General features: G+C 52.5%; 50 protein-coding genes and 2 riboswitches (1 of these 52 running past the window's edge). Of the genes, 5 read left to right on the top strand and 45 right to left on the bottom strand.

Annotated elements, in window-relative coordinates; genetic code table 11:
- On the bottom strand, nt 1–914 hold the 5' portion of the coding sequence (locus EDC14_RS20475) for an aldo/keto reductase (RefSeq protein ID WP_165908181.1). 229 nt of this gene lie to the left of the window's left edge; the window shows 914 of its 1143 coding nt (coding positions 1–914); the start codon lies at nt 912–914; the stop codon falls past the left edge of the window.
- Between the two features lie 426 nt (nt 915–1340).
- Here EDC14_RS20475 and EDC14_RS20470 point away from each other — a divergent pair, with 426 nt between their 5' ends.
- Nucleotides 1341–1685 carry a hypothetical protein gene (locus EDC14_RS20470; RefSeq protein WP_132016182.1) on the top strand — a complete coding sequence of 115 codons (345 nt, stop codon included), beginning with the start codon at nt 1341–1343 and terminating at the stop codon, nt 1683–1685.
- Nucleotides 1686–1965: 280 nt separating this feature from the next.
- Here EDC14_RS20470 and EDC14_RS20465 read toward each other — a convergent pair whose 3' ends face one another.
- The 42 genes from EDC14_RS20465 to EDC14_RS20260 form a co-directional block, all read right to left on the bottom strand.
- Complete coding sequence (locus EDC14_RS20465; RefSeq protein ID WP_132016181.1) at nt 1966–3162, bottom strand: MFS transporter; 1197 nt, start codon at nt 3160–3162, stop codon at nt 1966–1968.
- 197 nt (nt 3163–3359) lie between these two features.
- On the bottom strand, nt 3360–4616 hold the full coding sequence (gene ahcY, locus EDC14_RS20460; protein ID WP_132016180.1) for an adenosylhomocysteinase: 1257 nt from the start codon (nt 4614–4616) through the stop codon (nt 3360–3362).
- A 226-nt stretch (nt 4617–4842) separates the two neighbouring features.
- Nucleotides 4843–5907, bottom strand: coding sequence for a non-hydrolyzing UDP-N-acetylglucosamine 2-epimerase (gene wecB, locus EDC14_RS20455; RefSeq protein WP_132016179.1), 1065 nt, complete (start codon nt 5905–5907; stop codon nt 4843–4845).
- Nucleotides 5895–7010: a DegT/DnrJ/EryC1/StrS family aminotransferase gene (locus EDC14_RS20450; RefSeq protein ID WP_132016178.1), complete on the bottom strand. Its 1116-nt coding sequence runs from the start codon at nt 7008–7010 to the stop codon at nt 5895–5897. Before EDC14_RS20450 ends, wecB begins: the two co-directional genes overlap by 13 nt.
- A 36-nt stretch (nt 7011–7046) precedes the next feature.
- Nucleotides 7047–7823, bottom strand: coding sequence for a GNAT family N-acetyltransferase (locus EDC14_RS20445; protein ID WP_165908180.1), 777 nt, complete (start codon nt 7821–7823; stop codon nt 7047–7049).
- Nucleotides 7824–7840: 17 nt separating this feature from the next.
- Nucleotides 7841–8443: a sugar transferase gene (locus EDC14_RS20440; protein WP_132016176.1), complete on the bottom strand. Its 603-nt coding sequence runs from the start codon at nt 8441–8443 to the stop codon at nt 7841–7843.
- Nucleotides 8440–9654 (bottom strand): glycosyltransferase family 4 protein, encoded by a 1215-nt coding sequence (locus EDC14_RS20435; protein ID WP_132016175.1) that lies wholly within the window; start codon nt 9652–9654, stop codon nt 8440–8442. The genes EDC14_RS20440 and EDC14_RS20435 overlap by 4 nt, the downstream gene beginning before the upstream one ends.
- Nucleotides 9641–10765: a glycosyltransferase gene (locus tag EDC14_RS20430; RefSeq protein ID WP_132016174.1), complete on the bottom strand. Its 1125-nt coding sequence runs from the start codon at nt 10763–10765 to the stop codon at nt 9641–9643. Before EDC14_RS20430 ends, EDC14_RS20435 begins: the two co-directional genes overlap by 14 nt.
- The gene (locus EDC14_RS20425; RefSeq protein WP_132016173.1) at nt 10762–11814 is read right to left on the bottom strand and encodes a glycosyltransferase family 4 protein; all 1053 of its coding nucleotides are present in this window, start codon (nt 11812–11814) and stop codon (nt 10762–10764) included. The genes EDC14_RS20430 and EDC14_RS20425 overlap by 4 nt, the downstream gene beginning before the upstream one ends.
- Nucleotides 11811–13073, bottom strand: a complete 1263-nt coding sequence (locus EDC14_RS20420) for an O-antigen ligase family protein (protein WP_132016172.1) — start codon at nt 13071–13073, stop codon at nt 11811–11813. The genes EDC14_RS20425 and EDC14_RS20420 overlap by 4 nt, the downstream gene beginning before the upstream one ends.
- The gene (locus EDC14_RS20415) at nt 13066–14325 is read right to left on the bottom strand and encodes a glycosyltransferase (RefSeq protein WP_132016171.1); all 1260 of its coding nucleotides are present in this window, start codon (nt 14323–14325) and stop codon (nt 13066–13068) included. The genes EDC14_RS20420 and EDC14_RS20415 overlap by 8 nt, the downstream gene beginning before the upstream one ends.
- A complete protein-coding gene (locus tag EDC14_RS20410; protein ID WP_132016170.1) occupies nt 14318–15559 on the bottom strand; it encodes a glycosyltransferase in 1242 nt (413 codons plus the stop codon). The genes EDC14_RS20415 and EDC14_RS20410 overlap by 8 nt, the downstream gene beginning before the upstream one ends.
- 5 nt (nt 15560–15564) lie before the next feature.
- Nucleotides 15565–16479, bottom strand: a complete 915-nt coding sequence (locus EDC14_RS20405) for a hypothetical protein (RefSeq protein WP_132016169.1) — start codon at nt 16477–16479, stop codon at nt 15565–15567.
- Complete coding sequence (locus tag EDC14_RS20400) at nt 16479–17795, bottom strand: oligosaccharide flippase family protein (protein WP_132016168.1); 1317 nt, start codon at nt 17793–17795, stop codon at nt 16479–16481. The genes EDC14_RS20405 and EDC14_RS20400 overlap by 1 nt, the downstream gene beginning before the upstream one ends.
- A complete protein-coding gene (locus EDC14_RS26890) occupies nt 17779–18144 on the bottom strand; it encodes an acyltransferase (protein WP_165908179.1) in 366 nt (121 codons plus the stop codon). The genes EDC14_RS20400 and EDC14_RS26890 overlap by 17 nt, the downstream gene beginning before the upstream one ends.
- A 243-nt stretch (nt 18145–18387) precedes the next feature.
- The gene (locus EDC14_RS20390; protein WP_132016166.1) at nt 18388–19122 is read right to left on the bottom strand and encodes an acyltransferase; all 735 of its coding nucleotides are present in this window, start codon (nt 19120–19122) and stop codon (nt 18388–18390) included.
- Nucleotides 19119–20228, bottom strand: coding sequence for a Gfo/Idh/MocA family protein (locus EDC14_RS20385; RefSeq protein ID WP_132016165.1), 1110 nt, complete (start codon nt 20226–20228; stop codon nt 19119–19121). Before EDC14_RS20385 ends, EDC14_RS20390 begins: the two co-directional genes overlap by 4 nt.
- Before the next feature lie 150 nt (nt 20229–20378).
- On the bottom strand, nt 20379–21719 hold the full coding sequence (locus EDC14_RS20380; protein ID WP_132016164.1) for a nucleotide sugar dehydrogenase: 1341 nt from the start codon (nt 21717–21719) through the stop codon (nt 20379–20381).
- A gap of 260 nt (nt 21720–21979) precedes the next feature.
- Nucleotides 21980–22861: a 4-hydroxy-tetrahydrodipicolinate synthase gene (dapA, locus tag EDC14_RS20375; RefSeq protein WP_132016163.1), complete on the bottom strand. Its 882-nt coding sequence runs from the start codon at nt 22859–22861 to the stop codon at nt 21980–21982.
- Between the two features lie 85 nt (nt 22862–22946).
- Nucleotides 22947–24167, bottom strand: a complete 1221-nt coding sequence (gene dapG / locus EDC14_RS20370) for an aspartate kinase (protein WP_132016162.1) — start codon at nt 24165–24167, stop codon at nt 22947–22949.
- Nucleotides 24168–24476: 309 nt separating this feature from the next.
- On the bottom strand, nt 24477–25067 hold the full coding sequence (locus EDC14_RS20365) for a dipicolinate synthase subunit B (protein WP_132016194.1): 591 nt from the start codon (nt 25065–25067) through the stop codon (nt 24477–24479).
- Nucleotides 25067–25966: a dipicolinate synthase subunit DpsA gene (dpsA, locus tag EDC14_RS20360; RefSeq protein WP_165908178.1), complete on the bottom strand. Its 900-nt coding sequence runs from the start codon at nt 25964–25966 to the stop codon at nt 25067–25069. Before dpsA ends, EDC14_RS20365 begins: the two co-directional genes overlap by 1 nt.
- 83 nt (nt 25967–26049) lie before the next feature.
- Nucleotides 26050–26847, bottom strand: a complete 798-nt coding sequence (dapB, locus tag EDC14_RS20355) for a 4-hydroxy-tetrahydrodipicolinate reductase (RefSeq protein WP_279388785.1) — start codon at nt 26845–26847, stop codon at nt 26050–26052.
- Nucleotides 26848–27108: 261 nt separating this feature from the next.
- Nucleotides 27109–27278: riboswitch (Lysine riboswitch) on the bottom strand.
- A gap of 67 nt (nt 27279–27345) precedes the next feature.
- A complete protein-coding gene (locus EDC14_RS26885) occupies nt 27346–27612 on the bottom strand; it encodes a YlmC/YmxH family sporulation protein (RefSeq protein ID WP_165908177.1) in 267 nt (88 codons plus the stop codon).
- A gap of 315 nt (nt 27613–27927) precedes the next feature.
- Nucleotides 27928–28782: a nitroreductase family protein gene (locus EDC14_RS20345; RefSeq protein WP_132016159.1), complete on the bottom strand. Its 855-nt coding sequence runs from the start codon at nt 28780–28782 to the stop codon at nt 27928–27930.
- Between the two features lie 910 nt (nt 28783–29692).
- Nucleotides 29693–30763, bottom strand: coding sequence for a LacI family DNA-binding transcriptional regulator (locus EDC14_RS20340; protein WP_132016158.1), 1071 nt, complete (start codon nt 30761–30763; stop codon nt 29693–29695).
- A gap of 266 nt (nt 30764–31029) precedes the next feature.
- Nucleotides 31030–32496: a glycoside hydrolase family 5 protein gene (locus EDC14_RS20335; protein ID WP_132016157.1), complete on the bottom strand. Its 1467-nt coding sequence runs from the start codon at nt 32494–32496 to the stop codon at nt 31030–31032.
- A 50-nt stretch (nt 32497–32546) separates the two neighbouring features.
- On the bottom strand, nt 32547–33368 hold the full coding sequence (locus tag EDC14_RS20330) for a carbohydrate ABC transporter permease (RefSeq protein ID WP_243663050.1): 822 nt from the start codon (nt 33366–33368) through the stop codon (nt 32547–32549).
- Between the two features lie 3 nt (nt 33369–33371).
- Nucleotides 33372–34310 carry a carbohydrate ABC transporter permease gene (locus EDC14_RS20325; RefSeq protein WP_132016156.1) on the bottom strand — a complete coding sequence of 313 codons (939 nt, stop codon included), beginning with the start codon at nt 34308–34310 and terminating at the stop codon, nt 33372–33374.
- A 93-nt stretch (nt 34311–34403) separates the two neighbouring features.
- Nucleotides 34404–35678, bottom strand: coding sequence for an extracellular solute-binding protein (locus tag EDC14_RS20320; RefSeq protein WP_132016155.1), 1275 nt, complete (start codon nt 35676–35678; stop codon nt 34404–34406).
- 427 nt (nt 35679–36105) lie between these two features.
- Complete coding sequence (gene garR / locus EDC14_RS20315) at nt 36106–36996, bottom strand: 2-hydroxy-3-oxopropionate reductase (RefSeq protein WP_132016154.1); 891 nt, start codon at nt 36994–36996, stop codon at nt 36106–36108.
- 33 nt (nt 36997–37029) lie between these two features.
- The gene (locus tag EDC14_RS20310; protein WP_207930762.1) at nt 37030–38079 is read right to left on the bottom strand and encodes a zinc-binding dehydrogenase; all 1050 of its coding nucleotides are present in this window, start codon (nt 38077–38079) and stop codon (nt 37030–37032) included.
- Nucleotides 38080–38172: 93 nt separating this feature from the next.
- The gene (locus EDC14_RS20305) at nt 38173–39102 is read right to left on the bottom strand and encodes a transketolase family protein (RefSeq protein ID WP_165908176.1); all 930 of its coding nucleotides are present in this window, start codon (nt 39100–39102) and stop codon (nt 38173–38175) included.
- Nucleotides 39103–39124: 22 nt separating this feature from the next.
- The gene (locus tag EDC14_RS20300) at nt 39125–39949 is read right to left on the bottom strand and encodes a transketolase (RefSeq protein ID WP_279388784.1); all 825 of its coding nucleotides are present in this window, start codon (nt 39947–39949) and stop codon (nt 39125–39127) included.
- 78 nt (nt 39950–40027) lie between these two features.
- Complete coding sequence (locus EDC14_RS20295) at nt 40028–40726, bottom strand: FadR/GntR family transcriptional regulator (protein ID WP_132016150.1); 699 nt, start codon at nt 40724–40726, stop codon at nt 40028–40030.
- A 316-nt stretch (nt 40727–41042) separates the two neighbouring features.
- The gene (locus EDC14_RS20290; protein WP_132016149.1) at nt 41043–41459 is read right to left on the bottom strand and encodes a C-GCAxxG-C-C family (seleno)protein; all 417 of its coding nucleotides are present in this window, start codon (nt 41457–41459) and stop codon (nt 41043–41045) included.
- A 192-nt stretch (nt 41460–41651) separates the two neighbouring features.
- Entirely contained in the window at nt 41652–42539 is an 888-nt protein-coding gene (locus EDC14_RS20285; protein ID WP_132016148.1) for a carbohydrate ABC transporter permease, read from the bottom strand.
- A gap of 3 nt (nt 42540–42542) precedes the next feature.
- Nucleotides 42543–43475 (bottom strand): carbohydrate ABC transporter permease, encoded by a 933-nt coding sequence (locus EDC14_RS20280; RefSeq protein WP_132016147.1) that lies wholly within the window; start codon nt 43473–43475, stop codon nt 42543–42545.
- A 63-nt stretch (nt 43476–43538) separates the two neighbouring features.
- Nucleotides 43539–44795, bottom strand: a complete 1257-nt coding sequence (locus tag EDC14_RS20275; protein ID WP_132016146.1) for an ABC transporter substrate-binding protein — start codon at nt 44793–44795, stop codon at nt 43539–43541.
- 123 nt (nt 44796–44918) lie between these two features.
- Nucleotides 44919–46265 carry an FAD-dependent oxidoreductase gene (locus EDC14_RS20270; RefSeq protein ID WP_243663049.1) on the bottom strand — a complete coding sequence of 449 codons (1347 nt, stop codon included), beginning with the start codon at nt 46263–46265 and terminating at the stop codon, nt 44919–44921.
- A gap of 90 nt (nt 46266–46355) precedes the next feature.
- Nucleotides 46356–47969, bottom strand: a complete 1614-nt coding sequence (locus EDC14_RS20265) for a response regulator (RefSeq protein WP_132016144.1) — start codon at nt 47967–47969, stop codon at nt 46356–46358.
- On the bottom strand, nt 47962–49800 hold the full coding sequence (locus tag EDC14_RS20260; protein WP_132016143.1) for a cache domain-containing sensor histidine kinase: 1839 nt from the start codon (nt 49798–49800) through the stop codon (nt 47962–47964). The genes EDC14_RS20265 and EDC14_RS20260 overlap by 8 nt, the downstream gene beginning before the upstream one ends.
- A 379-nt stretch (nt 49801–50179) precedes the next feature.
- On the opposite strand from EDC14_RS20260, the gene EDC14_RS20255 reads away from it, so the two are divergent.
- Nucleotides 50180–50752 (top strand): hypothetical protein, encoded by a 573-nt coding sequence (locus EDC14_RS20255; protein WP_132016142.1) that lies wholly within the window; start codon nt 50180–50182, stop codon nt 50750–50752.
- Nucleotides 50753–50811: 59 nt separating this feature from the next.
- Here the strand turns inward: EDC14_RS20255 and EDC14_RS20250 are convergent, their stop codons facing one another.
- Complete coding sequence (locus tag EDC14_RS20250; protein WP_243663048.1) at nt 50812–51933, bottom strand: L,D-transpeptidase; 1122 nt, start codon at nt 51931–51933, stop codon at nt 50812–50814.
- Nucleotides 51934–52069: 136 nt separating this feature from the next.
- Nucleotides 52070–52168: riboswitch (TPP riboswitch) on the top strand.
- Between the two features lie 68 nt (nt 52169–52236).
- Between EDC14_RS20250 and EDC14_RS20245 the strand changes: the two genes are divergently transcribed.
- From EDC14_RS20245 to EDC14_RS20235, 3 genes are all read left to right on the top strand, one after another.
- Nucleotides 52237–53247: a thiamine ABC transporter substrate-binding protein gene (locus tag EDC14_RS20245; RefSeq protein ID WP_165908175.1), complete on the top strand. Its 1011-nt coding sequence runs from the start codon at nt 52237–52239 to the stop codon at nt 53245–53247.
- Nucleotides 53248–53268: 21 nt separating this feature from the next.
- A complete protein-coding gene (locus EDC14_RS20240; RefSeq protein WP_132016139.1) occupies nt 53269–54897 on the top strand; it encodes an ABC transporter permease in 1629 nt (542 codons plus the stop codon).
- 94 nt (nt 54898–54991) lie between these two features.
- Nucleotides 54992–56071 (top strand): ABC transporter ATP-binding protein, encoded by a 1080-nt coding sequence (locus EDC14_RS20235; RefSeq protein ID WP_165908174.1) that lies wholly within the window; start codon nt 54992–54994, stop codon nt 56069–56071.
- An 80-nt stretch (nt 56072–56151) separates the two neighbouring features.
- On the opposite strand, the gene dinB is transcribed toward EDC14_RS20235, so the two are convergent.
- Nucleotides 56152–57369: a DNA polymerase IV gene (gene dinB / locus EDC14_RS20230; protein WP_132016137.1), complete on the bottom strand. Its 1218-nt coding sequence runs from the start codon at nt 57367–57369 to the stop codon at nt 56152–56154.
- Nucleotides 57370–57671: the final 302 nt, after the last annotated feature.

Below are 57671 nucleotides of genomic sequence, written 5' to 3'. Positions count from 1 at the left end.
ATGCAAACGCCCTGAAAATCATCGCTATACGACTGCCGGAGCGTGCTGAAGTCTTTCGCCGCGGCGTCGGCATCCAGGAATTCCAGTGCCTGGCGTAACTCCGTTACATCTTTACAGCCGGGCACCACGGTACAGACTCCGGGTTGTGAAAGGGAGTAATTCAAGCACTGCAGCGGGGTCAGGTGAAACCGCTTCATCTTGCCATTCAGGAGCCAGCCGCCGGCAAAAGGTTTCATCGCAACCAAGGCCACCTCCTGCTGTTCACAGAGCTGATAAAGGGCTTTCCGCTCGGGCTGGAGCGCGAAGCGCTCCGACTGACCCGGATAGCTTTTTACGTCCCAATAAGCCTCCAGTTGCAGGTCGGCCGAGAGTGCGTCAAATGCGGGATTCATCGGAAACATCAGCACGTCAATCAAGCCACTGGCAACCGCCTGGCGGGCGGCCGGAACCCGGTGGCTGCTCATCCCGATATAACGGGCCTTTCCTTCCCGCTTCAAGCGCAGCGCCAATTCGTAAAAAGCGCCGGACTCAAAGACCGTCCGATAATCGGCGTCATCATCGATATAATGCAACATCAGCACATCCAGATAATCGGTCTGCAACCGGGTTAGCAGGTCGTGAATATGCTCCTCTGAACGGCGGAGATCCCGGGTCCGGAAATATTGTCCGTCCTTGAGCGTGGAGCCGAGATGCCCGGCGATCAGCGCCTGCTTCCTTCGGCCCTGAACCGCCTGGCCAAAGTAGTCGCGAATCTCCGGAGAGGGCATCCACAGATCAAAATAATTGATCCCGTGATCCAACGCCTCGTGGACCACCTCCGTCACGACCTCCCGCGGTTCGTGCCAGATAAATTCGGTTCCCAGCCCGATCACGCTGACCCGGAGGTCAGTCTTGCCCAGTCTCCGATAGTCCAAAAAACATCCCCCGTTTCCGATTGATAACATTCCGGCGCAACGCATTTACCAACATTTTACCACGAACGTACGTTCTAACAAAGAAAAATTTTATTCAAAACTCCGCAAATTTTCCATAGTACGTTTTTGCTCTCCATGGATCAGATGCAATTGTCACAGCCGGTTTTCGCCATACCGCGGAAACAAGTGCGTTTTCTCTCATCCTAAAAATAAAACACCTACCCGAGGTGTCCTTGTCAGATTGTCACAGAATCAGCTATCAATTTCCTGATTTGATAATTCTATGGCCGAAATTCAATTTCCACCATGGAATTCCTATTTACAAGGTTGCATTTTCAATTGTTCAGGTTGCAAATTCATTTTGCCATCTGAATTATTCAAACTGAGCATCAACTTCGCTCCGCTCACCCTCTGACTTTACCCGGTTTGAGCCGCACTTTCCGGACTTATCCACAGCCAAAACCATTAACCACGTTAAACGGATTCGTTTATCCACAAAAACAGCTCGCTTATCCACATAAAGAGCTTGCTGAACGACTGAGCGAGCTCTCCCATTCACAAAACAAGCTTACTTATCCACAAAACGAGCTTGCCCGACGACTGAGCGAGCTCTCTTATTCACAAAACCAGCTTGCTGATTCACAAAACAAGCTCACTCATCCACAAAAAGAGCTCGCTGAACGACTGAGCAAGCTCTCTTATCCACAAAACGAGCTTACCCGACGACTGAATGAGCTCTTTCAGTCACCCAAAGCGATCCGTGGTTCCTAGAACGTTCTCTTTCAGCTCAACCCGGCCACGTATCCGCAAAGCGACGCTACTATTAAGATGAAATAAATTTCTTTAATTCAACTTATATAGACGCCATGGCTTATTCTTCAATCCCTTTGTGAGTGAGCGGAGCTATATATGTTGCAATAAGTTTTTGTACATTCAAAATCATTGCAACATATTTCCTTGATTCATAATCGGTTTGGATCCCAAAATGCTAGGATTCCCAGTCCGGTTTTGCTATGGATACCGGGGTTCTTTTTCTTTTTACGATACCAAATCAGGCTCCGATGCTGCCGCGTTCCGGTCGGTCCCAGCTCCGGATCTGCGTCCGCACACCCAGGGTCAACAGCAATACTGCCGCGCCGAAGACGATGAAGATCCAGTTCAGACCGATGAAGTTCCCGATCAGGCCGGAGACCACCGGCGCCACGAATAAGCCGATGGTCCGGGCGGTTTGCTGCATGGCATACGCCCGGCCGCGGAAATCGGCGTCGACTCGGGTCGCGATCAGGGCCGCCGACGACGGTGAAACCGCCGCCACAAAAGTGCCGTAAATGAAGTATAGCACCGCGAAGAGCCAGATATTCCCGACCAGGCCCAGCAGCACCCCAACCAGGCCCACTCCGGTGAGGCCGATGATAATGGTCCGGGTATAGCTGATCTTCTCGCCGACCCGGCTCCAGGAATAGGCCGTCAAAAACAGCGCCAACCCCGGCATGGAATAAATAAAGCCGCTAATCATCTTATTGGCGTCCGGCGCGATACTGTGCAGATATAAGGCCAGAATCGGCAGGAGCGCCGACATCACCAGCGCGTTGACGAATTCGACGCTCATCACCGTCACCATCACCGGCATTTTGAAAGAGTACCGAATATCCTCCATGATCGAGGTCTTGGCCACAGCCTGCGGTTTCTCCCGTTCTTCCACCATCACGGTGACCAGAATGAAAGCGAACAATACCAGGCCAGCGGAGAGGAGCATCGAGCTCCGGTAGCCGGCGACCGCGGCCAGCACCCCTCCCAGGGCCGGTCCCAAAATGACCCCGGCCGATTGGGCGGTATAGGCGATGGATACGAACCGGCCGGATTCCTGTTTCGGAGTATTGGTGGCAATCAAGGCGATGGAACCGGGGATAAAGCCGGTCAGCATCCCGTTCATGATCCGCAAGAAGAGCAATTGGCCGTAATTCTGGCAGAAACTCATGCCGAAATAGACCGCGCTCAAACAGATTCCGGCCCGCATCACCATCGGCTTGCGGCCGTATTTATCGGCCATCTTGCCCCAGATCGGCCCCATGAGCGAAGACGCCAAAAACTGCAAGGTAAAAAGCAGTCCCGACCAGAACGGGAGATCCTTGGTAATGCCCAGTTCCTTGAGGAAAAGAGGCAGGTACGGCGCGATCTGCTCCCAACTGAAAGCCGCCAGAAAAATCGTAAAGGATAGGATCAATAAGTTACGCTGATAATAAGTCATGGTTGTCTTTTGATTAACCTTTCATGAAGAGATATGGATATACTTTGCCGTTGAACTGCGGAATCCTTTTGGAACCTTCAATTTTTATCGGACTGTAAATAAAAAGGCCATCAAAAGTCATAAAAATGCGCCAAACCGCCGGGAGCTTTCCGGCGGTTTGGCGCGTTTTGGCGGTCATCGATAAAGGCTGACTGTTTTCACGTCCCTATGGCATAACTGGACAGATACGCCTGCTGTTCGGCGGTCAACTGGTCGATCCGTACTTGCATGCTGGCCAGCTTCAACCGGGCAATCTCCTGATCAATCGGTTCGGGGACCGCATATACCCTCGGCTCCAATTGCCCGGCATTTTTGAAGAGATAATCGGCGGAGAGCGCCTGATTGGCGAAACTCATATCCATGACCGCCGCCGGATGGCCTTCGGCCGCCGCCAGATTAACCAGCCGTCCCTCGGCCAGCAGCCGGATCCGTCGCCCATCGGCCAGCGTATACTCAACCACGTTGGCCCGGGCTTCATGACTGGCGACCGCCAATTGTTCCAGCGCCGGAATGTTAATCTCCACATTGAAATGGCCCGAGTTGCTGATAATCGCGCCATCTTTCATCCGTTGCAAATGGGGGGCGTCGATCACATTGACGTTTCCGGTCACCGTGACGAAGATATCGCCGCTGGCGGCCGCTTCTTCCATGGGCAATACCCGGAAACCGTCCATGACCGCTTCCAATGCCTTCAGCGGATCAATCTCGGTCACAATCACGTTGGCGCCCATGCCGCGCGCCCGCATCGCCAAACCCCGGCCGCACCAGCCGTATCCGGCCACCACCAGCGTCGAACCGGCAATCAGATAATTGGTGGCCCGCAGGATCCCGTCTAGCGTCGATTGGCCGGTGCCGTAACGGTTATCGAACATGTGCTTGGTCAGGGCGTCGTTCACCGCGATAATCGGATAGCGCAGGACGGCTTCTTTCTCCATCGCTTTCAAACGGATTACCCCGGTGGTGGTCTCCTCGGTTCCGCCGATGATCTCCGCCAACAGCTCCGAGCGCCGGGTATGCAAGGTGTTGACCAGATCGGCGCCGTCATCCATCGTGACTTGCGGCCTGATGTCCAAGACTTGATGGATATGGCGGTAATAAAGGTCGTTGTCCTCGCCCCGCACTGCGAAAGTGGGCAAATCATAAACGGCATTTAACGCCGCGGCTACCGGATCCTGGGTCGAAAGCGGATTGGAGGCGCATAATGCCACCGCGGCGCCGCCCGCTTTCAACGTCCGCATCAGATTGGCCGTCTCCGTGGTGACGTGCAGGCAAGCGCCGATCCGCAAGCCCGCCAATGGCCGCGTCCGTTCCCATTGCCCGCGGATCGAGGCCAGCACCGGCATGCTCCGGTCGGCCCATTCGATCAAACGCTGGCCCTCGCCAGCCAGGGCGGGATCCTTACAATCTCCTGTCATCAACCATCACTCCCATCCATTATCTTTCTATCGCGCTTGTTCTCACGGACTGGCAACGAGCATTACATTACATGTTCATCCGGAGTTACAAGTTTGAATCATCCTATGGAAAACACAATGGTGTCAGTGCATCATGGAGCTTCCAAAATGATTTGGTAATGGATACGAAACCGAAGCTGTTGCCAAGAAATGGAGTCTTTTCGGGATCGTTTTGATCAACCAGCCATCATTCGTGACCTGCCAGAATATGAGCGATTTTCTGGGCGGCTTTGCCGTCGCCGAACAATGGCGGATAATCCGCTCCCACCCAATCCAAAGCGAGCGCCGCCCGGATAGCGTCGGGATCGGCTCCGGCCAGCCGGTTCCAATTGACGGTGACCGTCTCCAGCCATTCCGTCTCGTCCCGCAGCGTAATGCAAGGAACTTTTGCCATATAGGCCTCTTTTTGGACTCCGCCGGAGTCGGTGAAGATTACGGCGGCATGTAGTTCCAAATTTAACATATCAAAGTATCCGACCGGATCGACCAGGGTTAGCCCGCTGGTATGGATCGCCGCTCCCAACTCCTTTAATTTCTGCCGGGTGCGCGGATGGACCGGAAAGATAATCCGTTGGCCGGTCTCATTCAAGGTATTGACGATCGCCGTCAGTCGCTCGGGATCGTCCGTGTTCTCCGCCCGGTGCAAAGTCAGCAAGGAGTATTGCTTCCGCCCCAGATCAAAGCTTTCCAGGATCCGCGAGCGTTCCGCCACCAAAGCCGAGCCGAACAAGAAGGTGTCATACATCACATCGCCGACTTGATGAACGCCGGCGGTAATCCCTTCATGCCGCAGATGTTCCACGGCGGTGGCAGTCGGCGGAAAAAGCCAGGTCGAGACATGATCAGCCAAGATCCGGTTGATCTCCTCCGGCATTCTGCGGTTGAAGCTGCGCAACCCCGCCTCGACATGGGCCACGGGAATATGCAGTTTGGCGGCTGCCAGAGCCCCCGCCAGAGTGGAGTTGGTATCCCCGTATATCAAAACCAGATCGGGACGCTCTTGCTGCAGGACGGTTTCGATCGCCTCCAGCATCCGGCCGGTCTGCGCGCCATGGCTCCCCGAGCCCACGCCCAGACAGTATTGGGGTTCAGGGATCTCCAAATCCCGAAAGAAAATATCCGACATATTGACATCGTAATGCTGGCCGGTATGGACTAAAATTTCCCGGAAATCGCGCCGTAGCGCGCGGGAGACCACCCCCGCCTTGACAAACTGGGGCCGTGCCCCCACGATAGTCACTATTTTCTGCACGTTTCTCCCTCACTGAACTTGAGAATTTTGGCGATCACGTACTCCTGCTCGGCCTCGGACAACTCCGGGAAGACCGGCAACGATAGCACCGTCTCCGTCAATTCTTCGGTGACAGGCAGATCGCCCCGCCCGTAACCCAAGCCGGAAAAGACCGGCTGCAAATGCAGCCCAAGCGGATAATAAATCGTGCTGCCGATGGCATGGGCCGCTAAATACTCCCGCAAGGCATCGCGCCGAGGAGTGGTGATGGTGAACTGATTATAAGTATGGCCTTCGGCTTCATCCGGCAAATGAATCCCCGGAACACCCTTCAGACCTTCCCGGTACTTCGCGGCGATCGCTTGGCGCCGGGCAAGCCATTCTCCCAAATGGGGCAGTTTTACCTGGAGAATGGCAGCCTGCAGCGTATCCAGCCTGCTGTTGAACCCCAGCAACTCATGGTAATATTTTTTCCGGGCGCCATGGACGCGGAGCATGCGCAATTTCTCCGCCAACGCATCGGATTGCGTGGTCACCATGCCGCCGTCGCCGAAGCAGCCGAGATTTTTGGTGGGGAAAAAGCTGAAACAGCCCAGGTCCCCAATGGATCCGGTCGGCAAGCCCCCGCAAATGGAACCGCCGGACTGAGCGGCATCTTCGATCACTGCTACATTGTATTCGCTTGCCAGCGCCATCAGTTCCGCCATTGCGGCGGGTCCGCCAAACAGATGGACCGGAACGATCGCCTTGGTCCGTGACGTGACCTTGGTTCGCACCGCAGCCGGATTCAAATTATAGCTGCCCGGAAGTACATCGGCAAAGACCGGCGTCGCCCCGACCCGGCAAACCGCGCCGGCTGTAGCGAAAAAAGTAAAGCCGGGCACGATTACTTCGTCTCCCGGTCCGATCTCCAGCGCCATCAGGGCCAATACCAAAGCGTCACTGCCGTTGGCCACCGCCACGGCATGCTTGACCCGTAAAACCTCGGCCATTTCGGCTTCAAACCGTTTTACGGCTTCACCCAGGATAAAGTTTCCGCCGGCAACCACCTTTTGGTAAGCCTCGGCCAGCGGTTTCGCCAACTGTTCATTCTGACGGGTCAGATCAAATGCAGGAACCTGCAAAACAACCCACTCCTTTATTGAGCACCAAAATATTTTTTAACCCAGGCCACCCATGCCCAACTGGCTTGGAGACGCCAGCCAAAAATGAAAACGATACAACGCCCGTTCTACCCGAAAGCCCATTTTTTCATAGAGGCGGAGGGCCGGATAATTGCTGACCTGCGTGCCCACGGTGATCCGCCGCAAACGATTGGCAGCCGCGTAATCAATCGCCCAATCGACTAGTTTTTCCCCCAACCCCATTCCCCGGCAATCAGGCTCTACCGCCAATAAACGAATGCTCAGCAGTTCCTCTTGTTTTTGCAACGAAATGAAGGCGGCGACCGCCTCCTGCTGTTTGATGACGTAAAAATCCTCGGTGGTTTGAAAAGCGTTCCGCACCCATTCGGGATACAGTTGCCCGGCTTTTCCGGGGTCAAAACGCCGATCCCGGAAGAAACGGGATTGCCGAAAGCTGTCGCCGGCGATCGCGATAATCCCCGGAAGATCTGCTTCACTGGCCGGAACCGCCGGGGAATCCAGCCGTTGCTGCATTAAATCCTTTTCCAGATTGTATGACAGCGTTAATAACACGTCTGCCAAGGAACCACCCATGGTACTCAATGTTTGAATGATCTGCGCTTGAGTGGCCTCAGCCTCACAAAGCAAAAACTCATACTTTTGCCGCGAAGCGACTTCGAAGATTCGCCGCCAAGCATTTTCAGAGAAGTCTGCCGGCTCCGGCGCCGGATCAATCATGATCCGCCCCATCTTTTGGCCGAAGAAACGGGTGTCCCATTCCAATTCGCGCAGTTGAAGTCCTCCGATGGTCAATCCAATCGCTCCCCGCCTCATTGATAAACGCCACGTCCGCTGATCAACCGGCTCAGCGTCAGCAGAAAAATTTTGAGATCTAAAAGCAAAGAATACTTTCGTACATAGGTGATATCCAGCTGCAGCCGTTCCTTCCAGGGAAGCTCGTTGCGCCCCATCACTTGAGCCAAACCGGTTAGACCGGGTTTCACGGCCAGTTTCAACCGTTCTTCCTCAGTATACAGCTCCAGGTGCTCGGGGAGGTCCGGCCGGGGACCGATAAAACTCATTTCCCCTTTTAGAATGTTAAAAAGCTGCGGCAGTTCATCCAGACTGAAGCGTCGCAATACCCTTCCAAAGCGGGTGTAACCTCCCAGGTCGCTGGTGAGCGCCAACGAACCGTCGCGATTGCGCGGCGTAGCGGCGGTGTGATCCCCGGGGGTCATGGTCCGCAACTTATAAAGACCAAATAATTTTCCGCCGCGACCGGGGCGCAACTGCCGGAAGAAGATGGGTCCCGGCGAATCCAGGTATAAAATGAGGCCCAGGATCGACACGAACAGAGCGACTGGCAATAGTAATACCAAGGCCATCAAGAAATCCAAGCCATGCTTCAGCGAAAACTGCACCCGTCTCATCATCGCCGTGAAGACCTTTCCAGCACTTTTTCCAGAACCGCGCCCATTGTGGCGGCCAATTTACGGCGATCCCCTTCCTCGCGGCAGAAACGGTACCCGTTGGCACCGAGGCTCCGCCTCAATTCGGAATCGCATGCCAGACGGCGTAGTTGAGCCGCCAATCCATGGTCATCTTCGGGCCGAATAAAAATTCCCGAGCCGACCTCCTCCACGATCTGGCGCGCTTCACCATCGATACAACAGGCGATGGGCAAGCCGGCGGCCATGTACTCATAAATTTTATTGGGCCGTACTGTTTTAAAGGTCGGCGTATCCTTCAGCGAGGCAATTCCGATATCGGCCGCTCCCAAAATCGCCGGGACCTCTCCCGGCGGCACCGGGTCAGCCAGGCGGACATTGGTCAACTTCAAGCTCTGTAATAGCTGCTGTAAACGGGGTTTATCGGACCCATCCCCGAATAAAACGATCTGGAGCGCCGGCTCATCGACAAGCAACTGCGCAGCACGAATCAGAGTTTCTAAAGCATTGGCCGGTCCATGCGCACCGACATAGACGGCGATGACTTGATCGTCCCGCCACCCGTATTGAGCCCGGATGGCCGGACGGTTGTCAGTGGCCGCTGGTAAATTGGCGCCCAGCGGGATCAGGCTGATTTTGGACCCGGGCACTCCCTGGTCCAGTAAATACTGGCGCATCTGATCAGCCACCACCAGAATCTGATCGGAATGGCGATATAAAAAACGCTCCAATCCGCGCAGCCAACCGATAACCCAACGGTTTGTGAACCCCATTGAAATTAAAGAATCCGGCCAAAGGTCTTCCACGTCCAAAACAAAAGGAACTCCTTTCAACCGCGACAATAACCAGGCAGTGCAAGCCGACTCCAGTGGCGGGGTTACAGCCAGCACGATTCCGCCTGGGACGAAGAGTCCCCGCCATAAGCTGAGAAGGGAAAATCCAATAATATTTAACTCCCGTTGGATGGAGTTGCCCTGATAAGGAGTGCTCCAGACCCACTGGAAACGGACTCCGTTCTCACTGGCCGGCGGGTTTTCCAAATAACGCCGCAGATAATGGTTGAACTTACAACCTACCAGGGTGACGTTCCAACCCAAACGGACCAATTCCGCGGCAAAATCGAAGTTCCGCGTCGGTCCCGGCCAGCGCGGAATGGATGCGTAATGATTTATCAAGATCAATTCAGCCTTGCCCATGGTTACATTCCAGCTCCCGATACAACGATATCAAATTTTGACTGGCTTTTTCCCAATTATACTTTGTCAACGATGCTTGAAACCCATTACGGGAATGTTCTTTCCAGAAAACCGGATCGTAATATCGTTCCAGCGCCTTCACGATCTCGTCTTTATGCAAATCTGACAGTACCGTGCCGCAATGTTCGGCTTGAACAATGGTGGCAATTTCCCCAACCGCTGTCGTAAGCATTGGGCGTCCGGCAGTCATTGCCAGAAATAATGAGTTCGGCGTACTATATTGATTGTTGGGATATTCCGCAGCGACTCCATAATAGACCAGATGGCTCAGATTGATGAATTCTCTGGCGCGCTCCTGCGGCAAAAAACCGGTAAACTGGATATTGTCCGCGCCTGCCGCCAATTCCTCAAGCTTCGCCCGCTCGAGACCATCTCCTACAATAAGCAGTTGATAGCGTGTCGTCCCGGCTATCGCCATGATGAGAGGCGCCAGTAAACGGTCCCGATTTAATCCTCCCACATAAATGATTCGCAGCGGCGGACAATCCGGCGCTTCAGACGGCTTATCCCATAGATGCTTCTTATAGTTGCCGACAACGACTACCCGTCGCGCTTTTAATCTTTCAAAACGGCGCGCCAAAATTTGACCCACGGTGATCACGGCGGTCGTTTGAGGTACTAATCGTTTCTCCAACAAACGAATGGCTGCGACCATCGGCCTAGGAAACAGGTGGGCAACCATATCGGGATATGCTTCATGCGCATCGAAGATTATCGGTACCTTTTGAAGCCGTCCCTCCGCAACGCCGGGCCATAACGTGTCCAGGTCATGACAGTGAATTGCCTGCGTAGGATTTTTCTGCAAAAAGCTACGGCACTCCTGCCAAAATTTCAAAAAACAACAAACTTGCATGGGTCCGCGGCTATATGTCGTTCGAATTTGGGAACGAATGACCTTCACTCCCTGATATTCTTCTTGCTCCGGCATACTTCCGGTCCGATCCCAGGCAAAGATGGTAACTTGGTGCCCGGCGGACTGCAACGCGACCGCCTCAGCCGCTACGCGTGGATCGGGCCCAAATCCATTGGATAGTAACATGGTGATTTTCATTCGATTTCAGCCGCCTTTTTATACCAATCCAACATCATCTTAAATTTATCCTCCCAGATAGCGCGCGACTCAATCAAACAACGGTTTTGAATTCGAGCCCGTTCACGAAATTCGGCCTGTTCAATTCCTCGCCGAAAAGCTGAGGCTAACTCATCAGCATTAAACCCAACCACCAAACCGTTCTCCTCATGTCGCACCCACTCGCGATAGGCCGGAATATCTGAAACGATTAAGAGACAACCGGCAGCCATCCCTTCCATCATACTGACCGGAGTCCCGTCACTCTTCGGTATACTGACCATGATTTGACTTTGAGCCAGCAACTCCCGGCTCTGTTCCGGCGAGACCCTGCCCCAAAACTTAATCCGCTCGCTCCCGTTATGAATTGCAAAGTCTCGTAATTCCTGCGTTAGGCTCCCACTTCCGATAACCCATAGCCAAACATCAGGATAATCATGGCTGATCATTTGAAACGCTTTCAAAATAATCGGGAGATTATAAATCGGCTCATGGAGGCGGGGTGAACAGATCACAAAAGGATTCTCCGGTTTAGCCGCTTGACTTAACCATTCAAAATCAGCCCGCTCGACACCCATCATAAAGGTCAAAATTTTTTCCGGTTTCGCACCCAATTGTATCAATTCCGAGGTAATTTGGGAACTAACTGAAGTGATTATATCAGAACGTTTGATTAAAAACCGGACCAAACAACGTAACCAGAACGAGCGACGCGGATTAACCAGGATATCCGATCCCCAGGCTGAATTCGCTAAAACTCCACAACCTGAAAACCAGGCATAAAGACCATGCGCCCCAAATTGATGAGCATGAACGATATTGGGACGAATTCCCCGGATTAACCGCCGAACTGACCAGCAATATTTCGGAAACCCGAGCAAAGTCAAAGGATGAACGATCACCTGAGCGCCCGGTATCTCTCCCGGAGTATGCGATATGACAAAAATTTCGCAATGCAATTTCAAACAACCGCGTACCCATTTTTGGGTATGCGGGCTCGTTGCATCTGCGATAAAACAGATCCTTATCATCGCTCAATTCCAGTCTTTTCTGAAGTTTGTCCGAACTGATGCCGCCTCTGATATAAGACTTCAATGAGAGCCATGGGCAACCAGAAATATTTTCGAAAATAAGCCCCTAGGCAAAGACTGGCCGCGAATATGCCCGTCGTGGCAATCAGTAATCCTTGGATGGCCAGACTTTCAAATGTGCCGTTCGAAAGACGCTTCATAACTTGACGACCGTGCATCAAAACCGTAGCCAAAATCCAGCCAAAGAAGAGCAACCCGACCAAACCCAATTCGGACCAGATCCCTAAAATGCTATTATGGACACCTGTTCCGGGATGAATCAAATTCATCGTCTTCGTCCCTTGGATGTAAGTCCCTATTTCATTCGGAAAATTGCTTAGCCCGATTCCGAACCACGGGTGACTTTGAATGATATGCCAACTGATTAGCCAAATGTCTAACCGCCTGTTCCCCCGGTCGACTGCCAACGATGTAAACCGTTCCCACAAAGCGCTGCCGGGCGGTAAAAAAAACAATAGTGCTAAAACGAAACCCGCAAAGACTAACCAGCGTTTTCTGAATGAACCAACCCAAAAAAGCATCAAAAACATAACAACGAATCCCAGAAAATCCCCTCGCGATTCGGTGATGAGTAAAGAGGTTAAGTTGAGAATCAGCAGCCCCGCATGGAGCCAGAAATGCCTCTGCCTTGGTCCGGCAGCGATAAACGCCAGTTGGATCCCCATGGCAAGCAAGAGATAAAATCCATAAACATTCGGATCCTGCCCCGGAAATGCTCCGGCACGAAGAAAACCAGTTCCAAAAGTTTTCACGATAGTCACCACGGTAAAGCAGAGCGTGATGAACTGAACCAACCATAAAACTTTTTGGAAATGAATTTCGGGTTGGATAACATTGGTGGCCATAAAAAAGAACACACCTAGTATCATTAGATCGAGCAGCACTGATGGATCGGGTACAGAGGTAGACCAGATACCAGAGAGCATGCTATATACGAAAAAAAGCAGAAACAAAAAGGGAATATGGACGGAGGAACAACCTTTACGGCGCAGGTTATAAAACCATATCACCAATCCGGACAACAGAAAAAGCCGTGCTGTCCAGACTAGCCAGCGCAACCCCGGGACTCCTTCAAGATAGATGATTGCAATCATAAAAAGCAACGAATGAAAAGGGGTTTTCTCAATAAACCCCGTTACATATTCTCGCCAACCCGCTAGACATCCGGACTTGTTCATTTGTTTATGAAATTCAAACATTTAATCCCTTTTTTTCAGCGATTATTTGATTAAATATCGCCGTTAATTCCTGCGTCTCACGCTCGATATTCATCCTGGCGATAAAATGCTCGCGTTTCCCAGGGTCGACCTGTAACTCACCCTGGTAATGCTCTTGATGATACTGTACAATGATAGCGGCAATCTTCAGATAATCCCCATCACTAACCATTGAAAAACCACTCGCATAGGTCTGCAACAATTCCTCTAGTTCCTGGAATTCCGGAACTACGGCGAGGATCGGCTTACCGGCCGCCAGATAGTCAAACAGTTTTGTGTTAATCGTGGCAAATTCCAACAGCAATAATAAGGCGTGACTTTTGAAGATCTCCACCTGCGCCTCTTTTAGAGGTTGGTAACCAGCCTGACGTACGATTTGAGCCAAGTTTAGTTCGGCAATCAGACTATTGAATTTTTTATCGAAAGGTCCTACGTAATTGAAACAAAAGGAGTCCGAAGTAATTTGTCCCTGATCCAACAAATATCGAATCGCCCGCAAAGTGGCTTTCAAGGTATGAAACGGCGGATAAAAGGTGCCGAGATAGGTTATTGTAAACTTAGCATAACTGTCCACTATTTCGGGGAGATCTCCGCGATCAATTGTATCGTAGAAAATAGCCGTTTTTACACGAGTCCAAGGATAAAGCCGGCCATATCCTTCTTGCGTGATCCGATAAATGCAAGTAATAAAATCGGCGGTTTTCAGGACCCATTTTTCCAATCGTTGATCCAGCCATTGATGAAACTTGGTAGGATAACCGTTACGAGCAGCATTAAAGCTCCACGGGTCGCGCAGATCGACCACCAAAGGACGACCCGTCAATACCTTTAGTAACGCGCCGCAAAGCAAAGCAGAATATGGTGGTCCCGTAACATAGATCAAATCGACTTTTTGGCGAATGATTAAATACCACCCATAAATCAGTGAACCCGGAATCCAAAAAATATATTGATCGGGAAGCAATAGCCAACGCTCATCCAGGTTCAAACGGCGTAGGATCCGCGCCAGGAAGTTGCCGCCGGGAATACGCCATGATCGGTAAACCCTGGCTGATTCGGGAATGGGATTATCGGCCCTATGATAGGGCTCCGGGTTTTTGACAGTTAAGATCAAGGGATCCCATCCAAAATCAGATAAATAGCGAGTAGTTCGAAGGATTTTTAACATACCCGCTCCAGCCAGTGGTGGGTAATGATAGGCTATGACTAAAACGCGCCGCTTAATATCATCCATGAGTTGAATAACCCCTCGTAATATACGCCGCAAGCTGTTCAGCCTGAACCTGCCGGTTGTAGCTCCCAATCACTGACAGTTGGTGCTCCACCGGGACTACTCCCCCAAGCCAAGCTTGATAAGCCTCCAGTAAAACTTGTTCCAATTGAGTACAGTTAGCGGCATCCACAACCCATCCCGCAGAAGCTGCCCGAATCAACTCCGCGGCCGGACTCTCGGAAGGAACCACTCCTAAAATCGGCCGTCGCAAGCCAAGATACTCAAAGATTTTTCCGGTGAAAGCGGCTGGATTCGCTTCTGCCAAAACCAACAAATCGCTTTCAGCCATAGCGTCCAAGGCAGCATCATGTGTGAGGCTGCCGACGATTTCCACAAACGGCAGTCCCTTATTCTGCAGCGTTTGATAAGAGCCAGGCCCAATAAAACGCACTTTTAAATTTGTTTCTCTAACATTTCCAGCGCGGACCAATTTCTGTAATACATCTATCATCGGCTGGATAAGTTTTGCGCGGTCCTGATTCAGATTGCCGACATGAGTGATGAGAAAATAAGGTTTACGATGATATTGACGTTCTTTTAGATCCTCCGGATCAAAACCGTTGGGGATGGTCGCAAAAGTAGCCGGCGAATTCGGCGCCAACTGTTTAAAGCTATCGGTAATCTGTTTCGTAACCGAAATCACCACATCCGCGCTATTCAATACAGCATGTTCAACTCGGCAGTGTTTCGACAAATGATAAGGTGAAGGATACTTTAGATACGGGTTTTGGGTCCATTCATCTCGAAAGTCGGCAACCCAGAAACAATGATAACGCCGCTTGAGTTCCAAACCTATTAAATGCCCCGTGTACGGTGCCGAGGTAGTGAACACCGGGATATCCGGATAGGTGGAGCAGATTTGAGCGGCTGCGTCCAGCGCCGGCTTCAACCATCCTGACATCCGATCCGGAAAGAGAACCCATTCCTGAAGCAATGCCCTAAAGCGCCACCCGCCCGGGAAGCGATCCCAAAATCGAAAGGGTTCGTGATTCGGGACTCGAGTAATCTGTACTGTCGTTTCATCGAGTTCAGTCAACAATGAGGAATCTAACGGTTCAAAAGGTGCCGGTTCCGCCGCAATGATCCGAATCTCCCAACCCATTCGGGCTAAATATTTGGCAAATTTGGCGGAACGTTGTACTCCCGCCCCACCGAGGGGTGGAAAATAATAGGCGATCATCAATAGTTGTTTCATTGTATTCACCGTGCCAGGATCTCAGCGATCCCTTGTGCGATTTGTCCTAACACAGCTTGAGGAGTGTAATTTCCAATTACCATATTCCGACCTTCACTGTTGAGGGTGAGCTTTTGGTGGCAAAATGCCCTGTATAAATCCGCTAAAACCGGAGCAGCTTCTACACAGTTGCGAGCTTGAGCTGCCCCGGTCAACGGGTAGCTCCAAATCACATATCGCGCTTGCGCCAAGGCTTCTAATACCATGAACGAGAGTCCGTCATGCTGAGTGAGGCGAACCAGCGCAATGACTTCCCGATACAATTCGGACATATTATTAACCCATCCAATGGGAATAAGGTTGGATGGCCATTCCGGTTTGGGATCGGCTGAAGAAGCGGCGGCAGCCAAAAAAACGATCTCTGGAAACTTCCGAGCGAGTTGGATAAGTTCTTTCTCTCCGTAAAACTCTTCCTTTCCCGGAGGGAGATAAGTAAGCACCACGAACTTGGAAGGGATTTCATAAGTTTTTTCGGGAAATGCGGCTGGAGTCAACGGTACAATCCGGGCCTGGATTCCCAAATCCAATAATTCGGCAGCGGTCCAGTCCACCTCCGCCCAGTGCTCCGCTTTCTTTACCATCCATGAAGCAAAACGCCGTTTCTGCTCGTGCCATTCCTTCATTGCCAGGATGTCCGAGCCAACCCAATGGACAACTAACCGCTTTCCTAGCAAAAAAGCCAAATTAAAAAAACGGTTGTGACGCAGATCGCCGCCAATGAGGTAAATCAAATCTGCACGGAGCAATGCCAAGTAACGTCCGATGCGGGTACGCGGCAACGGAATCAACTGGTATTCTGCGCTCCAGCCCAACTCTTGCAAGCGGTGAACAAAATAGGGATAACCCATCAAGAGAATCCGAATCGGACGTTTCTTAGCCATTATCCCTCCAAATAAAACTTTCGCTTCAAATAAGCAATTATATTTTTGACCAGTAACCGATAATCATCGAGATCCTTTTGGGTGATCATTAGCAGTTCACGTAGCGGAAGCTTAGTTTGACGGCAAAAGATACCCAGTAAGACCATGATCGAAATGATATACGATAATGTAGTCGCCCAAGCTCCCCCGGACATCCCAAGGCGGGGAATCAGCAATAAACTGACGATGATATTAACGCTCATTGAAATCGAGGAGATGAGCAATGAAAATTTCGGCTTGCCTAACTGATTCGCAAAAAAGGTTGAAAAGATACCCGCCAAGCCATAGGCCAAAACACCAGGCAGCAAGATCCGAAATGGCACCAGAGACGGCCGGTATATCTCTCCGTAAACAAACGGTAATAAAAACTCAAAACCCAGCCACATCAAAAAACCCAGCACCATGTTAATCACCAAAGTATGCCGGGCTGCCCGGGCCGTCAAGCGGCTAGCCGCTTCATGCTCAACCATGCCGACCCTGGCGTAAATTGCTGTACCGATTGCGCTGGAAGTGAACCAGAGCATTTCCGCTCCGGAAACTGCAATGGAATAAAATCCCAATTGTCGCGAACCCAGAAATTTAGCGACCAAAAACATGTCTACTCGGTAATTCAGGAAGGTAACCAAATTTATCAAACCTAATTGCCAGCCAAAACTGAGCATTTCCCGAAGTAAACCGGGTTGGACATTACGGCGCTCGAATGGCCACCAAATTCGACGCGATACCCATAACCCTCCGGCAACTGTCAGAATCTGCGCCGTCACCCAGCAGATAGCTGTTCCTCGAAGGCCCATTTTCAGTCCGAAGAACCCTAAGGTCATGAATACGAATAAGATTGCTCCGGAGGTTAAGCCTAACCAGTTCACGACGACGACCCGGTTCAAGCCCAGGTACGTTCCGCTCAGATTGGTCAGCGCTAAAACAAAGGGAGCATTCAATGCGACAAACCAATAAAGGTTGAGATGACTTTCCGGGAATAAACTGGTGAAACACCAGAATCCAAGGATAGTCAGCACTCCGACCACCCAGCTATAGACATTCGCCGTTGTGAATACTAATTGGGGTGGACGATGTAAACGGGAAATTTGATAAGTAATCGCCCCGCTCAAATTGCCGAAGACATTCGTATATAAACTGCTGACCAATAAAATCAACGAAAAATCGCCCTTCCCCGCCGGACCCAAAAAACGTGCAGTTAAGACTCCCATTATAAAACCAATGGTTAACGTCGCGATGCGAAACAGATAGGTTCGGACACTATCAGTTGCAATTCCCATCCGCTTCCTCACCTTCCCGCAGTTTTCGCACCATCCTGGCCGGAACCCCCGCGACTACTGTATACGCCGGAACATCGGCGGTTACTACCGCGCCGGCGCCAACCACCGCGCCTTCCCCTACCGTTATCCCGGACAGAAGAATCGCCCCGGTGCCGATCCAACAACCCTTTTTTAGCGTAAGGGCTCCGGAGCGCCGGGGAAGGTAAGCCTCAAGCAAACGGTCACCCACGCCGCCGTGGGTAAGCAAACGAACCTGCGGCGCCAGAACGACTTCCGTCTCGATGGTAATGGGCTCCGCCAGATCAAAAAAAACGCCTGGTCCCACATAAGCCCGTTCGCCAATGCTCAAACCGGTCATTCCTTGAGCAATATTATCAAAAAACAATCCTGAGCGGAATGTTACTCTGGGGCCGACTCGGGCACCTAAGCTCCGAAGAGCCTTTGCGTAATACCGGGCAGGAACTTTCAACAAACGCCTGACCCTGTCATCCATTCCCCAACATTGGTAGCCTAGTTTTAGTCGAAAAGCCCACCAATCATAAAGCAATTGATCGAGCACAGATAAAAGCCAACGAATCAGTTTGGCGCGCATCTAAGGCAGTAACTCCTCATCAGGTACCGGATGCACTACTTTGGCGGGAATTCCCATCACGACTTGCCGCGGCGGAGTATTCCGCGTAACTACCGCCCCTGCAGCCACGAAGCTTTCTTCACCGATAGTGATTCCCGGCAATAAAACGGCATTGCCGCCGATCCGCGCTCCCCGTCGGATATGGGCGCCTTTTTTTAAAGCAAACCGCCGTTCAGTACGTCCCATGAAATTATCATTGGTCGTGGTAACCATCGGGGCGATAAAGACATGATCCTCTAGCTCCATACCCGCGGTAATGTAGGCATTGGTTTGAATCTTGGTGAAATCGCCAATCGAAGTGTTATTCTCAACCGCAACCCCCCGGCCGATCAATACCGAATTGCCAATCCGGCAATTCTCTCGGACTGACGCCAGATCCGCGATGAGGCACTCTTCTCCCACACTGGTGCCGGTATACAGGACCGCCGCCGTGCCGATCTGGCAATTTTGCCCGATAACGAGCGGCGGTAGTTCTCCCAACGTAGCGGTGCTGGTACGAGCTAATTGTGGTCTCTTCCCCAGAACGGCATGGTCTGCGATGACCGCATTCGCACCGATGATGGTTCCGGCATGAATAACGACATGGTGCCCGATGGTGACACCCTCGGCAATCTGGGCATCGGCCTCAATGACAGAGAAATAACCGATTTGGACTCCCGAGCCCACTTTGGCGCTGGGAGCAATGACCGGGTTCATCCTGCTACCTCCTCCGGATTGTTTTCGGAAGCCGGGACGTATGTTTTCATTAATTCCGTCAAGGGATGAGCCTTCTCAAGCAATGGAAAACTGACGGGACCTTTCGCTAAAGCTGAATGATAAATCGCTAAAATCATTTCCAAGGCCTTGCGGCCTTCTTCTCCCGGTATATCAAAAGCAGTACCGGAACTGATAGAATTCATATAACGTTGGTAAAGAGTGCGGTGACCGAATCCATAGATATTCGGAGGGGTCTCGCCGGTGCTCCGCAGCACTTCCGCCTCGTCATCCTGACCATCGGCAAACCGCCAGACCTCGATCTGATTAATGGAAGTACCGCCGAGTACCACTGTGCCTCGCTCACCGAAAATACTCAAGGTCTCTTCAAGGTTCTTCGGATAAATTGTGGAAGAAGCCTCGATCATCCCGTAGGCACCATTTTGGAACTGAATCAATCCCAAGCCCAGATCTTCCACTTCAATGGGCTGGATCTGGGTGGCGATTTTGCCATAAACGCTAGCAGGTTGGCCTAGCATCCATAAGAGCAAATCGATATTGTGAATCGACTGATTCATCAGGACTCCGCCGTCTTGCTCCCAAGTCCCGTGCCAGGAATCCTGCTTAAAATAGTCCGGCGAACGGAACCAGCGGATGGCCGCCGTGCCGTGCGCCAGTTTTCCAAAACGACCCGCTTCCAATGCATCCCGCAATTTCCGCACGACCTGATTGTAACGGTTCTGGTGGCAGACCCCGAGATAAACATGATTTTGCCGGCACGCCGCGATCAGCCGATCCGCGTCATGCAAAGAGAGCGCCATCGGTTTCTCGACGATTACGTGTTTGCCGGCTTCGGCGGCAGCTATGCCGATCGCGGCGTGCAAGCCGCTTGGCGTGGCAATTGAAACAATGTCGATATCCGGCCGCTCCAATACCTTCCGGTAATCAGTGTATGCCTCGCCGCCAAAATTCCGTTGGAACTGTTCCGCCTTGGATGGGATTACATCACAGACTGCTTTTAATTCGGCATTTTCAAGTTCGACGATACTGCGGGCGTGGTTTGGAGCGATCCTGCCGCAACCAATCAGCCCAAATCGAAATGTAGCCACTTTCCGTCCGTCTCCTTCGCATGGATTGCCTCTATTCGAGATGCTAGTGAAATCGAATAGCCGCGAAACTTCTTTATTAACCCAGCTCTCGAATTTTTATCAAATGAAACCCAGGTTCAGAATTAAACGGCGACACCGTTCATAAAAGTCTCAGATATGAATGATCTCCGCCCGGGGAGCCGCAACCTGACGGGTGGCATTCCGGGTATCAAAGACCAATTGGGCCTGTTCGCAAATCCATGAATAATCGTATAGCGAATGATCGGTGGTAATTAACACCAAATCGGCGGTTTGCAGACGTTCCGCGTTTAATTCCACCGTCGTAATATGAGTATTCCCGAATTTGTAGGAAGGAATAAAAGGATCGTTGACCGAGACTTCGGCCAACCGTTCCCGCAAGAGATGATAAATCTTGACAGCTGGTGATTCACGGGGATCATCGATGTCTTTCTTGTAAGCCAGGCCAAGCATGAGGATCTTGGCGCCTTTCAAAGGTTTGCCAAACCGGTTGAGAAACGATGCGGCCTTCTCGACCACATACTCCGGCATGCTATTATTGATCTCGCCGGCAATTTCGATCAGCCGGGTATGGTAATCGTACTCCCGCGCTTTCCAGGTTAAGTAGAAAGGATCGATGGGAATGCAATGTCCGCCGAGACCCGGTCCCGGATAAAATGGCATAAAACCGTAGGGCTTGGTCTTAGCAGCCTCAATGACCTCCCAGACGTCGATTTCCATCTTATTGCAGAGAATCGCCATCTCATTGGCCAAGGCGATATTAATATTACGAAAGGTATTTTCCAAAATCTTTTCCATCTCCGCCACCTTGGGGCTGGAGACTTGATGAATCTCGCCCTGAAGCACGTGGGCATAAAGGGTGGCCGCAATTTCAGTGCAGCGCTTCGTGACTCCGCCGACGACCTTCGGAGTGTTTTTGGTATGATAATATTTATTACCCGGGTCGACCCGTTCCGGTGAGAAGGCCAAGAAGAAATCACTGCCACAGCGCAAACCGGTGGCTTCCAAAATCGGCATAACTACCTCTTCCGTAGTACCCGGATACGTAGTACTCTCCAGCACCACGAGCATTTCGGAGTGTAAAAACTCAGCTATCTGTTTGCTGGAATTGACCACATAAGAGATATCCGGTTGTTGATACTTGTCCAAGGGAGTCGGAACGCAGATCGCCACCGCGTCGACCCTGGCAATCTGGGAATAGTCGGTGGTGGCGATTAATTGACCCGAGGCCACCAGGTCTTTGAGTTCCTGATCGACCACATCCCCGATATAATTCTGGCCCTGATTGACCATATCCACCCGCCGGGCCTGAACATCAAAACCGATCACCCGGTATCCGGCTTTAGCCTTCTCCACCGCCAACGGAAGACCGACATATCCGAGACCCACCACGCCAAGCACGGCGCTTTTATTGTTGATCCTGTCGGTTAGGGCGGCTCCGGGTTGCAGCGTTGCAACAGTTTCTTCGATCATTATGGACCCCCCATGATATAATGCGTGATGATTCATTTATATGCTCAAGAGCAACAAACCATAGCCTTCCAGCGTTCATTTCACCGGGGCCGTGGCTTTATTTCATCCGAATTGAGCCGTAAAAAATGGGGGTATTTGACCCCCACGCTTTCAATTATATCTCATCTCTTCAAATTTGCAATGCACTTGTACTATTTTTTGTCAAGCTTTACGCATTTTTGATAAAGAACCTACTCCCCATTGAATTCTTTAAAAAGTCCTTACAGCAATCCCAGATCCCGGAGTACTTCCCGCAGGATCTCCAGTTCTTTCGGAGAGGCCTCGACCAGAGGAAGCCGGAGCCCGCCGGTCCTAAAACCCAAAAGATTGCAGGCGGATTTGACCATAATCGGATTGGTATTGATAAACAAGGCGCGATTGAGCGGCCCGAGTTCAGCATTGATCCGGGCGGCGACGCTGACGTCACCGTGTAGATAAGCGCTGATCATGGCCTGAATCTTCCTGCCCACCAAATGAGCGGCGACGCTGATGACCCCAACCCCGCCCACGCTCAGGAGCGGCAGGGTGAGTGAATCATCGCCGCTATAGATTAAAAAGTCTGAAGGAGTTTTTTCAAAGAGTTCACTCGCCTGTGCCAGATTGCCAGTGGACTCTTTGATGCCGACAATGTTGGGAATCTCCGCTAGGCGAACCATCGTTTCCACGCTGACATTGACATTGGTCCGGCTGGGTATGTTATAAACGATTGCCGGGAGGGAAGTGGCTTGAGCGATCGCCTTGAAATGGCGATAAAGCCCTTCCTGGGGCGGTTTATTGTAGTACGGCGCAACCAGCAAAACGCCGTCAACGCCGGTCTTTTCCGCCTCCTTGGTCAGCTCAATGCTTTCGGCGGTATCATACGAGCCGGTCCCCGCGATAACCGTGCCCTTACTGCCGACTGCTTCGACCACTGCCCGGAAAAGTTGGAGTTTCTCCTGTTTGGTCAGGGTCGGTGATTCACCGGTGGTACCTGCGACCACCAGGCCATCCGAACCCGAATCGAGCAAACGGGTGGCCAGATCTTGCGCGGCCGCATAATTCACCTGCAAATCTTGGTCGAACGGCGTTACCATCGCCGTCAATAGTTTACCCAGTTTTACCATTGTCGGTCCCCCTCGATTCAAAAGACTTCAAAACTTGTCGGCCCCGCCTCGGCCTTGTACGTGCGGCGGTGATTGGTCTTTTTACTTACTCCCCTAATTGAAACTCTTCGTGCAAAGCCTGCAAGGCGTTGCACATATCATCCTGCCGTACCAAGCAGGCGATGTTGATATGGGAATCCGTCGAATGATAGATGGCAATCCTGGCTCTTTGAAGTCCCCGGACCATCTTGGCCATAACACCGGGTACGCCGCGCATTCCCGAACCGACGATCGCCACCTTGGCGAAACCTTTCTGGACCAAGACCTCCAGGTTTAATTTGCCCAAAACCTGCGTCGATCGCTCAGCCAAATCTTCCTTGATGATGAAGCCAATCGCGAATGGGGCAACTTGAATCATGTCCACGCTGATTCCGGCGTTGGCCATGGCCTGAAAAACCTCCATGACCTTTCCGTTCTGATTCATATCCTGTTCGGATTTGATGCGGACCAAGGCCATCTCCGCGATATGAGCCAGGCCGGTCACAACTTTATCGCCCCGGATCTCAATATTGCCGATGGCCGATCCGTCGGTGATGAGTGTCCCCAGACTATCGGAGAAAGTGGAACGGATCCGCAAGGGAACCCGTCCTTCCATCGCAATTTCGACGGCCCGGGGGTGGACCACTTTTGCGCCGAGATGAGCCATCTCGCAGACTTCATTATAGGTCATCACCGCGAGCGATTTGGCTTGCGGAACCAAGCGCGGGTCGGCGGTCATTACCCCGTCGACGTCGGTATAAATCTCGACCACTTCGGCGTTTAACGCCACTCCCAAAGCGGCGCCGGTCGTATCGCTTCCCCCCCGGCCAAGCGTGGTTACCTCGCCGTCCGGGGTAATTCCCTGGAAGCCGGCGACCACCGCTACCCTGCCGCCTTCCAGACAGCGCCGGAGATTATCAGGTTTGATCTCCATAATCCGGGCATTCCCGAAGTGATGGTCGGTATAAATCCCGGCTTGGCCGCCAGTGAAGGCTGAAGCCTCAATTCCGTGATGCTTCAGGGTTTGCACCATGACTACCGTAGAAATATTTTCGCCGCAAGTCATTAAGAGATCGAGTTCCCGCGGTTTAACACTCTTCATGATTCCTTTGGCCAAGCCGATTAAAGTATCCGTTGCGTACGGCTCGCCGGCCCGGCCCATCGCCGAGACGACCACGACCACTCCGTAGCCTTGATTCAAAGCCTCTTGCACTTTCTTGACAACGTTCTCCCGGCCTTCCGGGGTAGCTACCGACGTTCCACCGAACTTTTGTACAATTACCCGCATTCCGTTCCCTCGCTTTGATAAAAATTAGGCGGTTTCCATCCCGCTGTCTCGCCTGGTGTTTGTATGAAATGAACTGATTTCGAGCGTTTGGTTCTGGATTGGCAATGGCTTTTATGCGTAAGGATCAATTCAAAAATATCGCAAATGAAACTGCGAGATTGAAACTCGCTCTAAATTTTCGAAAGGATATCAGCCGATCGCCGCAAACGGGACCGGCTTCACCATCAAAGCTCCAAATATTTACAGTTTCTACTCTACCACAGTATCATAAAACAGCCTTTGATGAAAGAACCAATTGCTTCCGCTACGCTAGTCTTGCAACGGTATCAAAACCGGTTGAATCTGCCGCTGCCGAAGAGCTTCCAGGATCGTCTCCGGGATCAGGCTCATCTTGGCATTGAGCGACGTCTGCTTGGTATGGGGCGCATCTTGGCCGAACGGTACAAAATAAACATTGCGCCGGTTGAGCAAGATGCCCAGATTGCGCGCATTGCCACTCAGTCCGTCATTGGTGGCGACCGCCAGGACCACGGGTTTATTATTGCGCAACTGCGCTTTGCAAGCCATGGTCACGCTGGAATCGGTGATCCCCTGGGCTAGTTTGGCTAAAGTATTGCCGGTACAAGGCGCCACCACCACCAGGTCCAGTTTATTCTGCGGACCAATCGGTTCCGCCTCGACGATGGTAGTCAATGGCTCTTTGCCGGTGATCGCGACCACCTTCTGGTATAATTCCTTCGCTTTGCCAAAACGCGTATCCGTGGTTAAAACCGCCGCCGAAAAGATGGGCGTAAGTTCCGCCCCTTCTTCCTGCAATTGTTGCAGATACGGCAGAACATCCGGAATGGTACAATGCGATCCGGTTAACGCGAAGCCGATATGGATTCCTGCAAACCGCATCATCGAACACCCCCATTCGTGAGCAAAAATTGATCGATCAGTTTGGGGATGGAGGATGCGAGAATCGCCCCGGCCGTCTCCGGGGCCACGATTCCCGGTAGACCCGGATACAGTTTCGCTTTGATATTCAAACGGGCCGCCGCCTCAAAATCGACTCCACCGGGCGACGAGGCCAAATCGATAATCAAGACATCCGGCGCGGCTTGGGCCAGTAAATCCGCAGTGAGTACCATGGCGGGAACCGAATTGATGATAATATCGGCGCCGCTGACTGCTTCCGCAAGTCCGGCGCCGGAGACGGTCGCGCACCCCATTTCAATCGCCCGCGCCAGCAGCGCCGGACGCCGGGCCGCGACGATCACCCGCGCTCCCAGAGCCCGGAATGTCCGGGCCACGGTTACGCCGACCCGCCCAAAGCCGAGAACCAACACCGTACTACCGTGAATCGTGATCGGAAGTTCCTCCATCGCAATCTGAACTGCACCTTCGGCGGTCGGGATGGAATTGAGGATAGCGATCTCGTCGTCTTCGGCATATTCGATGACCGGTATCTCACGGCTTTTTAAATCCTCGCGCCGCGCCGCGGGCAGCGATCCGGTGACCAGCAAGGTGCCGGGGGCCAAACGCTCCCATTCCGGACTGAGATCGAGCGGCGGTTGGTCGCGATAACCGCGGACCATTCCGGCGGAATTGACTCCAGTGATTGGTAGTACGACCACCCGGGCGTCGACCAATGCTGTCCGGATGGCGTCGCACCATTCCAGCGGATCCGCAACTGCCGTCTCCGGATGTCCAAACACCTTCACCCGGGTGAATTTCTCGGCCAAACTGCGGGCCACCGCGAGCTGACGTCCGTCACCGCCAATGATAGCTGCATTCAGCTGCCAACGTTCTTTCAAAAAGATTCCCTCCCTTTTAACCGCCAAAACGGTTATTGTAGTATATTCCTCTTGGCGGTAGGAGGTGAAGATGGATACGTACCCTAAAAGAGCAGCTCTTCCAGCCCATATGTCAATCCCGGCCGGCTGCCGATCTTTTTGATCGCCAGAACCACCCCGGGCATGAATGATTCGCGGCTGAGCGAGTCATGGCGGATCGTCAAAGTCTGGCCCTCGCCGCCGAAGATGACTTCCTGATGCGCGATGAGTCCCGGCAGCCGCACGCTATGAAGCCGAATTCCGCCCATCTCTCCGCCGCGCGCCCCGGGCAGTTTTTCCTCGCCCACGCACGCGTTGGCCGGCTCGTTCTGGCCGGCCAGAATCAGCTCGGCGGTCTTAATGGAAGTCCCCGAAGGGGCATCCAATTTTTGATCGTGATGCAACTCGATGATCTCGACATGCGGGAAGAACTTGGCCGCCTGCGCGGCGAAACGCATCATCAACAGGGCGCCGATGGCAAAATTGGGAGCCACCAAGACGTTGACTCCGGAGTCATGGCAAAGCTCCTCGATCTCACGGAGGTTTTCTCTGGAGAGCCCGGTGGTGCCGACGACCGCGTGCAGCCGCGCGGCGATGACGAGGTGCAGGTTATTCATGATCGAGGCCGGCGCGGTAAAATCGACCACCACCTGAGGTTTGTCCGCCTGCAAAGCGGCGGCCAGATCTTCCCGGATGAACACGTTCAGCGGTTCGATGCCGGCAATGAGTCCGGCGTCCTTTCCGACGTGCATCCGGTCGACCGCGCCGACCAACTCTAGCTCGGCATCGTTAACAATTGCTCTGACGACTTCCCGCCCCATTTTGCCGGAAGCGCCAATCACCAATACGCGAATCGCGCCCAAAACAACCACTCCTCTAATCGCATCCAATGCCGCGCCGGCTTTTGTGGAAAACCAGTTCAGAAAATTGCATAATTACCTTAACAAGCCCTGTGACCGCAATATATAGTACAAAACCCGGATATGCCTTTCGATATATTGTGGTCAAAAGATTATTTTATAAATCATGCAATTCTCTCAGTTGCATAACGGCATGTTTTTTCAAAAATTTGTAAATAACAAAAAAGGTTGGCAGCTACCAACCTTTGATCGCGTACAAATCAGCGGCAAGATAGCTCTTCACCCGACGGGTGACAGTACCGAAGTTTTCACCTGCGATACCAGCCGGAGAAACGGCGTCTTCTCCAACTTCGGCGAAACACCCTTTCACTCCGTCTCCTCGACCTGCCGGTCTCCATGAAGCTACTCTTGCGGTTCGCGCCTCTACTCTACCAAAAATGAATCCTATTGGAATGGATTGTGTTTATTTTCCTATAAATAGGCGCGAATGTCAAGTTAAATCTAGATATTGCGCGGGTCCGTCTCACCGGAAGCCGTTGTTTCGCGATCTTCGAAGAGGATCAGTTCATCGCTGATCTTTTGGATACTCCGCCAGGGAATGGTCTTGACCTCCACATCGCGGCCGGTCCAACCCCGTTTCACGATCACCAGGCTTTCCACCGTGCCGGTGCTCAGATCCAGCAATAACTCGCTCTTTTTGAGCACCCCGTAGCGTTCCCCGGATTGGATATCGATGACTTCCTTTCCGTCCAATTCACTCGCCCGCAAGGTTTCCCCTCCTTTACTCCTATAAGGATATGTGGGAGGCCGGCGATTTATATGAGTTGAATCAAATTCCGCTTCACTTCTTTTGCATTCGGTTTTACCATGCAAACGATTTTTTAAAAGTCGTTTGCATTGGGAAAGCCAAATCGTAATAAAGAAATTCGTTTCATCCTCATGGAAAAGCGGGTTGCGCGGGACAAACGGCTGAACGGTTCAAGTTTGTCAAATGAAACCGGACGCCACCCCGTTTTCGTTCCAGCCGGTGCGGCCCAAAAACCAAACCTGCCGCGCGGGATGCGAATGCCGATATTTGAAAGTTTACGTCATCCAGCTGATAATATACTCGGTGTGAGCGGGAATCTCACCGATACCGGGAGCTTGGGAAACCCATCGTCCCGCCAGGCCCCGTTCGGCTGCGGCGAGCTGCAGGTGGCACATGGCGATCCCCAGATCGATTCTTTGCATGTCAAAACCCATCGAAGCGTATCCCGCCGCGTGCTTCTCATAAAAATGCAAGCCGGCCCGGTCCTTCACAATTCGCCAGGGCTGTTTATTCGACGCGGAGGGCGCCAGCCTGACCATCTCCAGGGCCTCGGCATATTCGCCCGCCTCCGCCTCCGTCAGACTCCGGTCAAAATCTTGGTGAAAGAAAAGCTCGCTCCAGGGCTTGCGCCGGCTCGACCCGGCAGTGGCCCGTATCAACGAATCCACCAACCGGCGGCGCTCTTTCTTGTATCCCACCGGCGAAACGATGGGGATGAACTCGTTCTCCGCCAACGCCATGGCGCGGGCAAAATCTCCCCGGCTGAATGAGCCCCCCAGCCAGCAGGTTCCAAGCCCCAAGGCGGTCGCCTCCAGAATGACTTTTTCAAAGACGAAACCCAGCTGTTCCAAAGGACGGTCCCCTTTTTGAACGGCCGCCGCCAAAAACGAAGGCGCTCCCTGTATCACTCCGTAAGTGCCCAATTTCACCGCCGGACCGAGCGTGATCTTTTCAATGAACTCGATCCGTACCCGCTCCGCGAAAGGGCCGTCCGCCGCGGTGCAAATGCGGCGAAGCTCAGCTTTGATCTCCTCCGGGAGCTGCCGCCCGTCATAAGTCCGGACGGAACCGCGCCGCTTGATGATAGCGGTGATGGGCTCCTCCGGAGGGAATTTCTCGGTCCGATCCATGCCGGCACTTCCTTTCATTTCGGAATGGTGATAATAAAGTATTCCACATATCACCAACAATTCCTACCGATAGAAAATCGAATCACCGAACGAATCGCATACTTTTTTGAATCCTCTTTGGTCGACAACATATTGATAGATATATCCGGGTTGTGCGCCGTATATTGTGGCCGAAGAATTCACCAAGGTACATCGGGGTAATTTGAGTCTTCGGTCTAACTATTACTCCGGTGGTTAAATAAATCGGTTGTTCCATCAAACAATAATGCTTAATGATTCTCAATGAATGGACAGCTATGTTTAGTCACCGGAGGAATCGTATATCACGTTCCCCCCTCCACCAGGGATGGTCTCGGCCCCTCTAATATATCAGTTGATTCCCCCTCGTGTAAGGTATGGCCTTTGGTCCAACTAGGATATTCTTCATCCTTGTTAGGATGAAAGCCATCCTTGTAAGGGATGCTTCGATCCTTTCAAAGGATCTTGCGATCCGTGTAAGGGATGCCAGGATCCGTGTAAGGGATGGTCTTCATCCTTGTAAGGGATGCCCTGATCCTTTCAGAGGATCCTGCGATCCTTTCTTCCCCGAGGATCATCCTACCTTCCCGGAGCCTTCGGGAACCATCCCGAGGAGTCCGGGATAAAGGACCAAAGCTTCGGGATGCTTCCCCAAACCTCCGGGAAAGAGGACCAATCCTTGGGGAAGCATCCCCGAAGCTTCGGGAAGTTTCCCCGTGGTTCCGGGAAGCTGCTCCGGGTTCCATCCCCGCCGGGGGAAGCCGGATCCGTTCCCGGAAAAGTATCTTCTGTGGCGGATGGAGACTGTGAAATCCCAAAACAAAAACGCTATCCTTGCAGCGACGGATAGCGTTAGATATGTTTTTGCACGAGAGCGAATGAATGAACCGGCTCAAGTCGTTGTAACCGGCGAAACGGCACCGCTTTCGGGGCCGGTCAGCCTTTTGCAAGAGCCCTTTTCGACCAATTTCACAGCGAAAATCTCGTGGATCACTTCATCATGATTGCCGTTGATTTTATCAACGATGATTTTCGCCGCCCGCTCTCCCATGCTAGCCATCGGCTGATGCATCGTGGTCAACGGCGGAGCCAGTTTGGCAAATGGATCTTCGCCGGATAATCCGTCAAACCCGATTACCGAAATATCCTCCGGTATTCTGACCCCGTCTTCCTGAGCGGCATTGATCCCGCCATAGGCCATGATATCATTATAAAAAGAGACCGCGGTCGGTTTCCTGTCCCACGACAGGATTTGCTTCATCCGCCAATAACCTTCTTCAAAAGAGTTGTTTCCCTGAAGAATCCTCGCCCTGACAATGGGTAGACCATGATCTTCAAGCGCCTTTTCAAAGCCTTTTAACCGGTTGATGGCAATTTTGCTCTGCAGATCGCCCGCCACATAGGCAATATCGCGATGGCCCAAGTCGAGCAGATACTCCGTGGAAGTATAGGTCTCCTTGAAATTATCAATATTTATGGAATTCACCCTGGCATCCTCGAAGCTGTTTTGAATGACCACAAAGGGCAAGTTTCTGCTCACCAGGAAATCGACGTCCTCCCGGTCCAGTTCATTGGTGATCGCAATGATGATTCCGTCGACTCTTCCTTCGGCCAACAGCCTGATCATCTTCTTGTACTTATCACGATTGATCGGTTCATTTTGAAAGCGCTTGACATTGACATAGATTGCTTCGTATTCAAGATTGTGGAGACTCTTCTCAATGCCGCTGATGATCCGGTCCCAAAAGATATCGGTCACATTATTGACCAAGACTCCGATGATATCCGTTTTTTTACGGACTAAAGTCCGAGCCGCCGCGTTGGGAACATAGTTCATTTCCCGGATGACTTTCAATACTTTTTCCTGCGTTTTTTGACTCACTCCCGGGTCATGGTTCAAAACCCGGGAAACGGTCGTGCGGGAAACATTGGCAAACCGCGCGATATCATCTATGTTATACATTCATGACCCCCGGTATCATCCTTGGTGTTTTCAACAAAAGTTCAAAAAATTGCATCATTCCCCGATGAATGCATTACGGATTGCACCTATACAGAAAGCGAAGCGCAGTCTCTGTGGATCGCCGAGCCCGGACTCCACCTCGCCAGAATTGCCTCGCCGCCGAACAAGATGATCTTAGCTTTTTTCGGAAAAGGTGTCAAGGAATATCAAACTAGTACTCACCGGCCGCTCCGGCGGTCTTTTGAACCGCCGGAGCGGGGAACCGGTTATGGCTTGGTATACTTTTGAATCACTTTCATCAATCCCTGATTCACTTGACAATTCTTCAGCTCAAATGAACTCAATAAGCTATCCAGCCGTTCCTCGCTCATGCCTTTAAACAGGTTGGCATAGACCGGCTGAAGCAAGGATGCGGCATATCCCTGCAATACTATCTCACTGAGCGCATTGACATTGTCAACCGGATGAATCGGATAGCAGTCGATCTCTTTCGCAAGCAAACCCGCAAAATCGGACAGTCTGGTTTTGGCCTCCGTGACCAGCGTCCGGTCTGTAAAATTCTCGGCCCCGAACAACTTCTTCTTTTCCTGAACTTTTTGGATGATTTGCAGATACTCCGATTCGGGATCAAGCGTCACCCAGCCCATGACGCCGACATCCTTATAGGTCCACGTGGTCCAGTGCGCTCCGAATTCTTCAAAAACCCCGATCTGGTCATCCATCGCCGCCAGGCGGTCGGGAAGCTCCGCTTGGGGCCCGTTGTATTGGGAGCCGAATTCGCCCACCCAGAGCGGCACGTTGTACTTTTCGGCAAATTGGGCGCCTTCGCAGTTTTTAAATACGGCAGCCTGCCGGTCTCTGTCCCAATAGCCGTTTTGATAATCCAGATCAATCGAATGGGTATGGAATTCTCCCGGATAACGGCCCGGCCCGAAACCGGCCGTATTATAATTATGACTGCTGTAGACCAGATTATCGGCAAAGGGCGCCTCAAGCCCTTGAAATAGGACCGAATACTTATCCCCTTCCAGGAAGATCAGGTGTTTGCTGTCAATCTCCCGAATCGCCGTAACGGCTTTACGGTAGATACGGTTCATCCGCTCGAAGTCCGGAACATAGTTTTTGAAGAAATTGTATGGATAATCGCCATCCGGCGTATTGACACACGGTTCATTCATCAGATTGTAGCCGGCGACGACCGCCCGATCTTTATACCGTTCCGCCAATACCGCCCATAGTGCGATGAATCGTTCCTGATACTGGGAGTGATGCCAGAAAAGGCTCACTCCTTTGCTGTTATCGCTGTGCCAGTGGGGATTCTGCCATCCTTGAACCGCGTGCATATCCAGGATCACATAGATTTCCTGTTCCTGGCACCAGTTGATCACCCGGTCCAATCTTTGAAAGCCGGCTTCCTGGTAGACAAAAGGGTGGTCATCAGCCTCGAAATGCCGGTAATTCAAGGGTATCCGGACGACATTGGCCCCGGATTCTTTGATGAATTTGATGTCGTTCTCATTGAAGAAATGGTCTAATAAACGTTCGAAGAAGAACTCGCCCTTCCCTTTCCCCAGCGCCTTTGAAACCGCTTCGCGGAGTCCCCGTTCCGAACCAGGGTAGCCGTTGATAAAGTTCTCCATGTTCATCCAGCCGCCAATGCAAGTACCGCGCAATTGAACCGGCTTCCCTTGCGAATCGACTATCTGTCTTCCTTGAGCCTGCAGCATTTCCATGTTACAAAATCTCCTTCTCCAGTTTTAGATTTATCGTCAACGCCTGCCGCTTATCCTTTGATGGCGCCCGAAGTCAAACTGCTGATGACTTTTTCTTGAGCAAGGAAATAGAATACCATCAAAGGTATTGTTGCAGCGGCGATCGCCGTCAATACTCCCGGGATATTGATTGTTTCCATGCCGTAAAACTCTCTGATTCCAAGCGGGATCGTCTTGCTCTGAGCGCTGTCCACCAGAACCAGCGCATAAATGAACTCATTCCAGACATAAATGAAATTATAAATCGCCACCGTTGACAGGACCGGCAATGATAACGGAAGCATGATCTTGCGATAGATCACAAAATGGGAACAACCGTCGATTCTGGCGGCCTCTTCAAGTTCCTTGGGCACTGCCTGAAAAAACCCGGTGATGATGAAGATCGAAATCGGAAGACAAAAACTGATATACGGTCCAATCAGCCCCACCAGTTTATTGTAGAGTCCAAGCTTATTGATGATCACATACACCGGGATTAAGGTCGTATGGACGGGAACCATCATCCCGATCACGAACATGAAAAACAAATATTTACTGAGTTTAAACTCCATTTTCGCGAAGACATAACTGGCAAGCGAGGCGATGAAAATAACCAAGGTAATGGTAATCACCGTAACCAGCAAACTGTTGCCAAAATATCTTAAAAAATCCGGTTGGATGATGCGCTCGTAATTTCCCAAAAATAAACTTTTCGGGAACGACCAGATATTGCTCAGATATTCCATCTGGGACTTGAAGGAGCTTTGAAAGATAAATACAAACGGATAGCCGGCTATCAATAAAAAAACTGTGGCTATCAGATAAGTGCCAATGGGCTTCGCAATATTTCTCACTGGTTATTCCCCCACTCTCGTTTTTCTGGTAAAGCATAACATTGTCGCGGTGATGAATATTGCTACCATGAAAATGAAGGCGGCTATCGAACTACCGTAACCCATGTTGAACTCGACGAAACTGTTTTTATACATGTACGTCGACATTAATTCGGTCGCATGATTGGGACCGCCGTCGGTCATTACATAAATCAAGTCAAAATATTTTAACGAACCCACCAGCGATAAAACGGCGGAAGTCTTTATGACCGGGGCCATTAACGGCAGGGTGATATTCCAAAAAGCTTTCCAGCCGTTCGCTCCGTCGATGCTGGCGGATTCATAGATTTCATTGGGGATGCCGACCAAGCCGGCCCGCATTAAAATCATATAAAACGGGGTGAACTGCCAGCAGATCGTGATCAGGACCGCTGCAAACGCGGTTGTCTCATTCCCTAGCCAGCCGGTTTTGAATTGCCCCATTTTCATCAGGTCCAAAATTGCGTTTAGCATTCCGAAACTGGGATTGTAAATCAATGACCAAAGAATACCAATGGCCACGGTGGATACCAGCATCGGAATAAAGTAAACGGTTCGAAAAAACTTCATTCCTTTGAGGCCCGAGTTGATGATCAAAGCCAAAATCAGTCCCATCGGCAGCTGTATGGCAATGGAAACCACAACCAAAATCAGATTGTTGCTCAGGGAGTGCCATAAAACCGGATCCTGCAAAAGTTTCACGTAGTTTTCCAGCCCGATAAAACTCATTTTCGCACTGATACCCGACCACTTTTGCAAACTATAGAAAAAAGTCATCAGAATGCCGTAAATATTAAAAATGCCGTACACTATCAGCGCGGGAAGCAAAAAGAGCACAACCATCAAACGGTATTGCAGTTTGGATTGGTTTCGTATTTTTTTATTCTCCTCAACGGCCCGGTCGATAAATTGAGGGTTTACCATATTACAACCTCTTCTCTGCACCAGATTTAAAAGCGTTGTGATAACCAGACAACATTGGAATAGGATTCCAATGTTGTCTGGCTTCATCGTCCCTTATTTCTTGACTAATTCTTCCTTCGCCTTGGCTTCCATTTTCTGGGCCGCCTCCTGAGGAGTCATCGTCTTGCCGAAAAGGGCCTGGGTCGTATCTTTATGAAGTTCGCCCATGGTCGGCGGCAGGAACTGGTCATAAAACGCCTGGATGTACTTGGCTTGGGCCATATAATCAGCCACTTTTTTCAGCAACGGATCTTTGACCTCGACTCCCTTGACCGGCGCGAGATTTCCCGCCTTGTCGATCCATTCTTGGCCGTAAACCTTGTCGGAGATATACCGCAAAAGCTCAATGCTTTCTTTCTTATTCTTGGACTTGCTGGCGACCGAATAAATATAGGTTCCGCCGACCAGATCGCTCGGATCGCCTTTGCCGCCTTCAATGGCTGGAAACGGGAAACAATCAAAATTGTTCTTGAAAAAGTCCGGCGCCTCGTTTTTCGTAAAGGAAAGGTAGGCCGAGGTCCCGATTTCCATGGCTGCCTTGCCGCTGTATAACAGGATTCTCGATTCCCCGTTGTCATAATTGATGCCGTTGAAGCCTTCCGGAAACGCTCCCATGCTTACTAGCTCTTGAACCCGTTTTCCCGCTTCAATAAAGGTCGGGGCCTCGAACGAAAAACCGCGTTTTCGTAAATACGCGTTTTGGAAAGCGCTCGGTCCGCCAATGCGATCGGCTAAGTAGACGAAGATCAGGGCGCCAGGCCATTTGCTCTTGTTCCCCAACGAAATCGGGATAATGTTGTTGCTCTTGAATACCGTGATCGCCTTCAGCAGTTCCTTATAGGTCTTCGGAACTTCCACATTATACTTTTTAAATAGTTCTTTATTGTACCATACCAAAGCGCAGCTCATGTTCGCCGGCACACCGTAGTACTTGCCGTTGAATTTCGCCATATCGAGGTATGACGGGACATAAATGTCTTTCCAGCCATTTTGGTTCAATTGCTTACTGATGTTTAATACCTGGCCTTCCTCGATAAAGGTCTCCAGCCAGCCGCCACCCCAGGAATGGAATACATCAGGGGGATTACCACTGCCCATGGCAATCTTCAGTTTCGTTTTATAGGGGTCATTTTCACTGGCTACCACTTCGACATCAACATCCGGGTGATCTTTCTCAAACCTTTTAACCGCAGCATCGAGGATTGATCCGGTGACTTTGTTCACTTGAATGTGCCAAAAACTGATCTTCTTCTTGGCCAGCGTGATACTGCTGAGACTACAGGTGACCGCAATCATAACCGCCAGTAAAACAGGAAAAAATCTTTTCATGATAATCCTCCCTTTTTTTCTATAGATTTATTGTAATAAATTCAGTAGCGTACTGAATCAATTACCGGATGAAACGGACCGGCAAATAGGAAGCGCTTCCTAAAACAAGTACGACCGATTATCAAATTTTATATTTTTTCAGTATATATAAAAACGTTTCGAAGAAATAATAGATTTTTAAGTTTATTTTCACTTATATTTTTTTAAAAAAATATCCAAATAATTCATTAGTATTTAAAAATTATTTGAATATGACTGGTTACCAAAAAACAATATTCTCTTGTAAATATGATTTTTTAAAGTGATAGATATATAATGAAAGTGCAGTTAAATATCATTTGGAACCGCTCCCATTTATACTATATTACTTCTGCTTAAAAAGATCAATATTATTTTAATTTTTGGCTAACAATATTTTTCGACAAATTTAACATCCGCTCACCTCAACTCCGGACAGCTTTTCGAAATATTGGACAATCGCTCCATGATCCAACCGGCCTTTACCGGTTTCATTCAGGGCTTGTAATACTTCCGTGGCCAAACTGGTGAATTTCAGGGGAACGTCAAACTGATTCCCGGTTTCCATGGCATTGCGCAAATCCTTCAGATGGAGTTCGATCCGGAAGCCCGGCGCAAACTGGCGTTTTAAAATCAAGGGTGCTTTGGCGTCCAACACCGTGCTGCCCGCCAAACCGCCACGGATCGCTTGATAGACCCGTTCCGGAGCGACGCCGACCTTTTGAGCCAGTACCAAGGCCTCCGACATCGCAATGATATTGAGCGCCACGATGATCTGGTTGGCCAGTTTGGTAACATTGCCGCTGCCCACTGGACCGATCCAGACTACCGATTTCCCCATACAACCCAAGAGGTCTTTGACCTGATTGAAAAGTTCCTCTTCACCGCCGACCATAATCGAAAGCGTTCCGTCGATCGCTTTGGGTTCCCCGCCGCTGACCGGGGCATCGAGCATTTTTACGCCTTTTTCCGCAACTTTCGCGGCGATCTCTTGTGAAGCGCCGGGAGCAATCGAGCTCATATCGATGAGGATCTTCCCGGGCTCGGCCCCTTCCAATATGCCGTTTTGACCCAGAACGGCTGCCTTAACATCCGGCGAATTGGGCAACATCGTAATGATAATCTCAGACTCCCGGGCCACTTCAGCCGCGTTTTTTGCTACCTCTGCCCCTAATTGCGTAAGTTCCCGGACCGGTTCCGGATTCATATCAAACACAACCAACCGGTATCCGGCCTTCAACAGATTTTTGGCCATCGGTTTTCCCATGATTCCCAAACCTATAAAGCCGATCTTTTGCATCGCGAATCCTCCTGAAAGCAAATTTCTTCAAACTTAAGGCTTTAAAATGATCTTCAGTGATTTTCTGGCTTCCATCAATTCAAATCCTTTGTGCCAATCCTTTAAGGGGAGAATATCGGTGATGATCCGCTCCGGCTGAATCTGGCCGGATTCCATCAGTTTCAAACAACGTTCCCAAATCGGCCAATTGTGACTGAAACTGCCTTGCAACGTAATCGTTTTTTGAATGATGGGGTCAATGGTATAACCTAACGGCTTGGGGCCCCAACCCACTTTGGTAATCCTGCCGCTGGGGCAAACCGCTTCCATCGCATACTTTAGCGTGGGACCCACACCCGCCGTATCGATGACCGCCTCAACCCCTTGGCCGTTGGTTATCTCCTTGATTCGTTCCACCGTATCCTCGGCGTCACTGTTCACGCAATGGGTCGCGCCCATCTTTTTCGCCAGATCCATCCGGTGTTGGTCGGCTCCGATACCGATGATGATCAACGGATTGGCCCCGCACAAACGGGCCATCTCCAGGCATAACAAGCCGATCGGTCCGGGGCCGAAGACCGCCACCGCATCGCCCGGCTCAATTCCGGTCTTCTTGACCACCGCGTTATAAGCCACACAGACCGGTTCCGTTAATGATCCCGTCTCAAAGGAAGTGGCTTCCGGAAGCCGGTGTAAACTGATCTCCGGCACTTTGACATATGCCGCGAAAGCGCCGTCCACATGGAATCCGAACCCTTTACGCTCCCGGCATACCTGATAATTGCCGGTCCTGCACTCACGGCACTTGCCGCAATAGGAAGCATGGGTCTCCGACGTGACACGGTCGCCGACTTGAAAACCGCTGACTTCACTTCCGGCTTTGACGATCACTCCCGTGAACTCATGTCCCAGAATGAGCGGCGTCGGAATCGGGAAGGCAAACATTTCATGATGGATATGGGGATCGCTCCCGCAGATTCCGACCGCCTCGACCTTGACCAGCACATCCTGGGGGCCGATCTCTGGCACCGGGACCTGACGCAATTCGGTTTTGCCATCGCCGTTTGCGTATTTCACCACGGCTTGCATCGTTTGAGGTATCATCATTAAACCCCTTTCTTAGGATTTGGGAAAGTTATTCAAATTTTTTCAGCCTATCCAGCGCGATGCGGCTGGAGCGAATGAATCAACAATCGACTAGCCTTGGACCAATTCGGAAGCAGCTTTCACCAGATCCGAAACCGTAAGGTGATAATATTCCAGGAGCTCCTGATAATTGAGAGCGGATTGTCCGAATACGTCTTTCACTCCCAGCGTATGCAACCGGTAGCCGCCTTCGGCCGCCAAAACTTCGGCCACGGTACTCCCCAAGCCGCCGATAATGTTATGTTCTTCATAAGTAATCACGCGTTTGCAATCTCCCAGCGCTTCCAGAAAGTCCTGGCGATTGAAGGGTTTTATCGTGGTGACATTCAGAACTCCGGTCACAATTCCATGGTTCGACAATTCCTGAGCGGCCTGCAATGCGTTACCGAGGAGATTACCGCAGCTCACGATGGTTACATCTCCGCCGCTGAGCAAACGGTCGACCCGGCCCGGCCGGAATTGATAATCGTCCGCAAAAAACGCCTCCGTTTCGGCCCGGGATATTCGAAGATAGGCCGGACCCTCATGCTCAGCCAGAAAACGGGTAATGGCCCGGGTTTGAATGTGATCCGCCGGAACGAAAACACTCATGTTGGGCAAGGTCCGCATCAATGAGACATCCTCGATGGTTTGGTGCGTAGCGCCGTCGCCATAGTCGGAAAGTCCGGCGCTGGAGCCGACGATTTTCACATTTAAACGCGGGTAAGCGATCACTTGGCGGATTTGATCGTAGGCCCTACCCGTCAGAAAAACCGCAAATGTATTGGCGAAAGGCTTCATTCCGCTTAATGCCAAACCGGCGGAGATTCCCAACAAATTCTGCTCGGCGATGCCGACTTCGAAATAACGGTCCGGTAATTCTTCCTCAACGTACATACTCATGGTCGACTTGCTTAAATCGGCATCCAACGCCACAATCCGGTCATCCTTTTTGGCTTGAGCCAATAGTTCCCTGCCATACCAGACACGACTCGATTCCATCTTGTCACTCTCCTCATCCAAATTACGCTTGCAATTCCCGTAAAGCCTGTTCATATTGGTCCTGGCTCATCATTCCGTTGTGATACTTCGGAACGTTCTCCATGAATGAGATGCCCTTCCCTTTGGTGGTGTGGGCAATCATGACGCTGGGGCACCCGGAATTGCTTTCCGCCTTGTCCAACGCTGCGCACAATTCATGAACATCATGCCCGTCTGCTTCGATTACTTCCCATCCGAAGGAACTCCATTTGCTGCGGAGATCGCCGAGTTGCATTCTTTTGGCAATGGCGTCCGTCGCTTGCAGTTTATTATGATCGACAATCGCGGTAAGGCGATCCAACTTATAGTTGGCCGCAGCCATCGCCGCCTCCCAGACTTGCCCTTCCTGGAGTTCCCCGTCGCCTAAAATGACATAGACCCGGCCGGCCTCTTTTTTCAGCCGTTTCGCCAAAGCCATTCCGACGCCCATCGATAAGCCCTGACCCAGTGAGCCGGTATTAGCCTCTATCCCCGGCAGCCGCCGGAAATCGGGATGGCCTTGCAGCCGGCTGCCCAGTTTTTTTAAGCTTTGCAGTTCTTGAAGGGGGAAGAAACCAGCCAACGCCAGAGTGGCATATTGGGCCGGAGCCGCATGGGCCTTGCTCAGAATCAAGCGATCCCGGCCGGGCAGCGACGGATCTGTGGCGTCGTAAGTCATCTTATGAAAATATAGGACCGCCAGGATGTCAGTGACCGATAACGAACCTCCAAAATGTCCCACCTGGTTTGGGCCGATCATTTTTACGATCGCCATTCGAATCGCCGCCGCTTTTTCTTGCAACATTTTTTCCTGTTCCATTCTCACCATCTCCTCGGGTTTGTTCTACGAAATCATATTCAAGGATAGACGTCTGACCTATTAAATGATAAAAAATGAAGGATCGATTTAATTAGTAATATTCTCCAAGATTCTCTTCAGGGTTTTTTCCATATGATGGTTCATGGCTTCCCCTGCCAGTTTCGAATCACGCCTAGCGATAGCCTTTACAATCTCTTGGTGTTCGGAAAATCCATCCGGCATGGCGCCAGGAAAAACAATGGTCCGGAGTTGCAGACCCAACAGCAAGTCCTCCACTGCTTCATACATTTTGAAAATGATCGGGTTTTTAGTTGAGATAGCAATAGTTTTATGAAAAAGATGGTCAATTTTGGCGAATTGTTCTTCGTCGCTGACTTCAGCCATTTCCTGGAGCGACGACTCCAAGATTTGCAATTGCCCCTCGCCCAACCGCAGCGCCGCACAAGCGGCGTTTTGAACTTCGATCATTCTTCTAGCTTCCATAACGGCCAGGATATTCTCCCGGTCCTGCAATAACATGGGCAAAAGCGGCCTCATGAAAGATTCCGCTTGGGGAAGCGATACAAAATTGCCCTCACCGTGACGGACGTCAATCAACCCCATCAGACTCAAATGGCGGATCGCTTCCCTCAATGTAGGCCTGCTGATCCCGAACTGGTGCGCCAATTCCACTTCCGCAGGCAGTTTATCCCCTGGTTTCCAGTAGCCTTTAATGATCATGCTCTTGATCCTGTCGGACACTTCTTCCCAGACTTTTTTCCGCGCGATGCTTTTAATGATATCCAATACTTTACCTCTATTGTTGATAGTCTTGGTTCGAGTCTCGTATTGCCGTATCCGTTCAAGGAGACCAGACGTCTGACCTGTTTAATCCATATTGTTCTACGTCCATTCAGTATCTCCTGCTTCTACGATAAAAATTTCTCGGCGATTACATCTCGCTCTAACTTTTCCCGAAGATCCGACCCATTCATTCGCAGTAGGAATACCCATCCAAAACAAAAATGCTATTCACCTAAAAAAGCAAATAGCATCATTGAGTTTGTTCAAGAAGCTGTCCCGATGTGGCCAAGTTTTGTTATCCGCGAATTGAGCGCGACCCTCAACAGGTCCGTCGCAAATGAAGCTCCCGCTCCACCAGCGCGTCGAGAATCTCGGCCGCCTTTTCGATCACCCGGTCACATTTGATCTCTTCGTTGCGGTGGGCCGCCTTTAACGGCGCGCAGTCGATCGCTCCCATTGCGGCGCGATAACGGTCGAAGAGTTCCTGGGTCAATTCCTTGATATTGCTCTGGTGGGCGTTCCGTTCCACAAACATTCTGCCCAGCACCATGATGGAGCCGGCGAGCGCGCCGCAGACATCCTCAATGGCCATGCCGCCGCCGAATCCGGCCGCCAGTTTCAACGCCTCGGGACTCAGGTTCAGATTATAGGCCTCATTGGCGCCGTACAGAATCTTCTCGGCGCAATTGAGATCCTCCGCCTTGCCGAAGCCCTCCCGAATCAAATCGCTCAACATCCCACCCGACCTCCTCCGCGAATCGCAACTCCAGATTCAATAGCTCTCTTTTCGCGGTCCGGATCATAAAATCCTTTTTCCCCAAGAAATTTCATCACAGTGTCTCCGCTTCCCGAAAAAGACCGCCCGGAAACCGAGGGCCGGTCAAATTGCCGGCCGGCTCCGACGCGGGCTATGCGGTTGGTGAAGCCATTATTTCACGCCGGTCAGCGCCATCGAGTCGATGAACTGTTTCTGCGCGAACAGGAAAGCGATGAGCAACGGCAGGATGCTGACGGTGGAAGCCGCCATCCAGACCGTCCATTCGGTCATTCCGTAGGCCTGCTGAAACATGGCGATCGCCAGGGGCAGGGTATACTTGTCACTGCTATTGAGGTAGACCAAGGGATAGATGAAATCATTCCAGGAGTTCATCAGGGTAAAGATGCTCACCGTGGCCACCGCCGATTTGGTCAAGGGAAAGATGATCCGGGTATAGATCTGCCAATGAGTGGCCCCGTCGATCTTGCCGGCCTCGATCAGCGAATCCGGGAGCGACAGCATGTTCTGGCGCATCACGAAGAGGGCGAAGACCGCGCCGCTGCCGAAGATGTTGGGCACGATCAGCGCGCTGTGCGTGTCCAGCCAGCCCAAGCCCTTCATCAGCAGCAGATTGGGGATGAGCGTCACCTCCTGCGGGACCATGATCAGCATCACGATCAGGAAGAAAATATGGTTTCTGCCCTTGAAGCGCAGCTTGACCAAGGCATAGGCCGCCAGCGAGGTCAGGAGGATCGTCGGCAGCAGCGTCAGGACCGCCACCTTGATGCTGTTGTAGTAACTCCGCAGGAAGTCGGCGCGGGAGACGGCGGTGAGATAATTTTGCAGCGTCGGCGGCTGCGGGATCCATTGCGGCGGATAATAAAACTCCGTCCCCGGATGCTTCAGCGAAGTGGAGAGCATCCAGACGAAAGGCAGGATCAGGACCAGGCCGAGCCCGGTGAGAAAAAAGTAGGCGATCACCCGGCTGGAGCCGGCGGAGCGGTGCGCCGGCCGGAGAGCCGCTCCGGAGCCGCCGCTGATTTGTGGATTGGCACGCATCGATTACTCCTCCTGATAGACTAGTTTCTTACGGAGCAGCCATTGGACCAGGGTCAGGGCGAGGATCAACGCGAAGATGACCATCCCGACGGCCGAGGCCTTGCCGTACTCAAAGGTTTTGAAACCCAGCTGATACAAGTACATTACCAGTACGTTGGTGGCGCCGGCCGGCCCGCCGCCGGTCAGGACGTAGATCGAGCCGAAGACCTTGAAAGCGCCGATGATCGTCACCATCAGAGTCAGGAAGATCACCGGCCCGAGCTCGGGCAGGGTGACATGGAGAAACTTTTTGAACCAGCCGGCTCCGTCCAGCTCGGCCGCTTCATAATACATCCCGGGGATCGATTGCAAGGCGGCCAGGATGATGACCACGTTCATCCCCAGGTTCTTCAGGAGCCGGGTGACGATCACCGCGAGCATGGCCCAACTGGAGTCGCCCAGCCAGTTCGGTCCGGTCAGTCCCAGCATCTTCAGGACGTAATTGACCAAGCCGTAATCGTAGTTCCAGATCCACAACCAGACCACGGAAAAGACGACTTCCGAGGTGATCACCGGGATAAAGTAGACGCTCCGGAAAAAGGCGGCCAACCGGCGGACCTGATTCAGCAGGACCGAGGTTACCAGAGCCAGCAGCATATTGGCGGGCACCAGTCCGGCGGCGAAGATTAACGTGTTTAGCAAGGCCTTGTGAAACATTGGATCCTGACCGAAGAGTTCGCGGTAATTCTGCGGGCCGATCCAGCGCGGCGCTTCCAAAACATTGTAACTGGTGAAGCTCAAATAACCACTGACCAGCAACGGCAAGAGCAGAAAGACCATCAGTCCCGCGAGCAGCGGCAGTAAAAAGCAGGTTGCCCAGGCGCCCTCCCCGGGCAGCCGGTTACGAGTCCGCTGTAAAACAGGAGCGGCGACGGAAGTCAGCTTGGAAACGGTCATGGCAAATCTCCTTTCAGGCCGATACAATCGGTGCCCGCCGTTTCGCGGCAGGCACCGGAGTTCTTACTTACCGGCCAACAAAGCGTTGACCCGGGTTTGGATCTTCTGGAGCGTCTCCTCGACCGGCTGTTTCCCGGCGACCATCAGATCGAACTCTTCCTGGGCGATCAGGTTGGCCTTGACGAACAGCGGGAAGTGCTCGGTCAACGAGCTGTACTGCAGGGAGTCGATGAAAACTTTCTTATTTGCCGGCGGAGTGGCCGGATTCAGAAACTCTTTGGAGAGGCCGATCGATCTGCGGGGCGGCCCAAAATACTCGGACTGCACGCGGATCCCTTCCTCGCTGCTCAAAAAGCGCAGCAGATCGAGGCTCTCCTTCTGATAGGCGGTGGATTTCATCACCACCAGAAAGGCCGAGCCGCCCCGGAGTTTCCGGCCGGCCGGTCCTTTGGGGACGTAAGTGATATCGTAATCCAGCCCCTTGACCCCGTCGAACCGGGCGTTCATGCTCATGAAGCCCAGGAACATCGCGGACCGTCCCTGCTCGAACGGAGCGGCGATCCCCGGCTTGGTCGAAAGGCCGCCGTTGACCCATTCCATATATTTCTTGAGCGCCGTCACGGACTGCGGGCTGTTGATGACGCACCGGGTCCGCTTGGCGTTCATAAAGTTCCCGCCGTAGGCGCGGATCAGATTCAACAGGCTCTGCCACTCGGTTCCCTTGTCGAGCAGATTCTCGACGCCGTAGACCTTATTGGCGCCCTCGCCTTTGCTCAGCTTGCGCAGGGCGCTGTCAAAATCGTCCCAGGTCCAGTTCTCGTTGGGGTATTTCAGCTTGGCTTCATCGAAGAGTTTCTTGTTATAAAAGAGCACCGGCGCCGGGGTCGAGAAGGGAATGGCGTAAAGCTTGCCTTTCCAACGGCCGCCTTCCAGGGTCGAAGGATAGAAGTCCGCCATCTGCCAGTCTTTGCCCCATTTCTTGACCGCCCCGTCCAAGGCCACGAAATACCCCTTGTCCGCGAAGTAGGTCAGGCTGTCCTCCGACCACCAGGTGATGTCGGGCGGATTGCCGCTGGCAATCATCGAGGTGACTTTCTCGGTGAATTCGCCGTAAGGCGCGATGATGATCTCCACCGCAATATGGGGATGGGTCTTTTTGTAGGATTCCAGCAGTTTGTTGTACATGTCGATATGCTTGGGAGCGCCCCAGATCACCATCTTCAGGTTGACCGGCTTGGAGGCGGCCAACCCCGCCGTAGCCGCGCCGATCAGGCAAAACGTCAAACTCAGCAAAATCAATGTGAAACGTAGCTTTTTCAACTGAATACTCCCCCTTTGCTCTTTTTATCCTGCCGAAACAGGTTTTCTGTCCTGATTATAAAGGGATCCGCCCGGAAACCGAAGCAACGTTCTTCCGGAAAACGTGCACATTCTTACGAAAAATTACCGTTCGATGAAAGCACCCTGCGACTCCAGCGCGGCCTGGAGCGAAGCCACGGGAAGATCGGCCGGCCGGCAGCCTTGCCCGACTGCCAGCGCCGCCGCCACCCCCCCGGCATGACCGATGGCCCCGGCCGTCGGGGTAGTCCGGATCGCCGCCTGGGCCTCGAAGGTCGCTGAAATGCAACGCCCAACCGTGATTAAATTGACAGTCTGTGCATTGAGCAGGCACCGGTAAGGGATACCGTAATAAGCGCCCCAAGGCAGGTGGGTGGAAACGGTCCCCGCCCCATCCGGGCTATGAATATCCAGCGGATAGCCGGAATGGGCCACCACATCCGGGAACGGCCGGCACTCCAATACATCTTGCCGGGTCAACGTATACAAGCCCCGAATCTGCCGCGAACCCCGGACCCCGATCGCCGGACCGGAACCGACGATCTCGGCGTTCGCGAAACCCGGCACCCGGGTCTTCAAAAAGACGGCTAGTTCCCGGATCTGCCTCCTCCCCTCAATTTCGGCCTGGGATAAACTCCAGGGATCGGTCCCGTCGCAGCCCAGGATGCGGGCAGTATTGACGATTACTTCACCCGGCAGATTGGTTTCAAAAAACAGCAGATCCTCCCGCTCGAACGTGATCTCACCCCGGTCGCGGGCGGCTTGCAAGGTTTTTACAAAACCGCCGATGGAGAGGCGCGGCGCCCGCTCGATCAGCGCTGTCTCCCCCCGGAGTCTCGGAAACTCGTCGGGATGGGCCTTGATGAAATCGCGCACCGCCGGAATATCGACGTTGCGCAGTTTCAGGTTCATGGTCATCGGCTGGGAGAGACCGTCTCCCGCCCGGCCTTTGTCGAACCCTACCCCCGCCCAGGCCGAAAGATCGGCATCGCCGGTGGCGTCGATATACACTTGGGCTGTCAGTCGGCTCAACCCGGCTTTATTACAGACGGTTATTTCTTGAATCGCACTCTCCGCCACCGTCGCCCCGGCCAGCATGGTATGGTACAACAGCTCGGCCCCGCTCTCCAGTACCATCATTTCCAGCTCATGTTTGAGCGCCTCGGCGTCGAAAGGCGTCACCGAATCGGTGTATCCGGTGGTATCCACGAGATGCCCCGGTGATTTTCCCCGGCTGACCAACCGCTCGACCAGCTCAGCGGCCAGCCCTTGAATCACCTGCTTGTTTCCGGCGTGAAAAGTCATCATCGGCCCGACGCCGGCCGCGGTCAACATTCCGCCCAGGAAGCCGTACTGTTCGACCACTAACGTTCTGACGCCGAGCCGGGCCGCGGCCGTCGCGGCCAAGGCTCCGGAGATGCCGCCGCCCACTATCAATACCTCGTAGGACATCTCACTCACTCCTTTAAAAAAAATCATTGCCACCTCATTATAGCGGCAATGATCGATGTTCCTGAAGCAATATTCCTACGGAAAGGTTGTTCATTCTTCCGGAAAACGGCAGCGCTCCCGGCGCAAGGCCTCCCGGTACTCGGTCGGGGTCATCCCGGTGTATTTTTTGAAGATCTTGCTGAAATACTGAGGATTCTCATACCCGACCCCGGCTCCGACCTCAAATGCCTTGGCATCCGGATCGCCCAGCCGTTGTTTGGCTTTTTCCACCCGGAGCTCGGTCAGATATTCCAGGAAGCTTTGGCCGAGCTCATTACTGAAAACACTGCTGAAATAGTTGGGACTCATATGGACCACCCCGGCCAGCCGGTTCAGGGTCAACGGCTCGTGATAATGCTCCGCCATATAGGAGCGGGCTTCCTCCACCACCTGTTTATGCTTGAGAATCTTGTGATCCCGGATATAATCGGCCAAGAGCGTCAGTTTGGCGAACAGCCACTGCCGCAATTGTTCCAGACTTCCGATCCTCTGCATTTCCTCGAAATATAAAAAATCCTTGCCGTATAACTCCGCCGCATCGATCTCAAACTCCGGCAGCACCCGCAACGCGATGCTGAAGAGCTCGATCCCCGTTTGGCGCAGTTGCGGGAGACGGATTGGAGGCCATTGAGCGATTCCGCCTATGATCGTCTGCACCGACTCCAGGACCGCGGCGCGGTCTCCCACCCGCAACGCGGCAAGGAGAACCTTCTCCTGTCCGGAAGAGATCGGCCGGGTAGGCGCGGCGCAGCGATTTGCCGCCGCTTCGAACCAGGCTATCTTGCCGGCGGCCAGCCCGGTACATTCCAAGGCCTGCTTGGCCTGGTGATAGCTTTGCCGAATCGTCTGCCAGTCGGGATTAGGGAGACTGATGCCGATGCTCAGGCGCAACCCGAACCGCGCGGCGACCGCTTCTAGCAGCTGCTGGCAGCACCGGCCGAACTCCTCCCGGAACGCCGCTTCCGGGAGGCCCGCTTGATTCATTCCGAGCACGATCAGCTCATCGTCCCGGCCTTCAAAGCCGCTGCCCCCATCGCCCAGGAGCTCTTCCACGACTTCCATGACCAGGACTTTGCCGAATTCCCGGTCCTCATCGGACATTGCCGCCACCTCCGGGCTCCGGAGCTCCGCCAAGGCGATCAAAAAAGATGCGGTTCCAAATCCGGGCCCCAGCAGTCGCAACCCTTCATGGAATTCAGCCGGAGGATGGCCACCGTAGAGCAACCGGTTCAGATAACGCTCGCGGAGTAAAGGCGTTGCCAGCTCCAAGCGCCGCTGCTTTTCCCGGTCGCTCCGGAGTGCGGCTAGCGCCCGACCGAGGACTTCCACCAGATCATGGATGTCGCTGGTCTTCAGAAGATAATCGAAAGCCCCTAGTTTCAAGGCGGCTTGGGCATAAGCGAAATCATCGAAACCGCTCAGGATAACGACCTTGGCCTCGGGGTTCAGTTGTCTGACGCGGTCCAAAAGTTCCAGTCCGTCCAGGCCGGGCATGCGGATATCGGTCAATACCACATCCGGCCGCCAGCTGTCCATTAGCGCCAGCGCCTCGGCCCCGCCGGCGGCGGTGCGCACCTCGTCGATCGCCAGTTCGCGCCAGGGAACCGCCTGCGCGATGCCGTTCCGGATCAATGCCTCATCGTCGACGATCAGTATTTTAAACATTCCCTTCGCCCTCCGCGCCTTGAATGATTGGGATGCCAATCTCAAACGTAGTTTCCGAATCCGGGATGCTGACGCATTTCAGTGTAAAGTCGTTATTGAAATAAAGCCGCAGTCTTTCCCGGACGTTTTTGAGGCCGTAACCTCCGTTGATCAGGCGCTCCAGACCTTCCGGGCTCAATTCCGTTTCCGGTATCCCAGCCCCATTATCGGTTACCTGGAAGATAATCCGTTCTTCCCTGAGAAAAACCTGGATCCGGATCAAGCCCCGCCGCTTCGCTTTTTCGATCCCATGAATCAACGAGTTCTCGACCAACGGCTGGAGCAGTAGTTTGATGGTCGGCAACGAACCGATCCCTTCCGCCACCGCCACTTCATAATCGAACTGTTCCTGAAAGCGCAGCTTTTGAATGTCCAGATAATTCCGGACATGGTCCACTTCTTTTTCAACCGTCGTAAACTCTTTCCCTTTGTTCAGCCCCAGCCGGAAGAAGTTGGAAAGGGCCGCCGCCATCCGTCCGATCGGATGGTTCCCGGCGGCCATGGCCATCCAATACATCGACGCCAGCGTATTGTATAGAAAATGTGGGTTGATATGAGCTTCCAACGCCTTAATTTCCGCCTCCGCCTTTTTCTTTTGCTCCAGTTCCAACATTTGCAGGAGCTTTTGAATGTGCGCCATCATCCGGTTGAAAGACTCGCCCAATTCGCCGATTTCATCCTGATAGCGAACCTTAAAGCGCACTGACATATCCCCGGTGGCTCCTTGCTTCATCAGTCCGCTCAATTTGTGAACCGGATTGAGAATCCCCTTGGCGATAAAGAAAGACAGCACGACCACCAGCAGCAAGCAGATCAGGATGATCAGCAGCGTGACGTTGCGGATCATGCTGGCCTCGGCGATCAACTGCCGGTACGGCGTCAATGCCACCAGTTTCCAACCGGTCACAAAGAAGGTGTTATAAACCACAAACAACGGGGTAGCGCCTTGCCGGACGATGAAACTGCCATTTTCGTTCCGGTCGATGCCGCGGGCGATCTCCGGCCGCACCGTATCCAGTCCGTTATACGAGTGGTCGGGTTGAAAGATGAGCCGGCTTTGTTGATCAAACAGATACAGTCCCGTATTTTTAGAATGATTCAGGCGCTGGGAAATGTTGTTTAAGATATTTTTCTGGATATGGACTACCAGAACACCCAGCACATTCAGGTCCGCGTCGTACAACTTGCGAGTAAGGATGAAAACGTTCTGCCCCAAGACGGGCCGGGGCGGCCACCACTTGTAGTTGTTGTATTCGGTTAAAGTCTCCCGGTACAAATCACTCGTTTTGTAATGGGCTTGATAATCGTCGGTTAGATACCGGATACCGTAAACCCCGGTGACATCGCCGGCGGCGAAGATATGGTTGCTCCGGGCCGATAATATATAGAGGCTGGTAATATAGTCATTGCTGAATTTAATGCTTTTGAGAATCGCGGCGACTCTCGGGTTGTCGGATTCATAATCCTGGGAAGCAGCCGGCTCCGTCTTCGCCAGGATCTCCTTGACCGAGGCGTTGTTGAGCAGCACTTTGCTGATGTCGTCGATGTTTTTAAAATTGAGAAAAATATTGATATTAATCTCCCGGGTGATATCCATGGTGTAACGGCTGACGATCTCCTGGATCGTACGGGCCGATTGGTAATATGAAAAGATCCCGAGCGCCAATAAAGGGACGAGCGACACAATGGTAAAAGAGAGCGCCAACCGGAAATGGAGCCCGCGGTTCATCAGCAATCCGCGCCAGGCGCTCGACCAATCCGGTAACACCCACTTCCGCCACTGCCGCTGCATCCCATCTACCTCCCGTCATCGTTTTTTCGCATCCCGGCTCAAAAATCCTGCCTTGTATCGGTTTTTTTAAAAATTTCCTGCCAATACGTTAAAATGCAACAAATTTTGTCCGTTCTCCACCAAGCCATGGCTAAAAGAAACGTCCGTTATGATTTCCGAATCAAGCGGTCCAGCTGTTTCGGCAGCGAAAAATGATCCGATGGGGCTCGCTACCATCGTAATGTTACCGAAATAAACTCTCTCAAGCCAAATCCACCGGCTTCCGCTCGCTCCTGAGATCGCGCGCCATATCTGCCAGTCTTTTTCATAATACGACCGGAGTGCCGGACATACAATAATCCTATCTGCGAAGTAAATTTAGGCATGAAGGGGATTTAAAATGGGGCGTAAATCTTGGTTTTGGGGAATTTTGCTCTGCGGATTGATCATCGGTTCGGCGGCGTCCGGGAAAGCCTCTGATTTTCGCGGCAACCGGTGGGGCGGCTCTATGAAGCAGGTTGCGCAGCAGGAACGAGCCGAGCTGGAGTTCCGTGACGACCAATCCCTCTTCTACCGGACCCGGGTAGCCGGGCTTAATTGCTATCTGATTTATCAGTTTGACCGGAACCAGCTTTATCAGGCCGGTTACATCATTCCTCCCCGCAATCGCAATTTAAACGGTTGTTTCCAAGATTATCAAAAATTACTGCGGTATCTCGTCGCAGACTACGGCGAGCCTCAGGAGAACCAAGCGCTTTGGTCCGACAATGCTTTGCGTGATCAACCGGAAAAATACGGGATGGCGGTCAGCCTCGGTCATCTGGCGCGGCAGGCGATCTGGTACACTCCGGGCACTGTTATCCGCCTCCGGCTTTGGGGCGAAAATCGCCAAATCAATTTGGGAGCGGGCTTTTTCCGTCGAACGCAAGAAGAAACGCATCCCCACTCCAAAACGGTATTTTTCGGAATCTGAGAGCGAACCGATGGCAGGTTAACACCGGTCCCAAAATTAAAGAATAATCGGCTTGCGAGCTAATTCGGCTTAGTCTCTGTTTTTAGACGTAGCGTCCAGGTAGTTTCATCCCAATCATAACGCAATCCTCGCTTGGTCGAGGTCAAAACATCGAGCGGGATCCAATCGAAATTCGCAACTGAGCCAGTCGTTCCGCTCTGTCCGTTCTGCGCCGGAATGGATTCCGGCTCCAGATTGAGCGCCGGCCCGATGAGCCGGCGGTTCAACTCCAACCGATCGGCGGTCTTCCTTCCGGCGGCTCCGGCGATTATTTTGCCGTTGAGCAAGACTTTGAAGCGGTAAACCTCCAACGTATCATGTTCCGGATACCAGATCAGCTTCCATTGGCCTGCTTCGAAGTCCGCCAAGGCTTTCAAAGGCTGATACCCCGGAAAATCGCTCGCCGGAACCGTCGCTGGCAGACCATTGCTATAGAACTCCTGATTCCAATAGAAACCGTCGTTCCCCAGTAGATCCCCATCCAGGCGGATCAACCGGGGCACCTCGATGGCTGTCGGCCGCTTATGCTTCAAGAGTTCATCCAACGACTTCCAATGCGGTTCGCCCTCCCAGTTTAAAGCGGAGATCACCTGTTCCACCCGGCCGGGAGGATCTATTCGATAGATGTCGGGAAAAAGGGTCAGCCAAACGCGATGTTCCTCGTCCATCTCCCCTACGACGGTCCGATATTCAATCTCCACCGGGGTTCCCGGCAGTACCAAGTTGAAAAGGACTTCAATATCGTGATTATACATCCGGAAACACCCCTGGGAGACCGGGCTTCCAATGGACCATTCGGCGTTGTTGCCGTGAATTCCGTAGCCGGGCCGGTTCAATCCCAACCAGTATTTGCCCAGCGGGTTGTTCGGACCGGGCGGTACCGGCTGCCGCTTGCTCGGATACCAAGTGGGGTTGAGCACTTTGTTGATTACCCAAAAACTGCCGATGGGCGAGGGTGAATCCGATTTCCCTACCGCCACATAGAAACTGCGATACAATTCAGTCCCGTGATACAAATAGAGCCGGTATTCCGGGATATTGATTCGGATGTGCCAGGAATCGGCGGTTGAACCGACCGCGCCAACCGGCAGACTGAGCAATACCAGCAGACCCAGGATGATTCGTAGTTGTTTCGTTACCACCAAAAGCTCCTCCATCTCCGCTTATCTGTTATAGTAGGGTGCCTAGAAGCAGTCGAGATATGCTTTCTTTCGCCAAAAATCAGCCGGGGTTCTCCTGAAAAGTTTGACTTCAATGGTGAAATATGCTAAAATATTTTTTAACCTAAAGGGGTGCTCCTGAACTTGGGGCTGAGATCATACCCTATGAACCTGACCCGGGTAATGCCGGCGGAGGGAGAATTCGGAATCAACGCGATGACCCCCCTTTTTCAAAGGGGGGTTTTGTTTGGGAGCCCACTTGAAAAATTCGAGGAGGATGCCATCATGATCAAAAAATTGCTTCGTCTCCTGATTCCGGTGGGACTTTTGATTGCGCTCGCCGGAGTCTGCGTCAGTGCTCCTCAAGCCCTGACGGTGTACACGTATTCCAGCTTTCCGGTGCCCTTGATCGAAAAGATCAAAAGCCATTTCGCGGAGAAATACCATCTCACAGTGAACTTCCGCTCTTTCTCGGACACGGGGCCGCTCTTCAATCAATTGCTCCAGGAGAAAAGTTCTCCCCAAGCCGACCTGGTGATCGGCCTGGATAATAACTATGCCGCCAAGGCCGGCAAATATAATCTATTCAGCCCCTACCGTCCCAAGGCGGTCAATCACATCAAAAAAGAACTGATCTTCGATCGCCATTTCCGGTTGATCCCTTACGATTACGGTTTTATTGTTTTCAATTTCAACCGGGAAGCCTTGAAACAGGTTCCCAGAACTCATAAGGACCTGCTGGATCCGGCTTACAAAGGGAAGATCATCATCGAAAACCCGCTGACTTCTTCGCCGGGACAAGTTTTTCTCCTGACGACCATCGCCTTATACGGCGAAAAAGGGTATTTGGAATATTGGAAGAGTCTCCGCAAAAATATTCTGGCGATCACCCCGGGTTGGGATGAGGCCTATGGAATGTACACCAACGGGGAAGCGCCCATCGTCCTCTCCTATGGGACCAGTCCGGTTTATCATCTTATCAGTGAAAAAACCGAAAAATATCAGGCTCTGGTCCTGGACGGAGCCGCCTACGCCCAGATTGAGGGAATGGGCATTGTCAAGGGCAGCAAACATACCCGGGAAGCCACGCTTTTAGTGGATTACATCCTGGATCCCGACTTTCAAGCGGCCCTTCCGGAACAACAGTTCATGTATCCCATCCGTTCCGACGTGCCGTTGCCGGCCAGTTTCCGGATCGCCGCCAAGGCCGACCGGGTATTGAACCTGCCCCAGGCGAAGGTGGAGGCCAACCTCCAACGCTGGCTCGACCAGTGGGAGAAAGCCATTAATCAGTAGAATGGAAATATCGAACCTGCCATGAGAAAATTCCGGCGCGATCTCATCCTGTTGATTATTATGGGCGGCTGTTTTTATTTGCCGGTCTTCTTCGTACTGGCCCAGGCTTTTTGGGGAGCTGACGCCTGGGCCAGCCTTTGGCAATTCATCCGGTCGGGAGTTTTCCGGAACACCCTGCTTTTTTCACTTAGCGAAGCTTTGCTCAGCGCCGCTTTCAGCCTAGTCATCGCGTTACCGGGCGCCTACTTCTTTGGCCGCTACGATTTCCCGGGCAAACGGTTGCTCCGCAGTTGGCTGGCGATTCCCTTCATGCTGCCCGGCATCCTGGTCGTGCTGGGCCTGGTGATCTTTTACGGCAAAAACGGGGTCTTCTCCCAGTGGTTAGCAGGGCTGTTTCCTGAGGCCCATTGGGAGATGAACTACCTCTATAGTTTTTGGGGAATCGTCTTGGCCAACGTTTTTTATAATTTCGCCTTCTGCCTGCGTTTGCTCGGTGAGCGCTGGGAAAAGATCGATCCGCGCTTGAGCGAGGCCTCCCAGTTGCATGGAGCCGGAGCGTTGGAGACGTGGCTGCGTGTCGTCTGGCCGTTACTGCGGCCCACGGCGGCCTATCTCTTTACCATGGTCTTTCTCTATTCCTTTCTCAGTTTTACAGTAGTCTTAATTCTCGGAGGCTATCTTTATAAGACCTTTGAGGTGCTCATTTATATTGAGTTTAATAGCAAGCTGAATTTGAGCGGTGCGGCAACCATCGCTGCGCTGCAAATGCTGCTGTTGGCCGGGGTGCTTCTGATTCAGGGAATGCTCGCCCGGTCAGCGGCGGCCTATTCAAACTTTCAAGCGGAGCGGCCCGCTCTAAGCTTCCGGCGCCAGCCGCTGGCTACGGTTCTTTTCCTGACTTACCTGGCAACCATCACGCTCTTCTTCATGAGTCCATTGATTGCGGTAATCGCCCGTTCCTTTCAAACGCAGTCCGGGTCCGCTTTTACCTTCATCAACTATGCCTCCCTGATGGGAACCGGCTTTACCTTTGCGATTGGCAAAAGCTTCGCCCAGGTTCTCGGGTCCAGCCTATCGATTGCTTTCATCGCTGCCTTCTCCACAGTTGCTTTTGCTTACCTGGTGGCCTGGTTTCGGCGAGAAGAGCCCTGGGGCTGGTTGGACCTGCTCTGCCAACTCCCGCTGGGATTCTCTTTTTTGACTTTTTCCACCGGGTTGGCGGGTTGGGTAGGCAGGCTGCTTCCAGGATGGATCCTGGTGATCTGGGCGCAAATCTTTCTCGCTTTCCCACTCGTCTATTCGGTGCTGCGGACCGCCCGCCGCGAAATGAGCCGCTCTCTGACCGAGGCTTCGGCGGTTCTCGGGGCCGGGGAAGTCGAAACCTTCTGCCGGATCGAGATGCCGCTGATGCTGAAACCGCTGCAGACCGGATTCAGCTATGCCGCAGCCATCTCTCTCGGAGATCTCTCGGCTGTCCTGGTATTGGGAAAAGGCGAGGTAGTTACCTTGCCGGTAGCCATCTACCGCTTGATCGGCCATTATCATTTCCCGGCCGCGACCGCCCTGGGAACGTTGTTCATTCTCTTTTCGCTCTTATTATACCTTGGGATCCAGGGACAGGTTCGAAATCCGTCGGGCATGGGAAATTAATCCGATGGTTGGCTGAATGTCAATTTTGGAAAACGCGTTAAAGCATCGCGATTTTCCAAAGTTCTTTTCGATGTGTTTAACAGGGGGAGATCGTTTGAACGAGATACTGCTCCAGATGGCGGTCCAAAAAAAATATCCTGAATTCCGACTCCAGGCTGAACTTGGGGTGGCGCAGGATGAATTTTTCGCGCTGGTCGGCCCGAGCGGTTGCGGGAAAACTACCTTATTGCGCTTGATTAGCGGACTGGAGCGGCCGGACAGCGGACGCATCATTCTCGGCGGCGAAGATATCACGAAGCTCCCTCCGTCGCGGCGCCGCATCGGCATGGTTTTTCAGGATTATGCCTTATTCCCGCATCTTTCAGTCTATCAAAATATCGAGTACGGTCTCAAAGTCCAACGGCTTCCGGGCAAGGAACGCCGGAAGCGGGTGAGTGAACTCCTAGCCCTCTTTCACCTGGAAGAACTCGCTTCCCGTAAAATTGACCGGCTCTCCGGCGGCGAGCGCCAGAGGGTCGCTCTGGCCCGTTCCCTTGCGCCCCGCCCCTTTCTGCTGCTTTTGGATGAGCCGTTTTCCTCGCTCGATTTTTTACTCCGCCAACAACTGGCCGGAGAATTAAAACAGTGGCAGAAAGAGCTCGGCGCAACCTTCATCTTCGTCAGTCATCAGCAAGAGGAGGCCCTCGCCCTCTCGGACCGTTTAGCAGTGATGAAAAATGGCCGGGTGGTGCAGATCGCCGATCCCCGGACCATTTATGAGGAACCCGTGGATTCGTTCGTCGCCAGCTTTTTCGGGGAAGCGAACTTGCTCCCCGTCCGGGTCACGATGGATCCGGGCGCAAAGCTTGCCATCGCTTTCGAAGACACCCGTTTGGCCCATTTCGAGTACACCCCCGAACCCCCGGGGCAAAAGTGTACACCCGGGGACTATTGGCTGGTGGTACGGCCGGAAGAGATCGTTCTGGAGACGGAGTCTCGGTCCGGAATCTCCGCAGAGGTGCTGAACCTCGACTATTTGGGATATTTAGTCCGCCTCGACCTCCTGATAGGTGCGACCCGAATGAGGGCCCTCGTGGGAAAAGAGCATGCCTTCCTGCGTCCTGAGGAGCGGGTCTCCTGCCGTTTTCGCCTTAATAAGCCCCGTTTCATTCCGAGAAATGGCTATACAGGATGAAATAAATTCCTTAATTTATCCATCATGGAAGGCTTACGGGACATGATGCATCATTAGAAATTTAATTCAACTTATATAGCTCATTGATGATCATCCAAGTCCCGCCGGCCGCGGACTTTCTCCTGGATCTGCAGGATGGTACCCTTCGTAACGATGGCTTCGCCATAGCGGTCCCGCAAGCTATCGATCGCCTGATGCAAACGGTCGAGCTCCGCAGGGGCCTCCTGCTTCTCCTCCGTCTCAAACAAATTTAACTGCCTGGAACCGGATTCATTGAATCCGCTGACGCTAATTCCGATCAAGCGCACCTGACGCGAGCCCCAATTTAATTGTTGAGCGAGCTTGAAGCCCTCCCGGTAGATCGTTTCCTCAAAATCGGTCGCCGTCGGCAGCGTGAGCCGTTTCGAAAAGGTTTTAAAGTCCAGGTCGCGAATCTTCACTGTAATGGTTCGCCCTTTTAGGCCGTGCCGCCGCAATCTGCGGGCCACCTGATCACTGAGCCAGAGCAGGACTCCGGCCAAAAAGCCTCGATCGTCCGTATCATTCTGGAACGTAACCTCGTGTCCGACGCTCTTTGTCTCTTCCTCCGTCAGCACCGGCCGCTCGTCATGGCCGTGGGCCAATTGATACAAATGGCTCCCCAGCTCCCCGAACCGTTCCACCAGCTTTAAAGGATCGAACCGCTGCAACGCGCCGATGGTCCGGATACCCATCGCCAGCAACTGTTCCTCTGTTTTAGGCCCGACTCCCCACAACTTGCTCACCGGCAAATCCGCCAAAATCTCGCGCAGGTTTTCGGCGCTAATCACTACAAACCCTTGAGGTTTTCGGAGATCCGAGGCCAATTTGGCCAAAAACTTATTCGGTGCGATGCCCACCGAAGCCGGTAATCCGACCTCGGTACCGATCCGCGCTACGATCCGGCGCCCGATCTCCTCGACCGGTCCAAAGATCCGTTCCGAACCCGTTAAATCGAGGAAAGCCTCATCCAGCGAAAGCGGTTCGATGACCGGTGTAAAATCAGAGAGGATCGTCATGATCTGGCGCGAAGCCTGGGCATAGCGAGCCCCCCGTACCGGAAGGAAAATGCCCTTCGGGCAACGGCGATATGCTTCCCGGAGCGGCATTGCCGAATGGACCCCGAACTTGCGGGCCTCGTATGAACAGGTCGAGACCACCCCCCGAGCATTGGGATCACCCCCGACAATCACCGGTTGCCCCCGTAAAGCGGGGTTGTCGCGTTGCTCGACTGCGGCAAAAAAGGCATCCATATCGATATGAAGAATCTTCCGCTCCATGATTCCTCCTGCTTCAGCTCTATTGTTGAATGAAAGGAATTTATCTACTGGGATCATTTCTCGTCATACTTTTCAGGGTGCAGCTTCCGAACAAACGTTCGTCATCCACTTAATCATGCCATACCAACCAAGGGACGTCAAGGGGAACTTTTTGACGATCACTTCCTAATCTACAGGCAGCCTAAACGCCAAAAGACTTCGGAGAAACTCCGAAGTCTTTTGGTTTGAAAAAATCGCTCCTGGCGAAGACCTACTCTCCCGGCCGGTTACCCGACAAGTACCATTGGCGCAGAGGGGCTTAA

Origin of the sequence: Hydrogenispora ethanolica, from assembly GCF_004340685.1 — a bacterium.
In the GTDB taxonomy this organism is placed as follows: domain Bacteria; phylum Bacillota; class UBA4882; order UBA8346; family UBA8346; genus Hydrogenispora; species Hydrogenispora ethanolica.
This window is presented reverse-complemented; position numbering and strand designations above follow the sequence as displayed.

Bases quoted from the DNA above. Each gene is read 5' to 3' on its own strand.
- EDC14_RS20465 (WP_132016181.1), bottom strand. From the start codon at position 3,162: ATGACTTATTATCAGCGTAACTTATTGATCCTATCCTTTACGATTTTT.
- ahcY (WP_132016180.1), bottom strand. From the start codon at position 4,616: ATGACAGGAGATTGTAAGGATCCCGCCCTGGCTGGCGAGGGCCAGCGT.
- EDC14_RS20440 (WP_132016176.1), bottom strand. From the start codon at position 8,443: ATGATGAGACGGGTGCAGTTTTCGCTGAAGCATGGCTTGGATTTCTTG.
- EDC14_RS20435 (WP_132016175.1), bottom strand. From the start codon at position 9,654: ATGGGCAAGGCTGAATTGATCTTGATAAATCATTACGCATCCATTCCG.
- EDC14_RS20430 (WP_132016174.1), bottom strand. From the start codon at position 10,765: ATGAAAATCACCATGTTACTATCCAATGGATTTGGGCCCGATCCACGC.
- EDC14_RS20425 (WP_132016173.1), bottom strand. From the start codon at position 11,814: ATGATAAGGATCTGTTTTATCGCAGATGCAACGAGCCCGCATACCCAA.
- EDC14_RS20420 (WP_132016172.1), bottom strand. From the start codon at position 13,073: ATGTTTGAATTTCATAAACAAATGAACAAGTCCGGATGTCTAGCGGGT.
- EDC14_RS20415 (WP_132016171.1), bottom strand. From the start codon at position 14,325: ATGGATGATATTAAGCGGCGCGTTTTAGTCATAGCCTATCATTACCCA.
- EDC14_RS20410 (WP_132016170.1), bottom strand. From the start codon at position 15,559: ATGAAACAACTATTGATGATCGCCTATTATTTTCCACCCCTCGGTGGG.
- EDC14_RS20405 (WP_132016169.1), bottom strand. From the start codon at position 16,479: ATGGCTAAGAAACGTCCGATTCGGATTCTCTTGATGGGTTATCCCTAT.
- EDC14_RS20400 (WP_132016168.1), bottom strand. From the start codon at position 17,795: ATGGGAATTGCAACTGATAGTGTCCGAACCTATCTGTTTCGCATCGCG.
- EDC14_RS20390 (WP_132016166.1), bottom strand. From the start codon at position 19,122: ATGAACCCGGTCATTGCTCCCAGCGCCAAAGTGGGCTCGGGAGTCCAA.
- EDC14_RS20380 (WP_132016164.1), bottom strand. From the start codon at position 21,719: ATGATCGAAGAAACTGTTGCAACGCTGCAACCCGGAGCCGCCCTAACC.
- dapA (WP_132016163.1), bottom strand. From the start codon at position 22,861: ATGGTAAAACTGGGTAAACTATTGACGGCGATGGTAACGCCGTTCGAC.
- dapG (WP_132016162.1), bottom strand. From the start codon at position 24,167: ATGCGGGTAATTGTACAAAAGTTCGGTGGAACGTCGGTAGCTACCCCG.
- EDC14_RS20365 (WP_132016194.1), bottom strand. From the start codon at position 25,067: ATGCGGTTTGCAGGAATCCATATCGGCTTCGCGTTAACCGGATCGCAT.
- EDC14_RS20345 (WP_132016159.1), bottom strand. From the start codon at position 28,782: ATGGATCGGACCGAGAAATTCCCTCCGGAGGAGCCCATCACCGCTATC.
- EDC14_RS20340 (WP_132016158.1), bottom strand. From the start codon at position 30,763: ATGTATAACATAGATGATATCGCGCGGTTTGCCAATGTTTCCCGCACG.
- EDC14_RS20335 (WP_132016157.1), bottom strand. From the start codon at position 32,496: ATGGAAATGCTGCAGGCTCAAGGAAGACAGATAGTCGATTCGCAAGGG.
- EDC14_RS20325 (WP_132016156.1), bottom strand. From the start codon at position 34,310: ATGGTAAACCCTCAATTTATCGACCGGGCCGTTGAGGAGAATAAAAAA.
- EDC14_RS20320 (WP_132016155.1), bottom strand. From the start codon at position 35,678: ATGAAAAGATTTTTTCCTGTTTTACTGGCGGTTATGATTGCGGTCACC.
- garR (WP_132016154.1), bottom strand. From the start codon at position 36,996: ATGCAAAAGATCGGCTTTATAGGTTTGGGAATCATGGGAAAACCGATG.
- EDC14_RS20310 (WP_207930762.1), bottom strand. From the start codon at position 38,079: ATGATACCTCAAACGATGCAAGCCGTGGTGAAATACGCAAACGGCGAT.
- EDC14_RS20305 (WP_165908176.1), bottom strand. From the start codon at position 39,102: ATGGAATCGAGTCGTGTCTGGTATGGCAGGGAACTATTGGCTCAAGCC.
- EDC14_RS20300 (WP_279388784.1), bottom strand. From the start codon at position 39,949: ATGGTGAGAATGGAACAGGAAAAAATGTTGCAAGAAAAAGCGGCGGCG.
- EDC14_RS20290 (WP_132016149.1), bottom strand. From the start codon at position 41,459: ATGTTGAGCGATTTGATTCGGGAGGGCTTCGGCAAGGCGGAGGATCTC.
- EDC14_RS20285 (WP_132016148.1), bottom strand. From the start codon at position 42,539: ATGCGTGCCAATCCACAAATCAGCGGCGGCTCCGGAGCGGCTCTCCGG.
- EDC14_RS20280 (WP_132016147.1), bottom strand. From the start codon at position 43,475: ATGACCGTTTCCAAGCTGACTTCCGTCGCCGCTCCTGTTTTACAGCGG.
- EDC14_RS20270 (WP_243663049.1), bottom strand. From the start codon at position 46,265: ATGTCCTACGAGGTATTGATAGTGGGCGGCGGCATCTCCGGAGCCTTG.
- EDC14_RS20265 (WP_132016144.1), bottom strand. From the start codon at position 47,969: ATGTTTAAAATACTGATCGTCGACGATGAGGCATTGATCCGGAACGGC.
- EDC14_RS20260 (WP_132016143.1), bottom strand. From the start codon at position 49,800: ATGCAGCGGCAGTGGCGGAAGTGGGTGTTACCGGATTGGTCGAGCGCC.
- EDC14_RS20255 (WP_132016142.1), top strand. From the start codon at position 50,180: ATGGGGCGTAAATCTTGGTTTTGGGGAATTTTGCTCTGCGGATTGATC.
- EDC14_RS20245 (WP_165908175.1), top strand. From the start codon at position 52,237: ATGATCAAAAAATTGCTTCGTCTCCTGATTCCGGTGGGACTTTTGATT.
- EDC14_RS20240 (WP_132016139.1), top strand. From the start codon at position 53,269: ATGAGAAAATTCCGGCGCGATCTCATCCTGTTGATTATTATGGGCGGC.
- dinB (WP_132016137.1), bottom strand. From the start codon at position 57,369: ATGGAGCGGAAGATTCTTCATATCGATATGGATGCCTTTTTTGCCGCA.